Here is a 57,671-nt window from a genome sequence, read left to right on the forward strand (position 1 = left end):
CCTCGTTGCCTCGTTGCCTCGTTGCCTCGTTGCCTCGTTGCCTCGTTGTGTTGGTTAACTCACTCAGGCGGGCTGCGACACCGTGACATCCACCACTGGCGCGCCCTCTGTCAGGCGCGGCAAATCCCGCGGCTGCAATCTGAACACAGCGTGCGGATGCCCGGCCGCGGCCCAGATGTCCTCGAAGCGGAACAGCTCGCGGTCGATCAGCACCAGCGGAGGCTCGCGATGGCCGATGGGCGACACACCGCCGATCGCGAAACCCGTGCGGGACTTGACGAAATCCGCATCGGCGCGGCCCAGCCGGCCCACCAGCGCTTCCACCTTCTTTTCGTCGACGCGCAGATCGCCCGAGGTGATGACCAGCACGGCCCGCTCGTCCGCCGGTTCGCCCGGGGCCGTCGCGCCCTTGTGGCGAAACACGATGCTCTTGGCAATCTGGCCGAGCGCGACGCCCAGCGCGTCCGCCGCCTGCTGGGCCGTGCGCGCGGCGTCATCCAACATCAGCGGCGCGTGCGGGTGGCCCTTGGCCTGGAGCAGCGCGGCCACGCGTTGCACGCCTTCGGGCAAGGGTTTGACTTCGGCGCCACACATTCCAGCATGCTCCCTTTGAGTTTCAGTTGCTTTAGTTTTATTTTCAGTTTCGGTTTCAGTTTCAGCCCAAGTCTTGCCGCCCCCACCTCGGACCCGTGCCGCGTCACCCCGGGCGGGCGTCACGGCAGGGGCGCACCGGTTTCAGATCAGCGGCTTGAGCGTGATTTCTTCCGGCCCCGTGGCAGGCTGCGCCTGCTCCCGGCGCGCACTCTCCAGAGAGGCTTGCACGACTTGGGCCATCGCCAGGCGCACCTGGCGCGCACGGGCTGCCGCGACGTCCACCGGCACGCCGGCATGCGTGGCCAAGACCTCGGACTGCAGGCGTGACGGCTCGGGCAGCGCAGCCACCCGGGTCGGCCTCGGTGGCGGTGCCGCAGGCGGGGCAGCTGGGACCGGAGGGGAGGAAATTTCGGTCGACGTATCCGGCGGCGTGTCGGTCAGGGAAGGTGCTGCCAACACGTCAGACGCGGGCGGCAACGGACCGATGGCCGGGGCCACCTCTTCGGCGGGAGGCTGTGCAAAGGCCCCCTCGGCATGCTCGGCCTCCAGCCCGTGCGGGTCTGGCCCGGGGGTGTCGGATGTCGCGCCCGCCATCGCATCGGTGGCGCGAGGCGGCATCGTCGCATCCCCAGCAAGAGGCTGCGCGCCCGAGTCGGCAACGAGCAGCACATCGTCGGCCACCACCGGCTCGGGCGGAAGCTCCCCGCGCGCGGATCGGCGCATGCTGACTCGACGGCGCACGGCCTGTTCGTACTGGCGCGCGTCGTTCAGCCGCATCAGCACACGACCCCAGACCGTGCGGCGATGCTCGTCGTCCAGACGCGGCCAGCTCGTGATTTCCTCGAGGCTGCGCAGGCAGACCGGGCACAGGCCCGTGCTGGTGCTGACCTTGCAGAGGGCGCAGAACACGGGCAAGTCGCTGGGCGGCAGGTAAAGCCGCCGCACGCGCTCGGCCCAGCGTGCCTGTGCTTGCTTGTACGTCATGTCACGGTCCCTCGTCTTCGATGGTGTGGCCCGTGGGGCCGGATCTGTTCAATAGCCCTTCACCGGATCGACCAGCCCCGCGATGGGCTCGCCCCGCTCCAGCCGCGCGATCTTGCCGACGATCTGCGCCACGCTTTCGTCACGCAAGGTGCGTGCCGCGGTGTGCGGCGTCACGGTGATCTTCGGATGGGTCCAGAACGGATGCCCCGCAGGCAGCGGTTCCTGGCGAAAGACATCGAGGGTGGCGCCCGCCAGATGGCCGCTGTCGATCAAGGGTATCAAATCTTCCTCGACCAAATGTCCGCCGCGCGCCACGTTGATGAGGTAGCCACCGGGCATGAGCTGGCCCAAGGTCTCGCGGTTCAATATGCCCTGCGTTTCGGAGGTCAGCGGCAAGAGGCAGACCAGCACCTTGCTCGCGGCGAGAAAAGCGGGCAAGCCATCGCGTCCCGCGTGGCACTGCACGCCGGGCAGGCCCAGATCCTCCGCGCGCCGCAGTGAGCGGCTCCAGCCTCGGACCGGAAAGTCCAGGCCCTGCACCGCGCGCGCCACACGCTGACCCAACACGCCCAGGCCCAGGATGCCCACCGGCCAATCCTGACGCGCGCGCGGCCTGCGAAAACCCCAGTGGCCCTGCGTCGCCTCGGCCTCGTAGGCATCGAACTCACGGAAATGCCGGACCAGCGCATGGAGCACGTACTCGGCCATCTGCGCGGACATGCCCGCGTCGTCCAGGCGCACCAGCCGCAGTCCTGGCCGAAAGCGCAGCTGCGTGATGGCATCCACACCCGCGCCTAGGTTGAACAAGGCCTTCAAGCGGGTTTGCTCGTCCAGCAGCCGCTGCGGCGGCGCCCACACCAGGGCGTAGTCGCCTGGAGGCGCGCCGGGCTCCCACACCGCCACCTCGGCCTGAATGCCGGCCCCGCTCAGTGCGTGTCTCAGGGCGGACAACCAAGGTTCGGGACGAAAGTCTTCGCCGTGGAAATAGATGTTCATGAAGTCCTGATTGGATAGGCCCTCTGCGCAGAATTCAACACAGTCGGGGCTGCAGGTGTAACAGACCGGCACGTCCACCAGGGGCCCGATGGGACAATGCGCGATTCGCCTCTTTCAAAAAATCGTAACAAAAACCGGAGACACGCCAGGCACGCCGCATGCGGCGGCGAGCAGCGCCACGCGCCCGCATGCCTTGCACACCCAGGGCTTGCATTGGGGGTTCGCCCCCAACGGTCAAGGCCCCGCACTTTCCGGCACGGGATTTGCTGCTCATGCGCTCTCGCCTTTCCAAAAACATGCCCGTCGCTCTGCCTATTCCGCCCGACCCTGCCGTTCCTCTGACGGCGCCGTCCTCGGTCCCGGCCGGTTCTCCGGCAGGCTCACCCTCCAGCCGGTCCCGGCGCACCACCCTGCTGAGCGTGCGTGAGCTGGACCGTGCGCGGGTGCTCGACACCCTGATCAACAACCTGGACGGCATGGCCTACCGCTGTCTGAACGACGCGCACTGGACCATGGTCTTCGTCAGCCAGGGCTGCTTGGCCCTGACCGGCTACACACCGCAGGAGCTGGTGCACAACGCGGTGGTGAGCTGGGAACAGATCACCCATCCGCTGGACCGCGAGCGCGTGCGCACCTCGGTCGCCACCACCTCGTCGACCAATCTGCGTTTCGCCGTGGACTACCGCATCGTCAGCAAGGACGGCACCGTGAAATGGGTGCACGAACGCGGCGTGGCCGTGGCCGATGAGCAAGGCACGCTGGTGATCGAGGGCTTCATCGAGGACGTCACCTCGCAGCGCGCGCTCGCCGAGGCCCAGCAAGCCGCCGAGCAGCGTTACCGCCACATCTTCGAACATGCCTCGGAAGGCATCTTCCAATCCACACCGGAAGGCCATTATCTGGAGGTCAACCCGGCGCTGGCGCGCCTGTACGGCTATGAAAACGCGCAGGCGCTGATCACGGGGCTGCAAAACATCAGCCGACAGCTCTACGTGAAGGAAGGGCAACGCGAGCTGTTCCGCCAGATCATGGCCGAGCAAGGCGAGATACTGAATTTCGAATCCGAGATTTACCGCGCCGACGGTTCGCGCATCTGGATTTCCGAGAACGCGCACACCGTCTGCGATGCCGAGGGCAACTTGCTCTACTACGAAGGCACGGTGCAGGACATCTCCGAGCGCCGCCGCTACCAGCAAGAGCTGGAGCACCAAGCCAACCACGACACCCTGACCGGCCTGCCCAACCGCATGCTGCTGAGCGACCGCGTGGAGCAAGGCATCGCCCGCGCGGAACGCCTGGGCTATCACCTGGTGGTGGTCTTCATCGACCTCGACCATTTCAAGTTCATCAACGACAGCCTGGGCCACGACGCGGGTGACGAACTGCTCAAGGAAGTGGCGCTGCGGCTGCGCCGCTGCGTGCGCGCCTCGGACACGGTGGCGCGCCTGGGCGGGGACGAATTCGTGCTGCTGCTGGCGGACCACTTCCGCAGCAGCACCGTGATCGACCAACTGCAGCGCGTGCTCAGCGAGATTTCACAACCGGTGCAACTGTCGGGCCGTGAGTTCCAGGTTGGCGCCAGCCTGGGCGTGGCCATGTACCCGGGTGATGGCGAGGACGCCCTCAGCCTCTTCAAGCACGCGGACGCGGCCATGTACGCCGCCAAGGGCAACGGGCGCAACAACTTCCAGTTCTTCACGCGCGAACTGAACCACGTGGCCACCGAGCGGCTGCATCTGGAAGCGGCGCTGCGCCACGCCATCGACCACGACGGCTTCGAGGTGCACTACCAGCCCAAGACCGACGCCAACCGGCGCATCATCGGCATGGAAGCGCTCGCGCGTTGGCGGCCGCCGGAATATGGCCCCATCAGTCCGGACCGTTTCATCCCGATCGCGGAAGACAGCGGCCTGATCCTGCCGCTGACCATGACCATCCTGCAACGCGCGTTCGTGGCCACGCGGCGCTGGAACGAAGGGCGGGACCTGAAGCGCAACCCGCTGCGCATCGCGGTCAATCTCTCGCCGCGCCTGTTCCTGAGCGACGACATCGTCAGCCACGTGCACCGCCTGCTGCGCGACGCGGACCTGTCACCCGAGCTGGTGGAACTGGAGATCACCGAAACGGTCTTCATGAGCCGCAGCGAGCGGGTTCTCGAAACGCTGATCCAGTTCAAGCAATTGGGCTTGCAGCTGGCCATGGATGATTTCGGCACGGGCTACTCGGCGCTGAGCTATCTGCGGCGCTTTCCGCTGGACATCATCAAGATCGACCGGTCCTTGGTGACGGGCATCGAGCGCGAGGAAGAGGTCGCCATGATCGCGCGCGCGGTGCTGTCGCTGGGCCAGAGCCTGCACAAGACCGTGGTGGCCGAAGGCGTGGAGAACCAGGCGCAGTTCGACTTCTTGCGCAGCCAGGGCTGCGATGAATTCCAGGGTTACTTGCTGTCGCGCCCCTTGAGCGAGGCAGGCATGTCCGAGTTGTTGCAGTCGCACGGCGGCTTCATCCCCGCGCCCCAGAGCGTTGACAGCACGCCCGCCACGTCAGGCTGAGACAAGGGACGAACGACCGCGGCTCAGGGCGGTCACCGCAGCGGCGATTCAACGGGCCAGCAACGCGGGCAGTTCGCGCATGTCCCCGAACAACTGGGCCGCGCCCGCGCGCAGCAAGGCGTCTCGCTGCGCGTCATGGCGCGCCGGGTCCGCCTGCGGCGGCAAGTAAGCGAACACCCGGGCGCCCGCGGCAACGCCCGCCTGCACGCCAGCTTGGGTGTCTTCCACCACCGCGCAGGCCTGGGCCGCCACGCCCAGTGCCGCGGCGGCGGCCAGGTAGACATCCGGGTGCGGTTTGGAACGTGGCGTTTCATGGCCGCTGAAGATGCGCCCCTCGAAATAGTCGTACAGACCCACCTTGCGCAATTGAAGCTCCACCTTGCCTCGGTCCGCGCCCGAGGCGCAGGCCATGCGCCCGCCGCAGGCACGGTGCACCCGCGCCACGGTGTCATGGATGTGGGCGATGGCGGTCAGGCGCGCCTCCAAGGCGGCATTGCGTCGCAGATAGAAGGATTGCAGCCATTCCTCGGTGAAGGGCTGACCAGTGCGTGCCTCGATCTCGGCGCGCTGCTCGCGCACCGCGCGGCCGATGAAGCGGGCCTCGCATTCCTCCTGGGTCATGGACCAGCCCCGCTCTTCCAGCATGTCGCGCAACACGCCGTTGGTGATGGGCTCGCTGTCCACCAGCACGCCATCACAATCGAAAAGCACAGCCTCGTAATTCAGGGTCTCGATGTCCATGCGCCCGATCATAGCCAGCGCAGTTGCGCGATGGCGAGGCACGGCGACGTAGGTCGAAGCTCGGCGGAGCGCGGATCTGGCCAGCACGGCGCGCGCAACTGGCTCTAAGACAGGGGCAGCGCTCGGGCCATAGTCGGCCCATCCCTGACCTACCCGGTCATGGCCTGGACCATCACCCATCGGAGCCCCACCCCATGAACGCAGCCGCCCCCTTCAGCAACGCCGCCGTCCGCCAGCTCGAGACCGAGCTAGTGCTGTCGTCCTGGTCGGTGCAAAGCCAGCTGAATCCTTTGGTCATCGCCGGCGGCGCGGGCTGCATGCTCTGGGATTACGAAGGCAACCAGTACCTGGATTTCAGCTCGCAACTCATCAACACCAACATCGGCCACCAGCATCCCAAGGTGGTCAAGGCGATACAGGATCAGGCCGCCCAGCTCTGCACGCTCGCACCTTCCAACGCGACCGCCGTGCGCGGCGAAGCGGCCAAGCGCATCCTGGCGCGCGCGCCCCAGTCCGGCCCCCGCAGCTTCAAGAAGATTTTCTTCACCAACGCCGGTGCCGACGCGAACGAAAACGCCATGCGCATGGCGCGCCTGTACACGGGCCGCGACAAAATCCTCTCGGCCTACCGCTCCTACCACGGCAACACGGGCTCGGCCATCGTCGCCACCGGCGAGGCACGGCGCGTGCCCAACGAGTACGCACGCGGCCACGTGCACTTCTTCAACCCTTACCTCTATCGCAGCGAGTTCAACGCGACGAGCGAAGCCGAGGAGTGCGAGCGCGCCCTGCGCCACCTGCGCCGCGTGATCGAGGCCGAAGGCCCGACCAGCATCGCCGCCATCCTGCTGGAATCGATCCCCGGCACGGCGGGCGTGCTGGTGCCGCCGCAGGGTTATCTGAAAGGCGTGCGCGCCCTGGCGGACGAATTCGGCATCCAGCTCATCCTCGACGAAGTGATGGTGGGCTTTGGCCGCACCGGCGCCTGGCTCGCGCTGGATCACTTCGACGTGCAACCCGACCTGGTCGTCTTCGCCAAGGGCGTGAACTCAGGCTACGTGCCCGTGGGCGGCGTGATGATCTCGGACCAGATCAGCGAGTTCTTCCAGAACCGCTACTTCCCCGGTGGCCTCACCTACTCCGGCCACCCGCTGGCCATGGCCTCCATCATCGCCACGCTGGACGCCATGGCCGAGGAAGGCATGGTCGATAACGCGCGGCGCATCGGTGAAGAGCACCTGGGCCCGGGCGTGAAAGCACTGGCCGCACGCCACCCCATCATCGGCGAGACGCGCGGCAAGGGCGTGTTCTGGGCGCTGGAGTTCGTGAGCGACCCGGTCAAACGCACGCCGCTGCCACCCGCGCGGCTGGCCGAACTTAAAGCCGCCGCGCTGCGACGCGGCCTGCTCGTCTTCGCGGTCGAAAACCGCTTCCACCTCGCGCCGCCCTGCATCGTGAACGCGGATCAGGTGAAGCAGGCGCTGGCGGTGCTGGACGAGGTGCTGGCCGAACACGGCAAGCTCTAAAGGCGCATCGGCATCGGCAGGCCGATACGGCCGGTTGCCAAGATTATTCTTCGCTGGCCTTGTCTTGTTGACCCGCGCCTGACCCGGCATGGACACGGTAGCGGCCGCGCGCTTCCTCCACCAAGAAGTGTGGCGAGCGCGGCGGCAAGATGCTCTCCAAATGGTCCTTGGCCTCGCGCGCGATTTGCTCGGCGGATTCAGGGCGAGGTTGACATTTCAAGGCCCAGGCCCGCCCAGGATGCAACACATCCCACTTGGGCTGCATGCCGTTGTACCGGCCCTTGCCCGGGTCATGGTTGCCAAAGCCGTCGATGAGCGCGTTCCAGATGGGCGTGAACTTGGCGATGAGCAGGGATTCACCGAGCGGAATCCAAATGTCGTCCACGACGAGAAAGCGGCATTGGAAATCCTCGATCCGCAAATTGCTCGCGGCGGCGATGCTTTCCGCGTGCTCGTTCAAGCGATTCCATAGCGCCTTGGTCTTGCTGGTCTGGTCCAGCGCGCCACCCTTTCGACCTCCAGCGGGCACGGCTTTACCAACGTAAATGGGCGCGATGGGATTGCCGTCGGACTCCCTGTTGCGCAGGCTCAAGGACAGGTAAGGTGCGAAGTCACCACCGTAATAGAGGGCATATATCCCCGCGCCATGGAACATGGGCAAGTTCGCCAAAGGATGAGGCTTGCGCCCCAGCAAGGCCTCGGCGACGCTGGCGCCCAGGTTCTGCTTGTCCAGGGGGTTAAAGGGAACTGGGTCGCTCATGCCGCATGCGCGAATGAGGGCTGAATGGCTCGCTCGCGCGTCTCGCGCAAGTCAGCCTCCAACAAGTGTTGCGCCACGCTGCACGCGACCACCCGGCCCAGGGCGACGGGCACCGCGTTGCCCAATTGCCGCATGGCCTCGGTCCAGGAGCCATGCAGGACATACCCATCGGGAAAGGTTTGCAAGCGCGCGGATTCGCGCACGGTGAAGTACCGAGCCTCGCCCGTGGGTTTGACCATCATGTTCTCCCCCCCCGGGACGCCGTGGTCACCCGCCTTGAGTGTCTTGGCAGGCAAGTCAAGCGGGCTGCCTGTGTGTCCAGGATAGGCGCGCGCGCCAGCCTGGAACTGATGATTCAAGACATCGCCCTCGCTCCTCTGGGGGTCGGGCAAGCCGAGCAAGGCATCACGCACCGTGCGCCATGGCGCGCGCGTTGGCGGCAAGCCCAGTCCCTTCAAGCGTTCGATCAAGCCTGCATGCGACTTGTGGGGCTGGGGACGCGCACGCTTGGCAACCCCATGCCGCTCCCAATACTCGCCCGTGACCCATTGATCGTGTAACAACGCGTCAAGTGAGTGGGTTTCTCGAGGAAAAGACCATTGAATTGGAAGGTCGCGACGAAAGCCAACGATGAAGACGCGCTCTCGCCGTTGGGGCACGCCGTAATTCGCCGCGTTGACAAGGGTCGGCACGACGTTGTACGCCAGCCCGAAGCCGCCTCGGCGCTTGGCGGTCTTGAAACGCTGCAAGCGCTGATGATGGTCCGCCCAACTTTCATCGACCAGGCGAGTCAGCTCGGGAAACTCCAGCTGAAGCAGTATGTATTGGTAATAGTTGTGGAAGGTGGAGCGCGTCAGTCCCTTGACGTTCTCCACGATGAAGGCCCTAGGACGCAGACGCCTGATGACATCCACCGTGGCTGGAAACATGTCTCGCCCGTCTTGATGCGCCTTGTGCTTGCCACCCATGGAGAAAGGCTGGCAGGGAGGCCCTCCCGCGAGAAGGTCCAGCTTGCCCTCCAATCCCGAGGCGTCGAAATCCCGAGCCCAGTTGCGCACATCGCCTTCAACCACGGGCCAGTCGCGGACCAGGGGATGCCCCCTCTCCTGGTTTTGACGCACGGTATCGCACGCCCATTTGTCCCACTCAACCACCGCATGGGAGCGAAATCCAGCCAAGGCGACTCCCATGGCCAAGCCCCCCGCGCCAGCGAAAAGTTCTATCGAAGTCAGGGACATGGCGTCATTTCTCCAAAAACATCAGCATCTTGAGCATGACCTTGACGGGATCGCGCAACTCACACTCCCAAACAACTAGGCTCATCCAACCCAACCTTGTCAGCGCTGCTCGGTTTAAGACATCGCGGCGGCGATTTTGGTCAAACTTGGAGGACCAAAAATCCTGGTTGCTCTTCGGCAACCTCGCCAAGGCGCAGCGATTATGCCGATGCCAAAAACACCCATGCACGAAGATCACCTTTCGTCGCCGCGCGAACACCAAATCGGGACGGCCAGGGAGATTTTGCGAATGAAGTTGGAAGTGGTAACCCAGCTTGCGCGCGAGATGGCGCGTGAGCATTTCAGGCGATGTATCTCGAGACCGCACGCGCGACATGCGCTCGCTACGTTCTTCGGGACTCAATGTATCCATGCGGCAATATAGATTGAAGCATCGGTTCCTCACACCCGCGCCATCACATCCGCCAACAACTCAATCCCCGGCGCGATGCGCTCTGCGGAGATGGCGGAAAAGCCCAGGCGGAAATGCCGGTCCGGCGGGTTTACATCAAAGAAATTCGGCGCGCCCGGCTCGATCAGCACGCTGCGGCGTGAAGCCGCCCAGGCCAGCTTCTGCGCACTGATGGCCTCGGGCGCTTGCAGCCAGAACGCCGAGGCGCCCGAGCCTCCGGCGTAAGCGCAACCATCCAGGTGCTGCTCGATGGCATGACGCAGGGCGTCATGCTTGCGCGCATGCGCCGAGCGGTAACGGCGCAGGTGGGCGTCGTAGTCGCCCTCGGCCAGGAAGCGGGCCAACAGTCGCTGGGCATGCAGGGGTGCGTGGCGCAGCATCAGGCGGCGCAGGGCGCGCAGCTCGCGCACCAGTTCCTCGTCGGCCACCAGGTAACCCAGGCGCAGGCCCGGCCCCAGGCTCTTGGAAAAGCTGCTGAGGTAGATGACCCGGCCATGCCGGTCCGCCGCCTTGAGCGCGGGCGGCGGGTGACTGGAAAGATCAAGGTCAGCGTCGTAGTCGTCCTCGATCAGCACCTGGTCACGCGCGTGCGCCTGCTGCCAGAGCCGCGTGCGCCGCTCCGCGCTGAGCGTGACGCCCGTGGGCACCTGGTGGCTGGGCGTGACGTACACGTAGTCGCACTCTGCCAGGCGATCGTCCAGGCACAGGCCGTGCGCGTCCACGTCGTGCAGGGAAATGTCGGCGTTCTGCATGGCGAAGACGTTCCAGGCATCACGAAAACCCGGGTTCTCCAAACCGACGCGCACACCCGGCCCCGTCAGCAGGCGCGCCAGCAGGTAAAGCGCGTTCTGCGAGCCTTGGGTGACGAGGATTTCGCCGGGCGCGGCCTGGATGCCGCGCTTGGGCAGCACGCGGGTGCGCAGCTGCGTGATGAGTTCGGGATCGTCCTGGTCCACGGCATCGCTGATCCAGAAATCGCGGTGCCGTTTCGATTGCAGCGTCTCGCGCGCCGCGCGGCGCCAAGCCGCAGCGGGGAACAAGGCGGGATCGGCCTGACCATAGGCGAAAGGGTACTGGTACTGACGCCAATTGCTGGGTCGAAGGATGCCTTGGCGCGGGCCGGCGGGCTGGCGGATGCGCTCGCCCCAGCTTGGGGAACGCGCCGTTCCCGCCGCGACATCCGGCGCACCACCCGTGCCCGCGTCCCGGTCAGTGTCCCGCATGAGAAGCGATGGCAGACGGCTGGCCAGTTCGCGGTAGTCGGGATGCAGGTAATAACCGCTGCGCGGGCGGCTTTGCAGGAAACCTTTTTCCAACAAACTCTCGTAAACCAGGGCCACCGTGTTGCGTGCGACCGAAAGCTGACGTGACAGGTCACGGCACGAAGGCAGCGGCTCGTCAGGGGGAAAGGCGCCATGCAAGATGGCATCCACCAGGGCTTCGCGCAGCTGTTCCTGCAAGCCGCGCGTGCGCTCGAACTCCAAATGGAAGTAATGGTCGATCACGGGAGTCGTCAAGCAAGGGACGTACCTGAAAAAACCGAGGTGCATCGCCAAGGCCGCAGCGGTGCGGCCCGCGCGGCAACTGGCCAAGGGCGCCAGCGCAACTGTCACCATCGCCACCCACCTTGTCGTGCGCGCTCCGGACCCCGAGGCCCGAACTTTGCATGAGTCCGTTTGTCCAGCAACAACCGCCCGGAGCAACCATGGCCCCCCTGACTGTTTCTTCCGTCCCCGCTTCCTTCCATGCCGCCGCGCGTTCCGTCGCACGCACGCTGGCGGTGATCCTGGCCCTCTCTGTGACCGCCCTGTCCGCGCACGCCGACCTGGCCGACATCCAGAAGAAGGGCGTGTTCAAGGTCGCCACCGAGGACGACTACCAGCCCTTCAACTTCATCCAGGACGGCAAACCCGTGGGCTTCCACGCCGACATGCTGGCCGACCTGCAGACGTTCATGGCCAAGAAGAGCGTCAAGGTCCAGCAAGAAATCCTGCCCTGGACCGGCCTGCTGGCCTCCGTCGCGGCCGGCCAGTACGACATGGCCTACACCGGCGCGCTGGTGACGGAAGAACGCCTCAAGGTCTTCAACTTCGCGCCGCCCTTCGCCTCGGCCCAACACTTCTACATCAAGCGCGCGGGCGACAAGAGCCTGGGCGACATCCCCACGCTGTCGGGCAAGACCGTGGGCGTGCAGGCCGGCAGCGCCCTGCTGGCGCGCCTGCCCGAGCTGGAAGCCATGCTCAAGAAGGTCGGGGGCAAGCTGGGCAAGGTGGTGGAGTACCCCTCCTACCCCGAAGCCATGGCCGACCTGGCCAACGGCCGCCTGGACTACGTGATCGACGCCGTGGTGCCGGCCAACACCATCGTGGCGGCCAAGCCCAAGGTCTTCGCCAAGGGCGTGGCCGTGTCCGGCGGCGGCTTCGCGGCCTGGCCTATCCCGAAGAACAACCCGGAACTGCTCAAGCTGATGACCGAGTTCATGACCGAGTTGCGCAAGAGCGGTCGCCTGGCCGAGTTGCAGAAGAAGTGGTTTGGTGAAGCCTTCCCGGCCCTCCCGACCGAACCCATCACCAACTTCGATCAGTTCAAGAAACTCGCGGGCATGTAAGACCACGCCGCCCGCGCCAAGCCGGTCGAAGCCATTCCTTCGACCGGCGCGGCACGCGCGGCCACCCGGAGCAAGAACATGGACGAGCAAGCCTGGCGCATGCTGTTCGCCGGGGCCTGGGTCACGGCCTGGACCTCGGGCCTGGCCATCGCCATGGGCGTGGTGATCGGCTTGGGCCTGGCGCTGCTGCGCATGGCCCGCATCCCCCTGCTGGACCCGCTGCTGGCAGCCTGGATCAGCTTCGCGCGCGCCACGCCCCTGGTGACGCTGGTGCTCTTCATCTTCCTGGCCTCGCCCAAGCTGGGCTTGTCGCTGAACCGCGAGATAGCCGCCGTGCTGGCGCTGACCATCAACACCTCGGCCTTCAACGCCGAGGTCTGGCGCTCGGCCTTCCGGGGTTTCTCGCGTGAGCAGCTGGAAGCGGCCCTGGCCTGCGGCATGACGCGCCTGCAAGCTTTCCGCCGCATCATGCTGCCGCAGATGGCCGTGACCAGCATGCCCGGTCTGATCAACGAGATGACCTTCCTGGTCAAGGGCAGCCCCGCCATCGCCGTGATTGGCATGGTGGACCTCACGCGCGTGACCAACCGCATCGCCGCCGTCACCTACGAACCCCTGCCGCCCATCCTCGCCGCTGCCGTGCTCTACATGGCGCTGATCGCGTTGATGGTGAAGCTGCAAGGCATGGCGCAGCGCAACGCCCATCGGCTCGCGATGTAAGGAACGCTCGCCCCATGTCCGACACGCCCAACAACTGGACCGCGCTCTGGGAGCACCGCGACCTGCTGCTCAACGGCCTGGGCACGACGGTGCTGCTCTTCGTGCTGGCCGCCATGCTGAGCTTCGTGCTCGGCTGCCTGCTGGCCTGGCTGCTCGAAGGCCGCGACAACGCGCCGCGCCGCACCCTGCGCCTGGGCATCAACGCGCTGCGCATGCTGCCCTTCCTGATCTTCATCTACCTGCTGTACTACGGGCTGCCCAGCCTGGACATTCGACTGGAAGCCTGGGACGCGGGATTGATCGGCCTGTCTTGCTACTACGCCGCCTACTACGCGGAAGTGCTGCGCGGCGCGCGTCTGGTGCTGCCGTCGGGCTCGCTGGACGCGGCTTATGCCCACGGCTACCGGCGCGGCAAAGCTTTCCTGCGCATCGTGCTGCCCCAGCTGGTGATGCGCACGCGCGGCGAGAGCGGCAACCTGCTCATCATGTGCCTGAAGGACACCTCCTTCCTGGGCATCATCACCGTGACCGAGCTGACTGCGGCGGCCAACGCCATGTCCTCGCGCTACTTCATCCCCATGGAGGCCTTCGTGCTGGTGCTCGGGCTGTACTGGGCGCTGGGCATCACGGTGGACGCGCTGATGCGCCGCTTTGGACGCTATGGGCGGCAACGAGGACTTGAATATGAGTGAAAAAACAGTCACCAGCCCTCAGGCCGGTGCACCCGCAGTGGAAATACGCCACCTGTCCAAGAGCTTCAACGGCGTGGAGGTGCTGCGCGACATCGACCTCAGCGTGGCCAAGGGCGAGGTGGTCAGCATCCTGGGCTCCTCGGGTTCGGGCAAGTCCACCCTGCTGCGCTGCGTGAACTGGCTGGAACAGCCCGACCGGGGCGAGATCCGCATCGGCGGCGCGCGCATGGGCGTGGACGACCAGACCGGCAAGCCCCTGCCGGGCCGGGCCCTGGCCGCGATGCGCGCGCGCACGGGCATGGTGTTCCAGAGCTTCAACCTTTGGCCGCATTTCACCGTGCTGCAAAACGTGATGGAAGTGCCCGTGCACGTGCAAGGCAAGCCCAAGGCCCAGGTGCGCGAACAAGCCCTGGCCCTGCTGGCCAAGGTCGGCATGGCGGACAAGGCCGGGCAGTACCCGCACACCCTCTCGGGTGGGCAGAAGCAGCGCGTGGCCATCGCCCGCGTGCTGGCCATCGAGCCCGAGGTGCTGCTGTTCGACGAGCCGACCTCCGCGCTCGACCCTGAGCGCGTGGGCGAGGTGCTGGCCGTGATGCGCGACTTGGCGGGCGGCGGCTACACCATGATGGTCGTCACGCACGAGATGGATTTCGCCCGGGCCGTCTCGGACCAGGTGGTGTTCCTGGAACAAGGCAAAATCATCGAGCGCTGCGCCCCCGAGAAGTTCTTCACGAACCCGGAGACCGACCGGGTGCGCAAGTTTCTCGAACTGGAAATCAAGTAAGCACGTGTTTCGATCCGTCTTGAACGCCGCGGCCCTTGGGGGCCGTGGCTGGGCCTGAGCCATGGAGGGCTCGGTCTGGACTCTGGCCTTCGTGGGCCTGGCCATCTTCGCCGCCGGCGTGATGCGCGGCTTCAGCGGCTTCGGTGCCGCGCTGTTCGCCACGCCCGCCTTGTCCCTGGTGTTCCCGCCGGCGGCCATCGCCCCGGTGATGATGGGCCTGCAAGTCTTCTCGGGCTTGCAAACCCTGCGCACCGATTGGCCGCACATCCTCTGGCGCCGCGTCGGACCGCTGCTGGCCTGCAGCGTGCTGGTCGCGCCCTTCGGCGCTTGGCTGTTGGTGGGGGTGCCGGCGGACGCTGGGCGCCTGGCCATCGGCGTGATCGTGCTGGCCACGGCGCTGCTGCTGCTCTCGGGCTGGCGGGCCGCGCGGGCCCCAGGCCCGGTGGCCACGGCCCTGGCGGGCGGCGGCTCGGGCCTGCTCAACGGCTTCTCGGCCATGGGCGGGCCGCCCCTGGTGGCTTACTTCCTGAGCGGCCACTTCGCGGCCTCGGCGGCACGGGCCAGCATGACCTTCGTCTTTCTGGGCCAGAACATCGTCTCGCTCGCCACCATCTTCGCGCTCGACGGTGTGCCCGCGCGTTTCCTGCCGCACCTGGCACTGGCCTTGCCGGCCCAGGTGGCGGGCATCCTGCTGGGACAGCGCCTGTTTGAACGCTACGGCCAGGCGCATTACCGGCGCGTGTGCATCCTGGTGCTGGGCGCGGTCGCGCTGCTGCTGATCGCGCGCGCGGCCTGGCAACTGCTTTCCTGATCACATCAGGCCACTGGGACTTCCAGCGCCTTCCAGCGCCTTCAACACGGACCGAACAGCCACGCCGCCCCGCGCCTCTCGCAACACCCAACAGGCGACGCACAATCGCCCTCAGTTTCAGCTCTTTCATTCCCTACGCATCCAGGAATCCGCCATGAACAACAAAGTCGTCTTCATCACCGGTGCCACCTCGGGCTTCGGCCGCGCCACGGCACGCCGCTTCGCGCAAGCAGGCTGGTCACTCGTGCTTTCAGGCCGGCGCACCGACCGTCTGGAAGAGTTGAAAAAGGAACTCGCGGGCCAAGCCGCGGTCCACATCGCCACGCTGGACGTGCGCGACGCTGACGCCGTGGCGGCCATGGTGGCCGCTTTGCCCGCGGCCTTCCGCCCGGTGCGCTGCCTGGTCAACAACGCCGGCCTGGCGCTGGCGCCCATCCCCGCGCAGAAGGTTGTGCTCAAGGACTGGCACACCATGATCGACACCAACGTCACCGGTCTGGTGAACGTGACGCACGCCGTGCTGCCCTCGCTGCTCGAAACCGGCGCGGGCGCGAGCATCGTCAACCTGGGCTCGGTGGCGGGCAGCTGGCCCTACCCGGGTGGCCATGTCTACGGCGCGACCAAGGCCTTCGTGCAGCAGTTCAGCTACAACCTGCGCTGCGACCTGCAAGGCACGGGCGTGCGCGTGACCGACATCGCGCCCGGCATGGCCGAGACGGAATTCACCCTGGTGCGCACCGGCGGTGACCAGGCTGCCAGCGACAAGCTCTACCGGGGCACCACGCCGCTGACGGCCGAAGACATCGCCGAGCAGATTTTCTACGTCGCCACCCTGCCCGACCACATCAACATCAACCGCCTGGAAGTGATGCCCACGCGCCAGGCCTGGTCGGCCTTCGCGATCGACCGCGACCCGGCCTGAAGAGGGCCCGAGCGCCGCAGCCAAGGAGCCCTGGGCTCGCGGATGCCGCCGACGCGGCATTCAGCGCATCGAGACGATCGGCCACCTTGTTGGCCTGATGCATGGCGGCGCTCTTGACGGGCTACTCGCTGGCGTTCAAAGGGCTCAGACCCGTTCGATCGCCATCGCCACGCCCTCGCCACCGCCGATGCACAGCGTGGCCAAGCCGCGCTTCTTGCCACGCGCCTGCAAGGCGTGCAGCAGCGTGACCAAGATGCGCGCGCCGCTGGCGCCAATCGGGTGGCCCAGCGCGCAGGCGCCGCCGTTGACGTTGAGGATCTCGTGCGGCACCTTCAGCTCGGCCATCAGCGCCATGGGCACGACGGCGAAGGCTTCGTTGACTTCCCACAGGTCCACGTCCTTCACGCTCCAGCCCGCGCGGGCCAGCGCCTTTTGCGTGGCACCAATCGGCGCGGTGGTGAACCACTCGGGCTCGTGCGAGTTGATGGCGTGGCCCATGACCTTGGCCAGGGGCTTGCAGCCGAGCTTCTTGGCGGTGGACTCGCGCATCATCACCAAGGCGGCCGCGCCATCGTTGATGGAGGAGCTGGACGCGGCGGTGATCGTGCCGTCCTTCTTGAAGGCGGGTTTGAGCGTCGGTATCTTGTCCAGCTTGGCCTTGCCCGGGCCTTCGTCGATCTCGACCACGGTCTCGCCCGCGCGCGTCTTGACGGTCACGGGCGTGATCTCGGCCTTGAAAGCACCGCTGGTCGTGGCGGCTTGCGCGCGCTTGACGCTCTCGATGGCGAAAGCGTCCTGCGCCTCGCGCGTGAACTTGTACTTGGCCGCGCAGTCCTCGCCGAAGGTGCCCATGGCACGCCCCGCTTCGTAGGCATCTTCCAGACCGTCGAGCATCATGTGGTCGTAGACCTTCTCATGCCCCATGCGGTAGCCACCGCGCCCCTTGAGCAGCAGGTAGGGCGCGTTGGTCATGCTCTCCATGCCGCCGGCGACCACCACGTCCGCCGTGCCCGCGACCAGCATGTCGTGCGCGAACATGGCCGCGCGCAGGCCAGATCCGCACATCTTGGACAGGGTGACGGAACCGGTGGTCTTGGGCAGCCCCCCCTTGAAGCCCGCCTGCCGCGCCGGTGCCTGGCCCTGGCCCGCCATCAGGCAGTTGCCGATGATCGCCTCGTTGACCAGCTCGGGCGCGATGCCCGCGCGCGCCACCGCCGCCTTGATGGCCGCGCCCCCGAGATCGTGCGCCGCGAGGGACGCGAAGTCGCCCATGAAGGCGCCCATGGGCGTGCGGGCTGCGCTGACGATGACGATGGGATCAGACATGGTGTGCTCCTTGGGTGGGGGCCGCGTGAATGACAAAGGTGGGCGAGATCGGAAATGCCAGCGGCCGAGTCCGGCGATTGTGCCGCTAAAGAGCCTGGCCGGCACCCTTCGGCACGGGTCCGCAGCACTACGTAGGGGGGATTACCCGGCGTCGTGCCCAGGCCGTTCTTGTTCACCTCGACATGGACAAGGCAGGGCGCGCCGCGTCGCCCACGGACCCGCAGAGACCGGCCCATGCCTGCGGGACGTGCAACACCCCTCACGTCACAAACTGTTGACGCGCCATTTTTCCGCGTTCATAATTTGCGGCACTGACGCGGCCTGGGCCGCGCCAGGACCTCAGCAACATTGCTGACCACATACCGGCTATGAAAGCCCCTGACATGCGCTAGCGCGCGGTCAGGGGCTTTTGCTTTTGGGAGTTTGAATGTCGTCTTCGTCGTCCGCCTTGGGCCACCGCCGTGCACCGGGTTTGTCCGCGCCCCCCCTCACCGTGGCGAGCATCCAGATGGAACCTCGCATCGGCCACAAGGAAGAGAACGTGGCCCACTCGGTGGCCCTGATCGAGCGCGCCGCGGCCGATGGCGCCGCCCTCGTGGTGTTGCCCGAACTCACCAACAGCGGTTACATGTTTGACAGCCGCGAAGAAGCTTACGCGCTGGCGGAGGCGGTTCCGCACGGCCCCACCACCATCGCCTGGGCCGACGCGGCGCGGCGCTGCAACACGTACATCGTGGCCGGCATCGCTGAACGCGATGGTGACCGCCTCTACAACTCGGCCGTGGTCATCGGCCCATCAGGTTGGTTGGGCACCTACCGCAAGCTGCACCTGTGGGGCGACGAGCACCTGTTCTTCGAGTCTGGCGACAAGGGCCTGCCCCTGTTCCATACCCCGTGGGGCCGCCTGGGCGTGGTGATTTGTTATGACGGTTGGTTCCCCGAGGTCTATCGCCTGCTCGCCATGCAGGGCGCCGACGTCGTGGCCATGCCCACCAACTGGGTGCCCATGCCGGGCCAGCCCGCTGGCAGCCCCGCGATGGCCAACACCCTGGCGATGGCCAGTGCCCACAGCAATGCGCTGAACATCGTCTGCGCCAACCGCACGGGCACCGAGCGAGGCCAGTCCTTCATCGGCCAGAGCCTGATCGTCGATGCCCACGGCTGGCCGCTGGCGGGGCCGGCGCCACAAGCCGGCGCCGACACCGTGCTGCTGGCGCAGCTCGACCTTCAGGCCACGCGCCAGGCACGCCAGCTCAACGCCTTCAACCACGTGCTGCGCGACCGCCGCGCCGACCTCTACGACCCCATGCTCGGCACCGGATGGCCACTGTCCCGTCACTGATGCCGTGTTGTCCTTCCCGCTTTCCCTTAGCCTTCACCCACCAAGGAGCCTTCAGATGATCACCCCCTTCCCCTCCCTCCTGCGCCACGGCCTCATCGCCGTGGTCGCCGCGTTCTCGCTGCAGGCGCAAGCCGCAGACCCCATCCGCATCGGCGTGGCCGTGGGCCTGTCGGGCGCGAACAGCGTGGTCGCACCCGCCGTGGTGCAATCCTCGCAACTGGCCGTCGAAGAAATCAACGCCTCGGGCGGCATCCTCGGGCGCAAGGTCGAACTTGAAATCGTCGACGACGCCTCGGGCGCGGTGGGCGCGCAGAAAGCCTTCGACACCCTGGTGTTCCAGAAGAAGGTCGACGCCATCATCGCCATGGAAACCAGCGCCGCGCGCAATGCGGCCCTGCCCATCATCTCGCGCGGCAAGGTGCCTTACATCTACACCTCGTTCTACGAAGGGCGCTCGTGCAACCCCTGGATGTACGTCAACGCCTGGGTGCCCGAGCAGCAGGTGGCGCCGATCGTCAACTACTTCGGCACCACCCTCAAGGCGCGCAATTTCTTCCTGGTGGGCAATGACTACGCGTTCGGGCGCGGCATGCTGGACTTCACCAAGAAATACATCGAGAAAAACGGCGGCAAGGTGGTCGGCGAGGAATACCTGCCCATCGACGGCTCGGACTGGACGCCGGTGCTCAGCAAGATTCGCGCGGCCAAGGCCGATGCACTGATCAGTGCCACCGCGGGCGGCGCGCCCAATGTGTCCCTGGCCAAGCAGCTGCAGGGCTCGGGCCTGAACCTGCCCTATGGCAACCTCGCCATCGACGAAGCCACCGCGAAGAACATGGGCGACGTGGCCACGGGCATGTACATGTCGGCCTCCTACCTGACCACCATCGGCACCCCCGAGAACCAGAAGTTCATCGCGGCGATGAAGAAGAAGTTCGGCGCCGACCTCAAGACACCCAACGAACTCTCCGAGCCTCAGTACGAAGCCTTCTACTTGTACAAGGCGGCGGCCGAGAAGGTCGGCGCGATGGACAAGGAAAAAATCATCAAGGCCCTGGCCGAGGTCTCCTACACCGGACCGCGGGGCGAAGTGCGCATGGACAAGAGCCGCCACGCTCCGCTGTCGATGCGTCTGGCCCAGATCCAGACTGGCGGCACGATCAAGATTCTGCAGACCTTCCAAGGCGTGGACCCGGGCACGCAGTGCCCCGACCTGAAGTAAATGCACTCCGAGTCCGGCGCCGTTGGCGCCGGAGCGAACCTCACGCCTCCACCTTTCCACCCACGCCAAGCAGGACGGTCCGGCCGGGCACGGCCCGTGCTTCGACCCAGGACCCGTGCACCATCAAAAAGAACCGAGGAGCCCTCTGATGACCAGAAAACGCCGTGTTCCCTTCGATCACCCGCTGTCCGACAACTAGGAACGCACCATGGTTCTGCTGCTGGACACACTCACCACCGCCGCGATGTTATTCATCGTCACGGCGGGACTGATGATGATCTTCGGGGTCATGAAGATCGTGAATTTCGCGCATGGCGCGCTGCTGACCCTGGGCGCGTACGCGAGTTACGTGGTCACGCGCCTGCAGCTGGATGCCTGGCTGGCCTGGCCGCTGGCCATCGTGGTTGGCGTGACCGTGGGCATGCTGGTGGAGGCGCTGATCGTGCGCCCGCTCTACAAGCGCCCGCTGGACGCCATCCTGGCGACCTGGGGACTGGGCATCGTGATCGGCCAGTTGATCGTGATGGCCTTCGGTCGCGAGGTGCAGTTCGTGGACGCACCCCTTTCAGGCACTTGGCGGGTGGCTGGACTGGACTATTCCGCCTACCGCCTGATGCTGGTGCCGGTGGCGATCGCCTTGTGCCTGGGACTCACCGGCCTGCTCAGTGGCACGCGCTTCGGCGTGCGCACGCGCGCCGTGATCATGAACGAAGAACTGGCCAGCAGCCTGGGCATCCACTCGGGCCGCGTGCGCTTCATCACCTTCAGTCTGGGGGCCAGCCTGGGCACGCTGGCGGGCGCCATGATCACGCCGTTCTCCAGCGTGGACCCCAACATGGGTCTGCCCTGGCTGGTCAGCGCCTTCATGCTGGTGATGGTCTCGGGCCATTCCATGGTCAGCCTGCTGCTGACCTGCGTCGTCTTCAGCGCTGCCCAGGTGCTGGTCAGCACGTATGCCAGCCCCGTGCTGGGTGGGCTGACCATCGCCGTGCTCGCGGCCATCACGCTGCGCATCCGTCCCAAGGGGTTTGCCCGTGGCTGATACCTCCCTGCATCACAACCAGACATCGCCACAGTCCGCCGCGCCCGTGCGCGCACGGGCCGCGTCCCTCCATCATGTCGTGCTGCTGGCGGCGATGGGCGCGGTGCTGCTGGTCGCGGGCCCCTGGATGTTCGACACCTACCTGCTCAACATCCTGATCAAGGCGTTTTTCTTCGCCATCGCGGCGATCACGGTGGACATCCTTTGGGGCTACACCGGCTACCTGACCTTCGGCCAATCGGCCTTCTTCGGCATCGGGGCCTATGCGGCCGGGCTGACGTTCACGCACGCCGGCTTCAGCGCATCCACGGCGCTGCTGGCGATGGGTACCACGCTGCTGGGCTGCGCCGCCGTGGCCGGCTTGGTGGGATGGCTGTCGTTCTACCGCGGCGCCTCGCCCTTCTTCGCCACGGTGATCTCGCTCGTGCTGCCCATCGTGCTCACCCAGCTGCTGCTCTCGGGTGGCAGCTTCACCGGGTCGAGTTCAGGGCTCACGGGCTACCCGACGTTCGACGGGTCCATCGAGGCCTGGTACTGGGCGGCGGGCAGCCTGCTGACGGTGGCCGGTGTCATCGGCTGGGTGCTGGTGCGCAGCGACGCGGGGCGCATGCTCCTGGCCATCCGCGACAACGAGGCACGCTGCACCTACCTCGGCATCAACACCTCGCGGGTGAAAACCACGCTGCTCATCGCCATGGGCGTCATGGCCGGCATCGCGGGCTTCGGCTACAGCAGCTTCAGCGGCGTGGTCGCACCGGAACTCACCGGCTTCGCGCTGGGCACCGAACTCATCATCTGGGTGGCGCTGGGCGGCCGGGGCACGCTGTGGGGGCCACTGGCGAGCGGGGTGCTGGTCAACGTGGCCACGGCTTACCTGAGCAGCAGCATGCCGTTTGCCTGGCAGCTGATCCTGGGTGCGGCCTTTGTGGTGGTGATCGTGCTGTTCCCGCAAGGGCTCATCCCCCTGCTGCTCCAACCCTTCGGCCTGTCGCGGGACGTGGCGCGCGCGCCGCTGCTGCGGGAGCGGGCCGTCACGCCAGGCGCCCAGGCCTCCGGCACGGCGCTGCGCATGCGGGGCGTGACCAAGAACTTCGGCGCACTCAAGGTGCTGCGGGGCATCGACTTCGAGGCTCAGTCCGGCGAACTGGTGGGTCTGATCGGCCCGAATGGCGCGGGCAAGACCACCTTGATGCGCTGCATGAGCGATGGCATTGAACGCAGCGGCGGCACGGTGGAACTGTGCGGCATCGACATCCGCCAGCTGCCGCCCGAGGTCTGCGTGCACCTGGGTCTGGGCCGCAAGTTCCAGAACGCCAACATCTTCGAGTCACTGACCGTGGCCGAATGCCTGCGCATCGCCGGTACCCGGCTGGAGCGCCCCTCGCTGCTGCGCCAGAACCCGGTACTGCAGCTGCCCGCCTACGCGCTGCACGTGCTGCACACCACGGCGCTGGACCACAAGCTGACCACGGTGGCGCGCGATCTGTCTCACGGCGAGCAGCAGGCGCTGGAACTCGCCATGGTGCTCGCGCTGAAGCCGCGCGTGGTGCTGCTCGACGAGCCCACGGCGGGTCTGACCAAGACAGAGCGCACCCAGATTGGCGAGTTGCTGTCCTCGCTGGCCCATCAGCATGGGTTGTGCTGCCTGCTGGTGGAGCATGACCTCGACCTCGTGGCGCAAATCTCGACCCGCATCGTGGTTCTGCACCAGGGAACGATCGTCATGCAGGGCAGTTTCCAGGAGGTGGTGAATTCGCCCCTGGTCAAGACCATCTACTCCGGCGACGCCCGGCCCCAAGGGGAGCACGCATGAGCGTCACCACGTTTCCACCGGCACTGGCGCTCCACGGCGTCACCAGCGGCTACCGCGGGTCCGTGGTACTGCGCGACCTCACGCTGCGCATCCACCGAGGCGAAGCCGTCGCCCTGCTGGGCAAGAATGGCATGGGCAAGAGCACTCTGCTCAAGACGGTGATGGGCTTTCTGAACAAGCAAGCCGGCACCATCCACCTGAACGGCGAGAACATCACGCGCCAATCAACGCACCACATCGCGCGCCAGGGCGTGGCCTATGCGGCGCAGGAGCAGCCTCTGTTCGCGGACCTGAGCATCCGCGACAACCTGCGCCTGGGCTTGCCGCGAGCGTCACTCTTCGAGGAGCGATTCGCCACGGTGGAGCCCCTGTTCCCGGTGTTTGGCAGTCGACTGGCGCAGCACGCTGGCACGCTGTCGGGCGGTGAGCAAAAGATGCTGCTGCTGGCCCGCGCGCTGATGGCGCGGCCCTCGGTGATCCTGCTGGACGAAATCACCGAGGGTCTGCAGCCTTCGGTGATCGACCGTCTCGCCCAGGCCTTGCTGCGAGAGCGCGATCAGCACGGAACCACCCTGCTGGTGGTGGAGCAGAACGTGCCCTTCGCGCTGCAGCTGACAGACCGCTACCTGATCCTCAAGCAGGGCGAGCTGATCGATGAAGGCGAATCCAGGGTCGATGGCGCCATCGACGCGGTGTACCGTCACCTGCGGGTTTGAGGAGCAAACACCATGGCGCATTCGATGCAGATGCAGACCCAGCCCCCCGTTGCGCTGAACGTACCCTTGTGCCAGCTGATCGCGACAGGTGGCACCATCGCCATGAAGATCGACCCTGTGCGAGGCGGCCCCGTGCCCGCGCTCTCCGGGGCAGACCTGCTGGCCGCCGTGCCGGCCATGGCGCAAGTCGCACGGCTGGAAGTGCGCGAGTTGTTCAACATTCCCTCGGACCACGTGGACGCAACGCACTGGCTGCGCTTGAAGCACGCGGTGGACGAGGCACTGGCACGTCCCGAGGTCACCGGAGTCATCGTCTCGCATGGCACCGACACGATGGAAGAAACCGCCTGGTTCCTCGACCTCGCCATCGACAGCGACAAACCGGTGGTGCTGACGGGCGCCCAGCGCAATGCCTCGGTGCCGGACTTCGACGGGCCGCGCAATCTGCTCAACGCGGCACGCGTGTGCGTCGAGCGGAGCGCGCAAGGCATGGGGGTGATGGTCGCCATGAACAACCAGATCCATGCCGCGCGCGAAGTCAGCAAGACGCACACGTCCGACGTGGAGGCGTTCAAGTCCGGCGATTTCGGCCTGCTGGGCGTGATCGACGAGGACCGGGTGGTCTTCTCGCGTCGGCCCACGCGACGCCTGCATCTGCCGCCGCAATCGGGGGCACTCCCGCGGGTCGAGATCATCCCCATGTTCGCGGGCGCCCGCGGCGATCTGCTGTGCGCCGCGGTCGCTCTGGGTGCGCGGGGCATCGTGGTGCAGGCCCTGGGCCTGGGCAATGTGAACGTTGACCTGCTAGCGGCCGTGAAGGAGGCCATCGCGCAAGGCGTGGTCGTGGCCGTCGCGACGCGCGTGCCCAACGGCCGGGTGCAACCGGTTTACGGCTTCGAGGGTGGCGGTCGCACCCTGCAGGCGGAGGGCGCGGTGTTCACCGACAATCTCAGCCCGCACAAGGCCCGCATCTTGCTCATGCTGGCGCTGCAGAGCGCCACAACCCCCAGTCAGTTGCAAAGCCTGTTTGACCGATGAAGGAACGCCATGCCCGATGACCTGACCCCGCCACGATCAGCCCAGGGAGAAGGCTGGCGCGTTGGCGTGCTGTTTTCGCGCTCGGGGCCCACGGGCGTCACCGAGTCGGAGCACTTCTTCGGCACGGCGCTCGCCATCGAGGAGATCAACCAGCTCGGCGGCGTGCTTGATCGCCCCTTGATTCCCGTGGTCCACGACCCCAAGGGCGATATCGCCGAGTACCGCAAGCTCGCAACGCGCATGCTGCTGGAAGACGAGGTCACCGTGGTGTTCGGCTGCTCGCGATCGTCCAGCCGCAAGGCGGTGTTGCCGGTCATCGAACGCAACAATGCGCTACTCTGGTATTGCTCGTTCTACGAAGGCTTCGAGTACTCGCCCAACGTGATCTACACCGGTGCCGTGCCCAACCAGAACAGCGTGCAGCTGGCGGCCTACCTGATGCAGAACCGCGGCACGCGCTTCTACCTGGTGGGTGCCGACTACATCTACCCGCGAGAGTCCAACCGCGTCATGCGCGACATGGTGGAACAGCATGGCGGCGAGATCCTGGACGAGGTTTACCTGCCCATCGAGGCGAGCGACGTGGAACTCAAGGAGGTGCTCACGGACATCCGCGCGCAACAGCCGGACGTGGTCTTCTCCACGCTGGTGGGCCAGTCAGCGCGGCGGTTCTACCAGCTGTACCCTGAGTTCGGACTGGACCCGAAGAAGATGCCGATTGCCAGCCTGTCCATGGCCGAGGAAGAGATACGCCTGATCGGTCCGGCGCTGTGCGAGGGGCATATCACCTCGGCCACCTATTTCGGCTCGGTGCGCAACGAAAGCAACCAGCGCTTCCAGGCGCTGTGGCGCGAGCGCTTCGGTGATCGGCCCACCAGCACCTGGTCGGAGATGGCCTACACCCAGGTGCACCTGTTCGCGCGTGCCCTGCAACGCGCCGGCGGCATGGACCGGCGCAAGTTGGTGGAAGCGGCGCGCACGGTCTCCTTCGATTCACCGGAAGGCCTCGTGACGGTGGATGCCGAGAACAACCACTGCGCCCTCACGCCGCGCATCGGCATCTGCCGAGCCGACGGGCAGTTCGAGATCGCCTGGGAAGCCTCGGGACCGGTACGCCCCGACCCCTACTTGTCCACCTTCGGCTTCTCCGAGTTCTGGTTGAGGTGAGCGATGAGTTCGAGCCTCCGCCGCCTCTACGAAGATTTGCGCAGCATCAGCGTCACGGTCGTCTACCCACCCGGGGAAGACCGCGACGTGGTGGTGCAACAGCTGCAGCGCATCGGCTGCCGCCTCAAGGTGGTGTGGCCCTTCCCGGCCGAACCCCCCGCGGGCGTGGACGTGATCCTGTTCCAGGTGTCCCAGGACCTGGAGGGCCGCAGCGCCTGGAACGCCAGCGCGGTGGACGCGGCGTTCGTGGCCCTGTCGGACTATGAAAGCCCGACCACGCTCAAGCTGCTGCTGGACACGCGCGCGCACGGTGTCATCACCAAGCCGTTCCGTTCCTCGGGCATCTTGAGCACGTTGGTGCTGGCTCGTGCGTCGCAGGGTTTTCAGCAGCGCCAGCAGGGCAAGATCGAGAAGCTGGAATCCACCATCAAATCGCGACGCCAGATCGAGAAAGCCATCCGCGTGCTGGTGGACTACCAGCGCATGACGGAAACCCAGGCCTACGAGCACATGCGCGAGCGCGCCACCGGCCTGCGCGTGACGGTTGCCGAGGTGGCCGCGATGCTGCTGGAGGCGCACGAGGCCATGGAGAAGTTGGGTTTCGCGACAGCCAAACCCGCGAGCGGGAAATAGAGCGCAGCGCTGACCGCGCGCCGCTCACCCAACGCGCTCACCCCACGCGCTTCGCCCGCACCGCCTTGGACACGCGCGACACCGGCTCGCGCCCCAGCGCGACGCTGATGTAGACGCCTACGTCGATCAGCGCATCCAGGTCGATGCCGGTTTCGATGCCCATGCCGTGCAGCAGGTACACCATGTCCTCGGTCGCCACGTTGCCGGTCGCGCCCTTGGCGTAGGGACAGCCGCCCAGGCCCGCCACGGAGGCATCGAACTGCCAGATGCCCAGTTCCAGGCTGGCCAGCGTGTTGGCCAGGGCCTGTCCGTAGGTGTCGTGGAAGTGGCCGGACACCTGGTCCACGCCATAGTGCCGCAGGGCGGCGTCGAGCGCGCGCTGCACCTTGAGCGGCGTGCCCACGCCGAGGGTGTCGGCCACGCCCACGTGCTGCACGCCGATGTCCTTCATCAACTTGGCCAGCATGCCCACGCGCTCGGGCGCGACCTCGCCTTCATAAGGGCAGCCCACCGTGCACGACATCGCGCCGCGCACCGCGAGGCCGTGCTCCAGCGCCCGCGCGACCACGGGACGGAAGCGCTCGATGCTCTCGGCGATGGAGCAGTTGATGTTCTTCTGGCTGAAGGCCTCGCTGGCCGAAGCGAAGACCACGACATCGTCCGGCCATTCCTCGCGCGGTGCGGCCAGGGCCGCGTCCATGCCCTGCAGGTTCGGCACCAGCACCGCGTAGCGCACATCGCGCGGGTCATCGATGGAGCGACGCAAGCCCCGCATGACCTCGGCGTTGTCGGCCATCTGCGGCACCCACTTGGGGCTGACGAAGCTGGTGACCTCGATATGCTTCAGGCCCGCCGCGCGCAAGCGGCGCACCAGCTCGATCTTGACCCCGGCGGGCACGAACTGTTTTTCGTTCTGCAGACCGTCGCGCGGACCGACATCGACCAGCTGAACATGAGTGGGAAGGTTCATGGCGGTTCTCGAAGGTGTGGGAACGCAGGAGGTGGGCAGGCAAGGGGTGGGAACGCAGCGTCACGACGCTGAGCGCGGCGTGTCAAGCGCGACGGCGGCACCCAGTCTCAGCAGTTCCGCGCCCTCGGCCACTTGATCGCCCTGGGCGTAGAGCAGCGCCTCCACCGTGCCGTCCGCCGGCGCGGTGATGGCGTGTTCCATCTTCATGGCCTCCATCACGGCCAGCACCTGCCCTTGGCGCACGAGGTCCCCCGCGCGGACCGCGAAAGACAGAACCTTGCCCGGCATCGGCGCCACCAGCCGTCCCGCGACCTCATGGGTCGCCGCCGCATCGGTCAGCGCATCGATGTATGTGATGCCGCCCGCGCCTTCGGCGGTGAAGACCTGCCATTGCGCGTGCTGACGGTGAACGGCCACGCTGCGGCGCTCACTCGCCCAGCCCAGGTCCAGCACGCCCTCGGGCAGCGGCTGGAACGAAAGCAAGCCCTCGGCGCTGTCCGCACCCGAGCTGACGGTCAGGTGCCGTTGCTCGGCGGGGCCGTAACGCAAGAGCGCATGCACCTTCTGTTCATGGCACACGAAGTCGAAGCGACGCGTGGCCTGACCCCAGGCCCGCCAGCCGTCGCGTCGCGCGAAAGGTGAGGACGGGGTGACGGGGTGCACGTCCGTGGTCTCGGTGGCCTCGTCCGCCAGCACGCGCGCCACCACGGCCGCGACCCGCAGGGGCAGGCCCAGCGGCTCGCGCCCGAACAGGCGGGCGCTTTCGCGCTCGATCAAGCCCGTGTCCAAGCGCGCGTGCGCGAAGGAAGGCGTCGCCAACACGTGGCGCAGGAACTGCACGTTGTTGGCCACGCCGACGATGCGCACCTGCGCCAGCGCCGCGTCCAGCCGGGCCAGCGCTTCCTCGCGCGTGGCGCCGTGCACGATGAGCTTGGCGATCATGGGGTCGTACCAGGGCGTGATCTCGTCGCCCTCTTCCACGCCGTCGTCCACGCGCACGAACCCCGTGCCCGCGTCGGCCCGCGTGTAGCAGGCGGCGGGCGGCTTGCGGTAGACGGCCAGGCGCCCGGTGGCGGGCAGGAAGCCCGTGTCCGGGTTCTCGGCGCAGAGGCGCGCCTCGATGGCATGGCCGTTGATGTGCAACTGGTCTTGCGTCAGGGGCAGGGACTGGCCCGCCGCCACGCGCAGCTGCCACTCCACCAAGTCCAGGCCGGTGATGGCCTCCGTCACAGGATGCTCGACCTGCAGTCGGGTGTTCATCTCCATGAAGTAAAACTTCATCGGCGTGTGACGCGCACCTGAAGGCACCGCCCCCTGCGCGGACGCATCGTCCTCGGTCGTTTGCTCGACGATGAATTCCACCGTGCCCGCGCCCACGTAGCCGACGGCCTGCGCCGCACTCAACGCCGCGCGGCCCATCTGGCGGCGCAAGGTGTCGGACAGGCCCGGGGCCGGGGCTTCTTCCAGCACTTTCTGGTGCCGGCGCTGCACGGAGCAGTCGCGCTCGAACAGGTAGACCCCTTGACCCTGGGTGTCGGTGAAGACCTGGATCTCGATATGACGCGGGCGCAGCAAGTATTTTTCAATCAACACCGCGTCGTCGCCAAAACTGCGCGCCGCCTCGCGCCGGCAGGCCTCGAGCGCGGCGTCGAAATCCTGCGCGCGCTCGACCACCCGCATGCCCTTGCCGCCGCCACCGGCGCTGGCCTTGATCAGCACGGGGTAACCGATGGCCTCGGCCTCGCGCCGCAGCAGCTCGGGACTCTGGTCCGCGCCGTGGTAACCCGGCACCAGGGGCACGCCCGCCTGTTCCATCAGGCGCTTGGCCTCGGCCTTCAAGCCCATGGCCTGGATGGCCGAGGCCGGTGGGCCGATGAAGACCAGACCCGCGCCCGCGCACGCGCGCGCGAAGTCCTCGTTCTCGGACAAGAAGCCGTAACCCGGATGAACCGCCTCCGCCCCGGTGGCGCGCGCCGCCGCCAGGATGGCCTCGATGCGCAGGTAACTGTCTTGCGGCGCATTGCCGCCCGGCATGACGCTGATGGCCACAGCCTCGTCGCAGGCGCGCACATGCTTGGCATTCGCATCGGCGTCTGAGTACACGGCCACCGTGCGGATGCCCAGGCGCCGCGCGGTCGCGGCGACGCGGCAGGTGATTTCACCGCGGTTGGCGATGAGGATCTTTTTAAACATGCCGTGCCTCCATCACCCCAGCCAAGACGGCTTGCGTTTTTCCAGGAAGGCCAGCACGCCTTCGCGGCCTTCGCTGCTGGCGCGGATGTCGGCGATGCCTTCGACCGTCCAATCGATCAGGGTCTGATCAATGGGGCGACCCGCCACTTCGGCGATCAGCCGCTTGCACGCGCGCACGGCCGCCGGGCCGTTGGCACACAAGGCTTGGGCCAGTTCGTCCACCTTCGCGTCCAGCGCTGTTGCGCTGACCACTTCGTGCACCAGACCGATGCGGTGAGCCTCGGCGGCGTCGAAACGTTCGGCGGTGAGGAAGTAGCGCTGCGCCGCGCGCGCGCCCATGGCACGCAGCACATACGGGCTGATGGTCGCGGGCACCAGGCCGATGCGGGTTTCACTCAGGCAGTAAGCCGCCGTGTCCACGCTGATGGCGATGTCGCAGGCCGCGACCAGGCCCACGCCGCCCGCGTAGGCGTCGCCCTGCACGCGGGCGATGACGGGCTTGGGACATTCGGCGATGGTGCGCAGCATCTCCGCGAGGCGGGCCGCGTCGGCCAGGTTGTCCTCGTGCGTGTAGCCCGCCATGCGTTGCATCCAGCGCAGGTTGGCGCCAGCGCAGAAGGCCGGGCCGTGCGCGCCCAGCACCACGACACGCACCTCGCGCGCTTCGCTGGCGAGGGTGAAGGCGCGCGTGAGTCCGGTGACCAGGGTGTCGTCGAAGGCGTTGCGCGTCTCGGGCTGATTCAGCCAGATCCGCGCGACAGGACCTTGCAGGTCCACGTCGAGCGAGGTGAAGTCTTTCATGCCCTTGGCCTCCTGCATTGCCTTCTGCGTCGGATGTGCCCGCTCACATGCGGAACACGCCGAATTTCGGCTCGGGCACCGGTGCGTGCCGCGCCGCCGCCAGGCCCAGGGCCAGCACGCGCCGCGTGTCGGCCGGGTCGATGACGCCGTCGTCCCAGAGCCGCGCGGTCGCGTAATACGGGTGGACCTGCGCTTCGTACTGCGCCTGGATGGGGGCCTTGAAGGCGGCCTCCTCCTCGGCGCTCCACTGCCCGCCCTTGGCTTCGATGCCGTCGCGCTTGACGGTGGCCAGCACACTCGCGGCCTGTTCACCGCCCATGACGCCGATGCGCGCGTTGGGCCACATCCAGAGGAAGCGCGGCGAGAAGGCGCGCCCGCACATGCCGTAGTTGCCCGCGCCAAAACTGCCGCCGATGATGACCGTGAACTTGGGCACGTTGACGGTGGCCACCGCCGTCACCATCTTGGCGCCGTGGCGGGCGATGCCCTCGTTCTCGACTTTGCGGCCCACCATGAAACCGGTGATGTTTTGCAGGAAGACCAGGGGCACCTTGCGCTGGCCACAGAGTTCGATGAAGTGCGCGCCCTTCTGCGCGCTTTCGCTGAACAGGATGCCGTTGTTCGCCACGATGCCCACCGGCATGCCCTCGATGTGGGCGAAGCCGCAGACCAGGGTGGCGCCGAAGCGGGCCTTGAACTCATGGAACTCAGAACCGTCGACGATGCGGGCGATGACCTCGCGCACGTCGAAGGGCTTGCGGCTTTGCCGGCCTGCTTCGTCCATCGGAATGAGGCCATGCAGTTCCTCGGCGGCATAGGCGGGAGACTGGGGCGGAATGTCGGCATGGGCGATCGGCACCTCGCGCGCGACGTTCAGGTTCGCCACGGCCTGCTGCGCCAGGGCCAGAGCGTGCAGATCGTCACGCGCCAGATGATCCGCCACGCCCGACAGCCGCGTGTGCACGTCGCCACCGCCCAGGTCTTCGGCGCTGACCACCTCGCCGGTGGCCGCCTTCACCAAGGGCGGGCCGCCCAGGAAGATGGTGCCCTGCCCCTGCACGATGATGGACTCGTCACTCATGGCCGGCACGTAGGCGCCGCCCGCCGTGCAACTGCCCATGACCACGGCGATCTGCGCGATGCCTTGCGCGGACATCTGGGCCTGGTTGTAGAAGATGCGCCCGAAATGGTCGCGGTCGGGAAACACCTCGTCCTGGTTGGGCAGGTTGGCCCCGCCCGAATCGACCAGGTAGATGCAGGGCAGGCGGTTGACCTCGGCGATCTCCTGCGCGCGCAGGTGCTTCTTGACCGTCATCGGGTAATAGGTGCCGCCCTTCACCGTGGCGTCGTTGCAGACGACCATGCAGTCCACGCCGCTCACGCGGCCGATGCCCACGATCAGGCCCGCGCCGGGCGCTTCGTCGCCGTACATCGCATGCGCGGCCAGCGGCGCGATTTCCAGAAAGGGCGAGCCCGGATCCAGCAGTTGCAACACGCGCTCGCGCGGCAGCAGCTTGCCGCGCGCGACATGCTTGGCACGAGCGGCTTCACCACCGCCCTGCTCGACGCGGGCGAACTGCGCGCGCAGGTCCTCCACCAGGGCGCGCATGGCGGCGGCGTTGGCTTGAAAGGATTCCGAGCGCGGGTTGAGTTGGGAATGGAGCTTGCTCATGGCGACCGGTGTGTGCAATCGGTGATCCGTGCTGCCCTGGCCCTGCGGGGGTCAGGCGGTTTCGGCGTACAGCTCGCGACCGATCAGCATGCGGCGGATTTCCGACGTGCCCGCGCCGATCTCGTAGAGCTTGGCGTCGCGCCACAGGCGCTCGACCGGGAAGTCGCGGGTGTAGCCCACGCCGCCCAAGGCCTGGATGGCCTCGCCCGCCATCCACGTCGCTTTCTCGGCGGCGTAGAGGATGGCGCCCGCCGCGTCCTTGCGCAAGGTGCGCGCGTGCGCGGCACTGTCGCAGGCGCGGCCCACGGCATAGACGTAGGCGCGGCAGGCTTGCCAGGTGCTGTACATGTCGGCCAGCTTGCCCTGCATGAGCTGGAACTCGCCGATGCTCTGGCCGAACTGCTGGCGCTCGTGCACATAGGGCAGCACCGCGTCCATGCAGGCGGCCATGATGCCCAGCGGCCCGCCGCTGAGCACGGCGCGCTCGTAGTCCAGGCCGCTCATCAGCACCTTGGCGCCATGGCCCACGCCGCCCAGCACATTGGCCTCGGGCACCTCGCAGTGGTCGAAAAAAAGCGGGTAGGTGTTGCTGCCGCGCATGCCCAGCTTGTCCAGCTTGGCGCCGTGCGTGAAGCCGGGCCAGCCCTTTTCCACGATGAAGGCGGTCATGCCGCGGGCGCCCCCGCCTGCCGCCCGGCCGCCCGAAGGCGGGCGAGCCCCCTCGGGGGGCAGCGCAGCGTGGGGGCTTCCATCGTCAGCATCGGTTTTTGCGTAGACCACCAGCACGTCGGCATCCCCGCCATTGGTGATCCACATCTTGCCGCCGCTGAGCAGGTAAAAACCGTTCTTCGGTTCGGCCTTGAGCTTCATGCTGACCACGTCACTGCCCGCGTTGGGTTCGCTCATGGCCAGCGCGCCGACATGCTCGCCGCTGACCAGTTTGGGCAGGTACTTTTTCTTCTGCGCCTCGCTGCCATTGCGGTGGATCTGGTTGACGCAGAGGTTGGAATGCGCGCCGTAGGACAGCCCCACGGAAGCCGAGGCGCGCGAAACTTCCTCCATGGCGATGATGTGGGCGAGGTAGCCGAGGTCGACCCCGCCGTATTCCTCGGCCACCGTCATGCCGTGCAGACCGATGCCGCCGAGCCGCGCCCAAAGCTCGCGCGGGAAGTGGTTGTCGCGGTCGATGGCCGCGGCGCACGGCGCGATCTCCTCGGCGCAGAAGTCGGCCACCGCCTCGCGCAGTTCGTTCAAGGTGTCGCCCAGGCCGAAGTCCAGGCCGGGCAATGGGCGTGCGGGCATGCGCTTGTCTCCTTGGCCCGGGCCCTGCGCGCAGGGCCCGGCGGGTCTTGTGTGTTTTTCTCAGCGTCGGCGAAACGCCTGTTGCTGGCACCGCAGCTTAGGCGCTCAGGCGGCGCATTTGGTGCCAGAATGGTTGCAAATTGCGCCACTGCATTGAATCCAGGGTAAGCCCCAGGGGCGACGCTGGTGCGAGCTCTGGTTCAAGTTCTGGGCGGGTGCGGGAGCTGGATCGGCTCGGTCTTGTCGCCCGAGCAGGTGCCGCCCTTATGCCGCCCCTAAGCAGCCCTTATGCCGCTCTTGTGCTGCCCCCAGCGACCGGTGCACCTTGAGCTTCCACCACGCCTTTTGCTGTGTTCATGTCCAGCCCCGCCGCCCTGCCGACCCCACCCGCCCAGTCGATTCGACGGGCGAGCCCACCCGCACGCGCCACGCGCCCCGCCACGCCCATGGGTTTTGTGCGGGCCATCGTGCAGGCCTACACCGACCGCGACCTGGACCCGTCGGCTGCGCTGCAAACGGCACAAATTACGCCAACAGAACTGGCGCGGGCGGACGCTCGGGTCAGCGCCGCCCAATTCGAAGCCCTGAACGCGCACGCCATGCAGGAGCTGGACGACGAGGCGCTGGGTTGGTTCAGTCGCCCGCTGCCCTGGGGCAGCTACGGAATGCTCTGCCGCGCCTCGATCACCGCGCCCGACCTGGGCGTGGCCCTCAAGCGCTGGTGCCGCCACCACCGCCTGCTGGTGGATGACATCGCCCTGCGGCTGGAAGTGAGCCAGGGCCTGGCCTCGGTCTGGGTCGAGGAGCGGCACCCCGGCGTGTTTCCCGAGCCCGCCCTGCGCGAGTTTTGTCTGGTGTCCACGCTGCGCTTTCTGCACGGTTACGCAAGCTGGGCCATCGACTCACGCCTGGCCCTGCGCGCGGCGCTCTTCCCCTATGCCGCGCCAGCGCATGCCGATGTGTACCCGCTGATGTTTCCCGGACCCGCGCAGTTCGACACGCCCCAGGCGCGGGTGACTCAGGCCGGCTTGTGCTTCGACGCCAGCTACCTGGCCCTGCCCCTGCGGCGCGACGAGAACGCGCTGCGTGCCATGCTGCAGCGCGCCCTGCCGCTGACGGTGCGCCCCTATCGGCGCGACCGCCTGCTGGGCCAACAGGTGCGCGAAGCGCTGCGCGCGCCGCCCGCCAAGCCTCTCGGGGGAGCGAGCGCGGGCATCGACTCCGCGCATACCGCGCACGCGCTGGCGGCGAGGCTGCACATCTCCGCGCGCACCCTGCACCGGCAACTGCAAGCCGAGGGCCTGACGCTGCAAACGCTCAAAGACGAGGCCCGCCGCAGCCAGGCCGAGGACCTGTTGCGGCGCACGCAGCGCGCCATCAAGCAGGTGGCGCTGGCGACGGGCTTTCGCAACGAAAAGAGCTTTGCCCGCGCCTTCCGCGCCTGGACGGGCCAGAGTCCCTCGGAGTTCCGGCGGCAGGCGCAGCCAGATCGATGACGACTTGAGCCTGGGCGTGGACGTATCAGTCCGCGCGCGCCACGGGAATGTAGATCTCCCCGCCCTGGCGACGGAACTCGGCCGATTTCTGGGCCATGCCCGCGCCCAGCGCCTCGCCGTCGCTCACGCCCTGTGTCTTGGCGAACTCACGCACCTCCTGCGTGATCTTCATCGAGCAGAACTTCGGTCCGCACATGGAGCAGAAATGCGCCACCTTGGCCGCGTCCTTGGGGAGCGTTTCGTCGTGGAATTTCTGCGCGGTGTCCGGGTCCAGCGAGAGGTTGAACTGGTCCATCCAGCGGAACTCGAAGCGCGCCTTGGACAGCGCGTCATCGCGCGCCCGCGCACCGGGATGGCCCTTGGCCACGTCGGCCGCGTGGGCGGCGATTTTGTAAGTGATGAGGCCGGTCTTCACGTCCTCGCGGTCGGGCAGGCCCAGGTGTTCCTTGGGCGTGACGTAGCACAGCATGGCCGTGCCGAACCAGCCGATCATGGCCGCGCCGATGCCGCTGGTGATGTGGTCGTAGCCCGGCGCGATGTCCGTGGTCAAGGGCCCGAGCGTGTAGAAGGGCGCCTCGCCGCAGTGCTTCAATTGCTCCGTCATGTTGGCTTGCACCAGGTGCATGGGCACGTGGCCGGGGCCTTCAATCATGGTTTGCACGTCGTGCTTCCAGGCGATCTGCGTCAGCTCGCCGAGGGTGCGCAGCTCGGCGAACTGGGCTTCGTCGTTGGCGTCCGCGCCGCTGCCGGGGCGCAGACCGTCGCCGAGCGAGAAGCTCACGTCGTAGGCCTTCATGATGTCGCAGATCTCTTCGAAGCGCGTGTAGAGAAAACTCTCCTGGTGGTGCGCGATGCACCACTTGGCCATGATGGAGCCGCCCCGCGAGACGATGCCCGTGACGCGGTTGGCCGTCAGGTGGATGAAGGGCAGGCGCACGCCCGCGTGGATGGTGAAGTAGTCCACGCCTTGCTCGGCCTGCTCGATCAGCGTGTCGCGGAAGATCTCCCACGTCAGGTCTTCGGCCACGCCGCCCACTTTCTCCAGCGCCTGGTAAATCGGCACGGTGCCGATGGGCACGGGCGAGTTGCGCACGATCCAGTCGCGCGTGGTGTGGATGTACTGGCCGGTGGAGAGGTCCATCACCGTGTCCGCGCCCCAGCGCGTGGCCCAGACCAGCTTTTCCACCTCTTCCTCGATGCTGGAGGTGACGGCCGAGTTGCCGATGTTGGCGTTGACCTTGACCAGGAAATTGCGCCCGATGGCCATGGGCTCCAGCTCGGGGTGGTTGATGTTGGCCGGGATGATGGCGCGCCCGCGCGCCACTTCATCCCGCACGAACTCGGGCGTCACCACCTGCGGAATGCTGGCGCCGAAGCTGTGGCCACCCAGCCGCTGTTCGCGCGCAGCGTCAGCCATGTAGGCGCGTGTCCATTCGAGGCGCTGGTTCTCGCGCAACGCGACGAACTCCATCTCGGGCGTGACGATGCCGCGCCGGGCGTAGTGCATCTGGGTGACGTTGGTGCCCCTCTTCGCCCCGGACAATGACGCCGCGCGAGCGCGTCGGGGCGCACGCTGCAAACCTGCGGCCTCAGCCCGCAGCGCGGCCAGGGCATCGGTCTCGCCGCGCTTGAGGCCATCGTCCAAGGCGTAGGGCACGCGGCCCGTGTAGGCCTCGGTGTCACCGCGCTCGGTGATCCAGCGCTCGCGCAGCGCGGGCAGGCCCTTGCGCACGTCGATGGCGGCTTGCGGGTCCGTGTAGGGCCCCGAGGTGTCGTAGACCGTGACGCGCTCGCCATTGCTCAGCGCGATCTCGCGCAGCGGCACGCGCAGGTCCGGCCGCGAACCGGTGAGCCAGGTCTTGCGCGAGGCCGGCAAGGGCGCGCGCGTGAGGGTGAGGAATTGATCGAGGCGATCCGGTGCGTTCATCAGTCAGTCTCCGTGCAAGTTGAGGAATTGCTCGGAGAAGACGACTTGCAAAGACGGTTCACTGAACGCGAACCATGGACGGCTGGGAAGTTCCCCAGGCCAGCAAGGCGGGACAGACCGGCAGCGGTTGCCACGAGTGCTCGCGGGACGAAAAACACGAGCACGCAGGCTGCTGAGTCAGGCTCTTCTTACGCCGGTACAAACCGGATCAAGTTCGCGGGTTCGGATTACCGTCTCAGCAGGTCAGGCCTGCACCCCGGGCAGCGGCGACTGTACAGGAACTCGGCGCCGATGAGAACCGGCATGCTGAACCCGCCTGCGGGAGCGCCGAGCCTTGACCGCAGGGCGAATGGCGACTCAGCCCCGCGGCATCACCGCCACGGCTGCCAGGGCCTGGCGGTAGGTCTCTTCCAGCGTCTCGGTGCTGTCGACGTTGATCTTCAGGTCTTGCAAGAGGCCGTCGTGCAGGCCGAACACCCAGCCGTGCAGGGTGACCTTCTGCCCGCGCGACCAGGCGTCGAGCATGACGGTGGTCTGGGCCACGTTCACGACCTGCTCGATGGCGTTGAGTTCCACCAAGGCGTCATGGCGGTACTTCTCCGGCAGGCTGTCGAGCAGGGCGCGGTGACGGTCACGCACGTCCATGATGTGGCGCAGCCAGTTGTCGGCCAGGCCGATGCGCGCGCCTTCCAGCGCGGCCTGCACGCCGCTACAGCCGTAGTGGCCCACGACCATGATGTGCTCGACCTTGAGGCGCTCCACCGCGAACTGCACGGTGGACAGCACGTTGAGGTCCGACGGCACGACGATGTTGGCCACGTTGCGGTGCACGAAGACTTCACCCGGGTCCAGGCCGGTGATCTGGTTGGCGGGCACGCGGCTGTCGGAACAGCCGATCCACATGTACTTGGGCTGCTGCTGCGCGCGCAGGGCGCTGAAGAAGCCGGGGCGCTCGCGTTCCATCTGCGCGGCCCAGGCGCGGTTGTGGGCGAAGAGGTCTGCAGGGGTTTTGCTCATCCGCGCATTCTCCCCGATGCGCCTGAGACCGGCTCTTGCGCCCAGACGACACGCCTTGGCGGCACGGCGCGAACGGCACCCGCTGCATACAATGGTCCGATCCCCGACCCCACTGGCTGCGCATGAACGAACTCGAACGCGAATTGCATTACCCACTCGGAGACACCCTGCCCGTGGCGGGCGGCGCGCTGGAGATCGCGCCGGGTGTGCGCTGGATACGCATGGCCCTGCCCTTCGCGCTGGACCACATCAACCTCTGGCTGCTGCGCGACGAGATGGAAGGCCCCAACGGCCCGTTGCAAGGCTGGACGGTGGTGGACTGTTGCGTCAGCCGCGACGAGTCCAAGGCCTTGTGGGAACAAATCTTCGTCGACGCACTCGATGGCCTCCCCATCCTGCGCGTGATCGTCACCCACATGCACCCCGACCACGTGGGGCTGGCGCATTGGCTTTGCGCGCGCTGGAGCACGCCTGATCGTCCTTGCCGCCTGTGGATGAGCGCGACCGACTATTACCTCGCGCGCATCGGTTCGGCCGGCAGCAATGGCTTCGGCGGCGAGGGCGCGGCCCAGTTCTTCGCCGCCCATGGCCTGCGCGACCCGGAGTCCATGGACAAGGTGCGCGAACGTGCCCTGTACTACCCCAGCCTGGTGCCCGCCGTGCCGACGCAATTCGTGCGCCTGATGGACGGCGACCTGGTGCGCATCGGCGCGCAGCAATGGCGCTGCATCAGCGGCCATGGGCACGCGCCCGAACACATCGCGCTCTACAACGAGGCGCAGGGGCTGCTGATCGGCGGGGACATGATGCTGCCGCGCATTTCCAGCAACATCAGCGTGTTCGAGTCCGAGCCGGAATCCAATCCCTTGAAGCAGTTCCTGCAATCCATCGACAAGTTCCAGTGCCTGCCCACGGCCACGCTCACCCTGCCCTCGCACGGCAAGCCCTTCACCGGCCTGCACAAGCGCATCCGCCAGTTGCACGACCACCACCGCGAGCGCTTGGCCGAAGTCATGGCGGCCTGCGCCGAGCGCCCGCAGTGCGCGGCCGACATCCTGCCGGTGATGTTCAAGCGCAAGCTGGACCTGCACCAAACCACCTTCGCCATGGGTGAGGCCATCGCCCACCTGCACGCGCTCTGGTTCGAGGGAAAAGTGCGGCGCACGCGGGACGAGGACGGGGTGTACCGCTTCCGCGGCTGAACGCACTCGGGCGCCATCGCCCGCACGCACTCCCTGTGCCGGAGCGATACAGTCCCGCGGCGGCCGTCTAGAAAACAGTACAAAAGCTGTATTTTAGAAAAACAATCTATTGGCTGTAAATCAAAATAACATGCTATAAAGCGTAAACATAATATACAACCAATAGATTGTATGAATGACTACCCGGTTCGCACCCCCGACCAGCTGCCCACCCTGCTCCAGGCCTTCCGCAAGCAGGCCGGCCTGACACAAAACGAGGCCGCACTGCGCCTGGGCGTGACGCAGCAGACCTACTCGGCGCTGGAACGCAATGCCGAAACAGTCGGCACGGGCCGGCTGCTGAAGCTGCTGAACATCCTGGGTGTGGAACTGGTGCTGCGCCCGATCACGCCACAGCCCCCCGCCGCAGGCGACGACCGCCGCCACCCGGTCTGGTGAGCCATGGGACGGCTCTCCCACACCCGCAAGCTCGGGCTCTGGATGAACGGCGCCTTCGTCGGCAGCTGGAGCCAAGCCCCGAACTCGCCCGACACGCTGCAGTACGACCTGGCCTGGATCCAATCCGAAGCGGGCCGACCTCTGTCGCTCTCCTTGCCCTTCACGCCGGGCAACCGGCCGCATCGCGGCGACGCGGTGCGGGCCTATTTCGAGAACCTGCTGCCCGACAGCAAGACCATCCGCGACCGGATCGCGCGGCGCTACCAGGCCGGCTCCGCCGAAGCCTTTGCCCTGCTGGCGCAGATCGGGCGCGACTGCGTGGGCGCCCTGCAGCTCTATCCCGACGGCATGGCGCCCGCCGGGCCCGACACGGTGCAGGCCAGCCCCTTGAGCGAATCGGACGTGGCCCAGGTGCTGCGCGGCACCGTGGCGCCAACGATCGCCACGGAACTCCCCGACGACGACTTCCGCATCTCCATCGCCGGTGCGCAGGAAAAGACCGCGCTGCTGCGCGTCGACGGCCAGTGGTGCCGCCCCCATGGCAGCACGCCCACCACGCACATCTTCAAGCTGCCCATGGGCCTCGTGGGCAACCAACGCTACGACCTCAGCCATTCCGTGGAGAACGAATGGCTCTGCGCGCTGATCCTGCGGACCTACGGCTTGCCGGTGGCGAACTGCGAGGCGCTGCAGTTCGAGGACATGAAGGCCTTGGTGGTCGAACGCTTCGACCGCCGCTGGTGGGGCGAGGAAGGCCAGCGGCAGTTGATTCGCCTGCCGCAGGAAGACCTGTGCCAGGCCACCGGGACCCCGCCTCACCTCAAATATGAAACCGACGGCGGACCCGGCATCGACACCCTGCTGCGCCTGCTCAACGGCTCGACGCAACGCGAGGTCGACCGGCGCACCTTCTTCCAAGCCCAGGTGCTGTTCTGGATGCTGAGCGCGACCGACGGCCACGCCAAGAACTTCAGCCTCTTCCTGCGCGCGGGCGGACGGTACGAACTCACGCCCTTGTACGACGTGCTCTCGGCCTACCCCTTCCTCGGCGAAGGCCCCGGCAAGCTCTCACCCCACAAGGCCCGGCTGGCCATGGCGGTGCGGACGAAAAACGCGCACTGGAAAATCCGCGAGATCTTGCGCCGGCATTGGGTGGACCTGGGCGAGGCCCAGGGCGTGCTCAGCGCCGACGGCCGCCCGGCGTCGCAGTTGATTGACGACCTCGTGGCACGCACGCCCCAGGTCGTGGCGACCGTGCGCGGTCAACTTCCGCGGGGCTTTCCGCCGCAGGTGGCGGACAGCATTTTGGAGGGCTTGATGGAAGCGGCGCAGAAGCTGGCGGGGTGAGTGCGGGTGAGGGCTCGGACGACGGGGACGCCGAAGAAGACGATCAGTTCAAAACAGTCCGCCCCTGCCCCGGAGACTCACAATGTGCTGGCGGAAGAAGAGTGCGAAGAGGCAGGCACCGCAGCACCGCCCCACGACGCCAGCAGGTAATCGGCCAACTGGTCCGCGACATCGTTGTCAAAGCTCATCAGCAACTCCGGCGCCTGGGCTTCGGCGGCGGATTTCAGAACGCCCGCCAAGCTTTCTCGTTGTGCCTCGGTCACCGCATGGTGGTGCCGCTTGGCCAGGCTGGCCACGGTGGCGTCGCGCAGACGGTCCGAGCCGAGCACGTGCCAGGCATAGTCAATCTCATACCGTTCAAACGCGTCCTTGAGACTTTCACCGTTCTGCTTGGCTTCCTGCGCGAAGTGGTGCAGCGTGCGGGTGCTCAGGGTGCTCATGACATAGGCCATGGACGCGTCATGATCGGTCGCGGATTTATCGAGGTTCATGGAGAACTCCTGGTGAGATGGCGCGTGAGCACCAAACGCATCGGCACTCCACCGCGTGGGCGAGTTGCTGACTGACGCGTGACAGTGATCCAGCCACGAGCGCCACCAAGGTGGCGGCCAGTGCCTGGCACGAAAACGGCGCTGGGCCGAACGGGGAAATCGCCACCGGGGCTGCCTCGGGTGCGGTTCAAGGCGCCGAGCGGGATGGCGTGAAAAACAAAAAGCCATCCCAGAGCAGGGATGGCTTTTTTTGAAGAGATTCTGGTGGCCTGGGGCGGAATCGAACCACCGACACGCGGATTTTCAATCCGCTGCTCTACCAACTGAGCTACCGGGCCGTGAGCCGCAGATTATAGCAGCAAAGTCGGACCGAACTTTCAGAAACCGGAGGGCGGGCCTTGGAGGCTGTCGAGGCCTTCGTCGCGTCCGTCCTCGCCACTCGCTGCCACGGGTGCGGAGCGCTTGCCGCGGCCCAGGTCCACGCCGAGCTGCTTGAGCTTGCGGTAGAGGTGGGTGCGCTCCAGGCCGGTTTTTTCGGCGACGCGGGTCATGGAGCCGTTCTCGTGCGCGAGGTGGTATTCGAAGTAGGCTTTCTCGAAGTCGTCGCGCGCTTCGCGCAAGGGCTTGTCGAGCTGGAAGTGCTGCTTGGCCGGAGGACCGGGATCGACAGGAACCAGCACCGGAGATTCCGCGGGCACGGCGCCTGTGAACGAGACCGGCGCCCCCATCACGGAACGTGGCGCGGGCGCGGCGGAGGCGGGGGACGCGGGCGTGCCACTGTTGCGCGCCAGGCCCTGCTCCACGGCCTTGAGCAGTTTTTGCAGGGTGATGGGTTTTTCGAGGAACGCCTGCGCGCCGATCTTGGTGGCGGCGACCGCCGTCTCGATGGTGGCGTGCCCGCTCATCATGATGACGGGCATGGTCAGCAGGCCGGCGGCGGACCATTCCTTGAGCAGGGTCACGCCATCGGTGTCGGGCATCCAGATGTCGAGCAGCACGAGGTCGGGGCGTTCGCGCTGACGGGCCTCGCGCGCCTGCGCCGCGTTCTCGGCCAACTCAACCGCATGGCCCTCATCGTTGAGGATTTCCGAGAGCAGATCGCGGATGCCGAGTTCATCATCGACGACCAGAATGTTTGCCATGGTGTGAACGCAGTGATCTCGAAACGATGGGTAAGGCGCGGCAGGAGGAGTTGACTTCAGGTCGCCACGGCGGGCGACTCCACGGTGAATGATAACGACACTTGCGCGCCGATCACTTGATCCTCGGCAACACGGTTGGAAAGATCGATGCGCGCGCGGTGATCGTCCATGATCTTCTTGACCACGGCCAGCCCCAAGCCGGTGCCCTTGGCCTTGGTGGTGACGTAGGGCTCGAAGGCACGCTTGAGGATGGCGTCCGGAAAACCCGTGCCCCAGTCCAGCACCGACAGGCGCACCCGGCCGCGCGCGGGGTTCCACTGGGTGCGCACGAGCACGGCGAATTCCGGGCCGCTGCGCCCGGCAGTTTCCGTGGCGTCCTGGGCGTTCTGCAGCAGGTTGTGCAGCACTTGGCGAAGTTGCTGGGCGTCACCCCGGATGAGTGGACAGGCGGGGTCCAGCTCGGTGCGCATCAGCACATGCGGCGACGGCGTCGGACCGGCCAGCAGCGAGAGCTGCGGCGAGGGCTGGGCATCACCGAGGTAGAGCTGCAGCACATCCTGCACCAAGGCATTCAGGTCCAGCGGCTTCAGCTCGGCCGCGGGCAAGCGCGCGTAGTCGCGGAACTCATTCACCAGGCGCTTCATGGCATCCACCTGGTCCACGATGGTCTTGACGGACTTGGTGACCACGGCCTGCTCGGCGGGCTCGACCTTGCCCGTGAGTTTTTTCTCCAGCCGCTCGGCGGAGAGCTGGATGGGCGTCAGCGGGTTCTTGATCTCATGCGCCAGGCGGCGCGCGACCTCGCCCCAAGCCTGGGCACGCTGGGCCGAGACGATGTCGGAGATGTCATCGAACACCAGCAGCCACAGGCTGCGGCCCTGCACGCCGCCGGGCAGTTCAGCACCGCGCACCACGAGGGTGAGCACATCGCGGTCTTTGGTGCCCATCAGGTCAGCGATCTCGGAGGCGCGCTCGTCCGAGCGCAGCAAGCCCAACTCGATGGACTGCTGCCAATGATCGAGTGAGCGCTCGCCCTGCTCCGCGCGCTCGGCGACGAAATGTTCAAACTGCAACCGGACCTGGCGCGCGAAGTCTTCCAGCCCCGCGATCTCCGGCAAGCGGCGGCCCACCCACGGATCCACCGGCGTGCGCAAGGCGCCGCGCAGGATCAGCTCCGCCCCTGGGTTGACGGACTGGATCACGCCCTGCGCGTCCAGCACCATGACGCCAGCCGTCAGGTTGTCCAGGATGGTCTGCAAATTCTCGCGCGCGGCGCTGACTTGGCCCATGCTGGCCTCGACCGCTCGTCGAGCGTCCGCGAGCTGCTGGGTCATGTCGGCGAACGAACGGGTCAATCCGCCCAGCTCGTCGCGGCCTTGCAGCGCCGCTTTGGGGGTGAGGTCACCGGCCGCCACCTGGCGCACGCCCTCGGCCAGCAGCAACAAGGGCTGGGTGATCTGGTTGCCCAGGGCCACGGCCAAGAGCACGGCACCGAAGATGGCGAGGAAGAGGCTGAGCGTCAACGTGCCGATGTACATGCGGCGCAGCCCTTGGCGGGCCAGCGAACGCTCCTGGTATTCATTGCGGGCCGCGGACACCGCCAGGGCGTTGGTCACCAGGCTTTCGGAGAGTGTCTGCGTCAGCTCCAGATAGCGTGGCTCATCCAAGGCGCCCAGGCTCATGCTGCGGCTAGGCACGTTCGGCATGCTCACCAGCGCTTGAATGCGGGCCGGCGCGGGGGCCAAGGCGTTGGCATCCTCGAGGCCCTCAATCCAAGTCACCACCTGCTGGCGGCGCGCACGCTCCAACTGCGTGGTGGCGGGCCGTTCCGTGTGCAAGGCGAAGCGTGAATCCCCGGCGCTGGCCAGCATGCGCAGGGACGCCCCCTGGGCACGCCAGAGCACGGCGTCGTGCACCTCCAGCTGATCGCGCAGACGCTCCAGCATCAGTCCCGCCTCCACGTCGGAGACATCCTGCAACTGGCCCGCCGCCAGCCTGGCCTTGGCGGCCAGATCGTTGGACAGCGAATCCAGCGTCGCGCGGCCCAGGTTCAGGCCGGCCTCCAACGCGCCTTCCACCTGCACGTCGAACCAGCTTTCAATGGAGCGCGCGACGAACTGGTAGGACACCACGTAGATCAGCAAACCAGGCACAAACCCAGCCAGGGCAAATACCAGCGACAGCCGCAGCAGCAGACGGCTGCCGAAGCGACGTTCGCGCAGGTGGCGCAGCAAACGCACCGCCACCCAGCCGATGGCGATGAACAGCGCGACGGCCACCACGACGTTGAGCGCGAACAGGCGACCATAGTGGCGTTCGTACAGTTCGTGCTTGCCGGTGGCCTGGGTCAGCAAGAACAGCAGCACCAGACTGAGTGCCACCACGATGGTGAGCAGTACCAGCAGGACCAGCCGCAGTGAGCCCGGAGAACGGGCCACGGCGGAGAGGCGGGGCAGCAAGGGTTTCACACCGACACCTTGGCGGTCAATCCAGGCGCTCGACGGTGAAAGTACGCTGGCGGTTCAGGTCCAACTCCCAGCCGTCATCGCCCAAGGCGCCGATCTGCAAGGGGCGCGGCAGTTTGTCGGTGTCGAGATGAAAGTGGAACTCGATGCGGTGGTCGTCTTCGGCTTCCAACGCGGACCAATCGGCGACCCGCCATTGCGTGATGTGCTGAATGACGGTCAGGGCCTCGTCCAGGCTGTCAAAGGTTTGGGCCAGTGCGGCGTTGCCGGCCCGCGCTGACGATGCTGCGCCCACGCTGAGGCGCCAGCGCTGCGTGAGCGGCTGGTAGACCAGACGCCATTGCCGCTGCGCGCGGCTGACGCGACTGTCCAGCCACCACCAGCGCTCGCGGTAGATCTCGACCTCGGCCGTGAAGATCACGGACAGTCCTTTGTACAAAGCATCGCGCACCGGCTCAGGCAAATCGAAGCGCAGGCGGACACCCAACTCCAAGGCGTCCCCCTGGCGGCGCAGTTGCAAGGCACTCACCGTGGGCGCCTGGGAGGTACGGGCCACCCCAGGCAATGAGGGCGCAGTGAGCGCGGGCGCAGGAGGCGGGACTGGCGCGGGGACGGAATTGGTCACCGCTTCGACGGCAGCCTGGTCTTCGGCCGTGCCGGGCACGGCCTGCGCTGCCTGGGCAGCCGGGGTTTGCGCCCACCCCAGCACCACGAGCGGGAAGGCAACGCCCCAAATCAGGGCATGCCGCAGCCGAGCCGAGACGTCAGCCCCCCTCTTTTGACAACAGCGCGTAATAAAAGCCATCGTGCCCACGGATGGCATTGTCCGTGAGCGCCTCGGATTGAATCGCTGAATGAGGCCATAAATGCCCCGGAGCGGGTCGCAAGGACGCCTCTTTGTTGTGCGCAAGAAACGCCAGCACCTGTTCTTCCCCCTCCGCTTTGAAAACGGAACAGGTGCAGTAGAGCATCCGACCGCCCGGGAGCAGGCGCGGCCAGAGGGCCGCCAGCAGCCGCGCCTGCTGGCGGGCCAGGTTGGCGATGTCGCTTTCCCGGCGCAACCAGCGCACGTCCGGGTGCCGCCGCACGATGCCCGAGGCGGTGCAAGGCGCGTCGAGCAGGATGGCGTCGAAGCGGAGGTCATCCCCCAACCCCGCCGCGCGCCAAGCGGCGGCTTGGCCCGCGTCGGCCGCGACCACCTGGGCGCGCAAGCCCAGGCGTTGCAGGTTCTCGTCGATGCGCCGGCAGCGTTCGGCGTCCACGTCCAGCGCGATCACCTCCGCGTCCAGGCCGCGCGCGGCGATCAGCTCCAGCAGATGCGCTGTCTTGCCGCCCGGAGCGGCACACGCGTCCAGCACACGGATGGGGCGGCCGGGGGTCCGCGCGGCTGGCAGGTCATCCAGCAACAGGGGGGCCGCCAGTTGGGCTGCTGCGTCTTGCACGGACACGCGACCTTGGGCAAAGCCGGGAATGCGGTGGACCGGCAGGGGCTGCTCCAGCGTCACGCCTTGCGCGCCATTGCGCCAAGCGGCCAGGCCGGCCACCTGCAGGTCGGCGAGGTAGGTCTCCACCGGGCCTTGCGCGAGGTTGACGCGCAGGGTCAGCGGGGGTGGGTTGTTGTTGGCGTCCAGCACGGCCTGCCAATGCGCGGGCGCCTCCTGCCGCAGACGCTCGATCCACCAGCGCGGGTGGTTCCACCGCGCCACGAGGGCGGTGGCCGGGTCTTCGTCGATGTCGGCCAGCAGGTCCACGCGCTCGCGCAGGAAGCGGCGCAGGCAGGCATTGAGGAAGCCCGCGCTGTTGCTGACGGAGCGCGAGCCATGGCGCTTGGCCGCCTCCACCGCCTGGTTGACCAAGGTGTGGGCGTCGTAGTCCTGTGCCTGCGTGCTGGCCAGCGCCAGGGCCAAGCACAGCAAGGCGTCCACCGCGGGCACGGGCTTGCGCGGGGCGAGCAGGGCCCGCAGCGCTTCGGCACGGCCCAGACCGCGCAGCGCGGCGTAAGCCAGGGCCTGCACGCCGGGGCGCAGGCCGGCGGCCACGGCCTCGATCGCGTCACTGGCGGAACGGCCCGCGCGCACGGCGGCCAGCACCTGGGCCGCCGCCTGCAGCTGCTGCCACAGCTCGGGCGCGCGCGCGGAAGCGGAGGGAACGGGAGGGGAAACGTCAGCGGTCATGCGGCACAAAGAAAAACGCCCCAAGGCGCGAGCCTTGGGGCATGGGCAGGGACCACGGCAACGCAGTGGTCACGCAGCGGCGATCACTCGCCTTGCTCGGCGGCCGTGGTCGCGGCGCCTTCGCTGCTGGCCTGAGCGGCTGCCAGCTCGACCGCTTCGGCATCGGCGATGGCGCGGCGCTCGGACTCGTCCATGGCCTCGCGGACCTTGCGGGCCTCGTGGTAGGCCATGCCGGTGCCCGCGGGGATCAGGCGACCGACGATGACGTTTTCCTTGAGACCGCGCAGCTCGTCGCGCTTGCCCATGATGGCGGCTTCGGTCAGCACGCGCGTGGTTTCCTGGAAGGAAGCCGCGGAGATGAACGAATCCGTCGACAGCGAGGCCTTGGTGATGCCCAGCAGCAGGTTGGTGTAGCTCGCGGGGATCTTGCCGTCCTTGCGCAGCGCGTCGTTGGTGTTGAGGATCTCCGAACGCTCGACCTGCTCCCCCTGGATGTAGTTGGAGTCGCCGGAGTTCTCGACCACGACGCGGCGCAGCATCTGGCGCACGATCACTTCGATGTGCTTGTCGTTGATCTTCACGCCCTGCAGACGGTAGACGTCCTGCACTTCGTCAACGATGTAGCGCGACAGCTCCTCGATGCCCAGCAGGCGCAGGATGTCCTGCGGATCGGCCGGACCGTCGACGATGCTTTCGCCCTTGTTGACCACCTGGCCTTCGTGCACCAGGATGTTCTTTTCCTTGGGCACGAGTTCTTCCCAGACCTTGCCTTCGGGATCGGTGATCTGCAGGCGCACCTTGCCCTTGGTTTCCTTGCCGAAGGAGACCGTGCCGGTCTGCTCGGCCAGCACGCCCTTGTCCTTGGGCGAACGGGCTTCGAAGAGCTCGGCCACGCGCGGCAGACCGCCCGTGATGTCGCGGGTCTTCTGGCCTTCAACCGGGATACGGGCCAGCACTTCGCCGGGGCCCACGTCCTGGCCGTCGCGCACCTGGATCAGCGCGCCGATCTGGAAGCCAATGGTCACGGAGTGGTCGGTGCCCGGAATCTTGACTTCCGAGCCCGAGGCGTCGAGCAGCTTGACCTGCGGGCGCACGACCTTGGCGGAACCGCGGCGCTTGGGGTCGATCACGACCAGCGTCGACAGGCCCGTCACCTCGTCCACCTGCTTGGCCACCGTCAGGCCTTCCTCGACGTTCTCGAACCTCACCTGGCCGGCGAATTCCGTGATGATCGGGCGGGTCAGCGGGTCCCAGTTGGCGAGGATGGCGCCAGCCTTCACGGCCTGGTCAGCCTTGACGGTCAGGACGGCGCCGTAAGGCACCTTGTGGCGCTCGCGCTCGCGGCCGTGCTCGTCATGGATGACGATCTCGCCGGAGCGGGCGATCACCACCAGCTCGCCCTTGCTGTTCGTCACGTAGCGCATGGTGGCGTTGAAGCCGATCACGCCGTTGGACTTGGCTTCCACGCTGGAGGCGATGGCCGCGCGAGAAGCCGCGCCGCCGATGTGGAAGGTACGCATGGTCAGCTGCGTGCCGGGTTCACCGATGGACTGGGCGGCGATCACGCCGACGGCTTCACCAACGTTGACCAGGCCGCCGCGACCCAGGTCGCGGCCGTAGCACTTGGCGCAGATGCCGAAGCGGGTCGCGCAGGTCAGCGCGGTGCGAACCTTGACTTCATCGACGCCGAGCAGCTCGATTTCCTCGATGGTGTCCTCGTCCAGCATCTGGCCCGCGGGCACCAGCACGGCACGCGTCTCGGGGTGCAGCACGTCCTCGGCGGCGGTGCGGCCCAGGATACGGTCACGCAGCGACTCGATGACTTCACCACCCTCGACGATGGCGCGCATCAGCGAACCATCGTGCGTGCCGCAGTCTTCCTGCGTCACCACGAGATCCTGCGTCACGTCCACCAGGCGACGGGTCAGGTAGCCGGAGTTGGCCGTCTTCAACGCCGTGTCGGCCAAGCCCTTGCGGGCGCCGTGCGTGGAGATGAAGTACTGCAACACGTTGAGGCCTTCACGGAAGTTGGCCGTGATGGGCGTCTCGATGATGGAGCCGTCCGGCTTGGCCATCAGACCGCGCATGCCGGCCAGCTGACGGATCTGCGCGGCGGAGCCACGCGCGCCCGAGTCGGCCATCATGTAGATGGAGTTGAAGGACTCCTGATCCACCGTCTTGCCGTGGCGGTCGGTGGTCTTCTCGACGCGCAGCTGGTCCATCATGACCTTGGAGACCTTGTCGCCCGCCTTGCCCCAGATGTCCACCACCTTGTTGTAGCGCTCGCCCACGGTGACCAGACCCGAGACGTACTGCTGCTCGATGTCCTTCACTTCCTTCTCGGCGGCCTCGATGATTTCCTGCTTTTCCTTGGGGACCAGCATGTCGTCGACCGAGATCGAGATGCCCGCGCGCGTGGCCAGGCGGAAGCCGTTCTGCAGCAGCTTGTCCGCGAACACCACGGTTTCCTTCAGACCGCACTTGCGGAAGGAGACGTTGATGAGCTTGGAGATTTCCTTCTTCTTGAGCGCCTTGTTGATGTTCTCGAAAGCCAAGCCCTTGGGCAGGATTTCGGACAACAGGGCACGACCCACCGTGGTTTCGACCAGCTTGGTCTCGGGCACGAATTCACCCGTGGCCTTGTCCTTGTTCCACTCGGTCAGGCGCACGCTGATCTTCGCGGTCAGTTCGACCTGGGCCGAATCCAGCGCGCGCTGCACTTCGGCCACGTCGGCGAAGACCATGCCTTCGCCCTTGCCGTTGGTGCGCTCACGGGTCGTGTAGTACAGACCCAGCACCACGTCCTGCGAAGGAACGATGGACGGTTCGCCGTTGGCGGGGAACAGCACGTTGTTGGAGGCCAGCATCAGGGTGCGGGCTTCCATCTGCGCTTCCACCGACAGCGGCACGTGGACGGCCATCTGGTCGCCGTCGAAGTCGGCGTTGAAGGCGGCGCAGACCAGCGGGTGCAGCTGGATGGCCTTGCCTTCGATCAGGATGGGCTCGAAGGCCTGGATGCCGAGGCGGTGCAGCGTGGGCGCGCGGTTCAGCAGCACCGGGTGCTCCTTGATCACCTCTTCCAGGATGTCCCAGACCACCGGCGTGCCGGATTCGACTTCCTTCTTCGCGGCCTTGATGGTCGTGGCGATGCCCATGGCCTCGAGGCGCGAGAAGATGAAGGGCTTGAACAGCTCCAGGGCCATCAGCTTGGGCAGGCCGCACTGGTGCAGCTTGAGGGTCGGGCCCACGGTGATGACGGAACGGCCCGAGTAGTCGACGCGCTTGCCCAGCAAGTTCTGACGGAAACGACCGCTCTTGCCCTTGATCATGTCGGCCAGGGACTTGAGCGCGCGCTTGTTCGCGCCCGTCATGGCCTTGCCACGGCGGCCGTTGTCCAGCAGGCTGTCCACGGCTTCCTGCAGCATGCGCTTCTCGTTGCGCGCGATGATTTCCGGAGCCTTGAGCTCCAGCAGGCGGCGCAGACGCGAGTTGCGGTTGATGACGCGGCGGTACAGGTCGTTCAGGTCGGAGGTCGCGAAGCGGCCGCCGTCCAGCGGCACCAGCGGACGCAGGTCCGGCGGCAGCACGGGCAGCACTTCCAGCACCATCCACTCGGGCTTGATGCCGGACTTCTTGAACGCTTCGAGCACCTTCAGGCGCTTGGCGTTCTTCTTGACCTTCATCTCGGAGCCGGTCAGGTCATTGCGCAGGCGCTCGATCTCGACTTCGATGTCGATGCCTTGCAGCAGTTCCTTGATGCCTTCGGCGCCCATCTTGGCCTGGAATTCGTCGCCGTATTCCTTGACCTTGGCGTCGTAGTCGTCCTCGCTCATGATGCTGAACTTCTTCAGCGGCGTCATGCCGGGGTCGGTCACCACATAGGCTTCGAAGTACAGCACGCGCTCGATGTCGCGCAGCGTCATGTCCAGCACCAGGCCCAGACGCGACGGCAGCGACTTCAGGAACCAGATGTGGGCGCAGGGCGCGGCCAGGTCGATGTGGCCCATGCGCTCGCGACGCACCTTGGTCTGCGTGACTTCAACGCCGCACTTCTCGCAGATCACGCCGCGATGCTTGAGGCGCTTGTACTTGCCGCACAGGCACTCGTAGTCCTTGATCGGGCCAAAGATCTTGGCGCAGAACAGACCGTCGCGCTCGGGCTTGAAGGTGCGGTAGTTGATGGTCTCGGGCTTCTTCACCTCGCCGAAAGACCAGGAACGGATCTTCTCGGGCGAAGCCAGGCCGATCTTGATGGCATCGAAATGCTCATCCGGAGTGAACTGCTTGAACAGGTCTAACAAGGATTTCATGATGAACTTCCTTCAATAATTTTGAGATGACTTAACCGTGGAACACCGTGGGACCGGCTTTGCCGGACCACTGGTGTTGTCCCCCTAGGGGGAAGCCGCGAAGCGGCACAGGGGGGGTCGTCAACTCCTTTCGAGCTCGATGTCCAGGCCCAAGGAACGGATTTCCTTGACCAGCACGTTGAACGATTCCGGCATGCCGGCCTCGATCGCGTGCTCGCCCTTGACGATGTTCTCGTACACCTTGGTGCGGCCCTGCACGTCGTCGGACTTGACGGTGAGCATTTCCTGCAGCACGTAGGACGCGCCGTAGGCTTCCAGCGCCCACACTTCCATTTCGCCGAAACGCTGGCCGCCGAACTGTGCCTTGCCGCCCAGCGGCTGCTGCGTGACCAGCGAGTACGGGCCGGTGGAACGCGCGTGCATCTTGTCGTCGACCAAGTGGTGCAGCTTCAGGTAGTGCATGTAACCCACGGTGGTCGTGCGCTCGAAGGCGTCGCCGGTGCGGCCGTCGTACAACTGAGCCTGGGTGCGGGTCTCGTTCAGGCCCTTGGCCTTGGCCACGTCGTCCGGGTAGGCCAGCTTGAGCATGCCGCGGATTTCTTCCTCGGTCGCGCCGTCGAACACGGGCGAGGCGAAGGGCACGCCGCTGGTGAGTTCCTGGGCCATCAGGCGCAGTTCGTCGTCCTTCAGCTTGGCCAGCTCTTCCTTGCGGCCAGCGCTGTTGTAGACCTGCTCCAGGAAGCCGCGGATCTCGGTCGTGGCGGCCTCGCGCTGCAGCATGTCGCCAATGCGCTGGCCCAGGCCCTTGCCGGCCCAGCCCAGGTGGACCTCGAGCACCTGACCGATGTTCATGCGCGAAGGCACGCCCAGCGGGTTGAGCACGATGTCCACGGGCGTGCCGTCGGCCATGTAAGGCATGTCCTCGACCGGGGTGATCTTGGAGACCACCCCCTTGTTGCCGTGACGGCCGGCCATCTTGTCGCCAGGCTGAAGGCGGCGCTTGACGGCCAGGTAGACCTTGACCATCTTGAGCACGCCCGCGGGCAGCTCATCACCCTGCGTGAGCTTCTTGCGCTTCTCTTCGAAGGCGAGGTCGAAGCTGTGGCGGGTCTGCTCCAGGCTGTTCTTGATCGATTCGAGTTGCGACGCCACTTCGTCGTCCGCCGGGCGGATGTCGAACCAGTGGTGCTTCTCGATGGAGGCCAGATAGGCCTTGTCGATCTTGCTGCCCTTGGCCAGCTTGCTCGGGCCACCGTTGGCGGTCTTGCCGTTGAGCAGCTTCTCGATGCGGTCGAAGGCGTCGGCCTCGACGATGCGCAGCTGGTCGTTCAGGTCCAGGCGGAAGCGCTTGAGTTCATCGTCGATGATCTGCTGAGCGCGCTTGTCACGCTGGATGCCTTCGCGGGTGAAGACCTGCACGTCGATGACGGTGCCTTGCGAGCCCTGGTCCACGCGCAGCGAGGTGTCCTTCACGTCGGAAGCCTTCTCGCCGAAGATGGCGCGCAGCAGCTTCTCTTCCGGGGTCAGCGTGGTCTCGCCCTTGGGCGTGACCTTGCCGACCAGCACATCGCCCGGCACCACTTCGGCACCGACGTAGATGATGCCGGACTCGTCCAGGCGGTTGAGTTGCTGTTCGCTCAGGTTCGGGATGTCACGGGTGATTTCCTCGGCGCCCAGCTTGGTGTCGCGCGCCATGACCACCAGCTCCTCGATGTGGATCGAGGTGTAGCGGTCGTCGGCCACCACGCGCTCCGAGATCAGGATCGAGTCCTCGAAGTTGTAGCCGTTCCAGGGCATGAAGGCGATCAGCATGTTCTGGCCGATGGCGATCTCGCCCAGGTCGGTCGAGGCGCCGTCCGCGATCACGTCACCCTTGGCCAGCTTGTCGCCCTTCTTGACGATGGGACGCTGGTGGATGTTGGTGTTCTGGTTGGAACGCTGGTACTTGATGAGGTTGTAGATGTCCACGCCCACTTCACCGGCCACGGCTTCGTTGTCGTTGACGCGGATCACGATGCGAGTGGCATCGACCGAGTCGACCACGCCGCCGCGCGTCGCCGTCACGACGGTGCCGGAGTCAATGGCGGCCACGCGCTCGATGCCGGTGCCAACCAACGGCTTTTCCGGACGCAGCACGGGCACGGCCTGACGCGACATGTTGGCGCCCATCAGCGCGCGGTTCGCGTCGTCGTGCTCCAGGAAAGGCACCAGCGAAGCGGCCACGGAGACGATCTGCGCGGGCGAGACGTCCATGTACTGGATGCGGTCAGCGCCGCAGAGGATGGATTCACCCTTCTCGCGGGCGGACACCAACTCGTCGGTCAGCTTGCCGTCCTTGTCCAGCGTGGCGTTGGCCTGGGCAATGACGTACTTGCCTTCCTCGATGGCGCTGAGGTAGTCGATCTTGGTCGTGACCTTGCCGTCTTCCACTCGGCGGTACGGCGTCTCGATGAAGCCGTATTCGTTCAGGCGGGCATACAGGGCCAGGGAGTTGATCAGACCGATGTTCGGGCCTTCCGGCGTTTCAATCGGGCAGACGCGACCGTAGTGCGTGACGTGCACGTCGCGCACCTCGAAGCCAGCGCGCTCGCGGGTCAGACCGCCCGGGCCCAGGGCCGAGACGCGACGCTTGTGCGTGATTTCGGCCAGCGGGTTGGTCTGGTCCATGAATTGGGACAGCTGGGACGCGCCGAAGAACTCCTTGAGCGCCGCGGAAATCGGCTTGGAGTTGATCAGGTCGTGCGGCATCAGCGGCTCTTGTTCAGCCTGGCCCAGACGCTCCTTCACGGCCTTCTCGATGCGCGCCAGACCGGTGCGGTACTGGTTCTCGGCCAGTTCACCGACGCAACGCACGCGGCGGTTGCCCAGGTGGTCGATGTCATCGACTTCGCCGCGGCCGTTGCGCAGGTCCACGAGGATCTTGACCACGGCCAAGATGTCCTCGTTGGTCAGCACCATGGGGCCCGCGGGGTCCGAATTGCCCAGCTTGGCATTGAACTTCATGCGGCCCACGCGCGACAGGTCGTAGGTGTCCGGGTTGTAGAACAGGCGCTGGAACAGCGCTTGCACGGCGTCCTCGGTGGGCGGCTCGCCGGGGCGCATCATGCGGTAGATGGCCACGCGGGCGGCGAACTCGTCCGTCGTTTCGTCGATGCGCAGGGTCTGGCTGATGTAGGCGCCTTGGTCCAGCTCGTTCGTGTAGATGCATTGCAGCTCTTGCACGTTGGCGGAACGCAGCTTCTTCAAGAGGGCCTCGGTCAGCTCTTCGTTGGCCTTGGCGATGATTTCACCCGTGTCCGGATCGACGATGTTGCGCGCGACCACGCGACCGATCAGGAAGTCTTCCGGCACGCTGATGTGCGTGGTGCCGGACTGCTCCAGCTCACGCGTGTGGCGCGCGGTGATGCGCTTGTCCTTGGCGACGATCACCTTGCCCGACTTGTCGGTGATGTCGAAACGCGCCACTTCGCCGCGCAGGCGTTCAGACACGAACTCCATCTGCGCGCCACTGTCTTGCAGGCGGAAGTTGTCGTTGACGAAGAAGTTGGCGAGGATGGTTTCCGGATTCAGGCCGATGGCCTTGAGCAGGATCGTGACGGGCATCTTGCGGCGACGGTCCACGCGGAAATAGAGGATGTCCTTGGGATCGAATTCGAAGTCGAGCCAGGAGCCGCGGTAGGGAATGATGCGGGCCGAGAACAGCAGCTTGCCCGAGCTGTGCGTCTTGCCCTTGTCATGCTCGAAGAACACGCCCGGCGAGCGGTGCAGCTGCGAGACGATCACGCGCTCCGTGCCGTTGATGATGAAGGAGCCCTTGTCGGTCATGAGGGGCACTTCGCCCATGTAGACCTCTTGCTCCTTGACTTCCTTGACCACCTTGTTTTGCGGCGTCGAGGACTCGCGGTCATAGATGATGAGCTGCACGCGCGCGCGCACGGCCGAGGCGAACGTCAGGCCACGGGTCTGGCATTCACGCACGTCGAAGGCGGGTTTGGCCAGGTTGTATTCGAGGAACTTCATCTCGACAAACCCGTTGTGCGAGACGATGGGGAACGCCGATTCAAAGGCGGCTTGCAAGCCCTCGGGCCTGCGCTTGGTGGAGGACAAGTCCGCCTGCAGGAAGCTTGTGTAGGCGTCCTTTTGCATCTGCAGGAGGTAAGGAATTTCCAGCACGCTATCGCGGCTGCCGAAGCTCTTGCGGATGCGCTTGCGTTCGGTAAAGGTGTAGGCCATGAGATCTCCGGGCTATGAGGCTCTAGGCGACTGGCGCGTCGGACGCGCGCGCGCGCACGTCAGCAGGCTTGGTGGTTGGCCGCTACCAACCTCTGGCGGACGGCCGCGCATTGCACACGGCCCGAACCAAGGCGTCTTCTGCAGTCGGGGTCAGAAGACACTCGGAAAGAGCGCCATTGTGGCGCTTTTTCCGGGTGTGCTCTGGAGGCTCTCCTCTAAGCACCAAAGGCTGGAGTGCCTTTGCAGGTCACTCCAGCCTTCGAGCAAGGTCGAATTACTTGAGTTCGGCCTTGGCGCCGGCTTCTTCCAGCTTCTTCTTGGCGGCTTCGGCGTCAGCCTTGGGCAGGGCTTCCTTGACGGTCTTGGGAGCGCCGTCCACCAGGTCCTTGGCTTCCTTCAGGCCCAGGCCGGTGATTTCGCGCACGGCCTTGATGACGGAGACCTTGTTGGCGCCAGCGTCGGTCAGCACGACGTTGAAGTCGGTCTTCTCTTCAGCAGCAGCGGCACCACCACCGCCACCACCGGCGGCCGGGGCGGCCATGGCGGCGGCGCTCACGCCAAACTTCTCTTCGATGGCCTTGACCAGGTCATTGAGTTCCATGACCGTCATGCTGTCCAGCGCGGTCAGAAATGCGTCTTTATCGAATGCCATTTTTGATTCCTTCAAATTCCACTAAGTTGGTTGACTGGTCGCGCCCATTCAGGCGGCGGCCGTTTCGCCTTTTTTCGCCGCCAAAGCACCCAGCACCACGGCGGTGCGGGAGATCGGCGACTTGAGCAAGCCGCACAGCTGAGCCAGCAGCACTTCCTTGGAGGGAATGCTTGCGAGCTGCTTCACGCCATTGACGTCCAGGGCCTTGCCACCGTATGCGCCGCCGCGAATCACCAGCTTGTCGTTGGTTTTCGCGAAGTCGGCCACCACGCGGGCAGCGGCCACGGCATCGGCGGAGAAGCCATAGATCAGCGGGCCGGTCATCTGGTCGCTCACGACTTCGAACGCACTGCCAGCCACGGCACGGCGGGCCAGGGTGTTCTTCAGAACACTCAGACTCACACCCTGCTTGCGGGCTTCAGAGCGCAGCTTGGTCATGGCCGCGACCGTGACGCCGCGGTATTCCGCCATCACGAGCGTTTGAGCTTGAGCGGCGAGGCCGGTCACTTCGGAAATGACCGCTTCTTTCTCACTGCGATTCAGACTCAAGGTCTAACTCCTTCAAAATGCATCGGCTTGCATGACGCCCGCCGATGCGCCTCTCTTGCAGCGACCAACTGTTTCGGAACTGGCATCCAATGCCTTATCCATCTGCAGCGGGATCGCCATCTGCGCTGGAAATTAAGCGTTCCCTCCGACGAGGCACCACGCACCAGCGGTCTCGGATGACCCGGAAAACTTCGCAAGCTGAGTTGCGCCGCCTTCCGGCCCACCACATCGAGCCACCCTCGCGGGCGACTCAAATCCTCTTCACTGACGCCGTGGCCTCAGGCCGCGATCGTCTGCGTATCCACGCGCACGCCCACACCCATCGTGGACGACACCGCGACCTTGCGCAGGTAGATGCCCTTGCTGGTGGCCGGCTTGGCCTTGTTCAGGGCGTCGATCAGCGCGGCCAGGTTGCCTTGCAGCTTGGCGGCGTCGAAGGAGCGGCGACCAATGGTGCCGTGCACGATGCCGGCCTTGTCGGCGCGGAACTGCACTTGACCTGCCTTGGCGTTCTTCACGGCCGTGGCCACGTCGGGCGTCACGGTGCCGACCTTGGGGTTGGGCATCAGGCCACGGGGACCGAGCACTTGACCCAGGGTACCGACCACGCGC

46 protein-coding genes and 1 tRNA gene (1 of these 47 running past the window's edge) are annotated in these 57,671 nt (G+C 66.4%); 20 read left to right on the plus strand and 27 right to left on the minus strand.

Going from position 1 to position 57,671, the window contains the following annotated elements; all coding sequences use genetic code 11:
* Positions 1-63: 63 nt before the first annotated feature.
* The 3 genes from HGR_RS10815 to HGR_RS10825 form a co-directional block, all read right to left on the minus strand.
* Positions 64-594, minus strand: a complete 531-nt coding sequence (locus HGR_RS10815; RefSeq protein WP_006298287.1) for a YbaK/EbsC family protein — start codon at positions 592-594, stop codon at positions 64-66.
* Between the two features lie 141 nt (positions 595-735).
* Positions 736-1,578: a DUF1289 domain-containing protein gene (locus tag HGR_RS10820; protein ID WP_006298288.1), complete on the minus strand. Its 843-nt coding sequence runs from the start codon at positions 1,576-1,578 to the stop codon at positions 736-738.
* A gap of 48 nt (positions 1,579-1,626) precedes the next feature.
* Positions 1,627-2,574: a 2-hydroxyacid dehydrogenase gene (locus tag HGR_RS10825; protein WP_006298289.1), complete on the minus strand. Its 948-nt coding sequence runs from the start codon at positions 2,572-2,574 to the stop codon at positions 1,627-1,629.
* A gap of 296 nt (positions 2,575-2,870) precedes the next feature.
* Between HGR_RS10825 and HGR_RS10830 the strand changes: the two genes are divergently transcribed.
* Positions 2,871-5,126, plus strand: a complete 2,256-nt coding sequence (locus tag HGR_RS10830; RefSeq protein WP_081463521.1) for a bifunctional diguanylate cyclase/phosphodiesterase — start codon at positions 2,871-2,873, stop codon at positions 5,124-5,126.
* A gap of 48 nt (positions 5,127-5,174) precedes the next feature.
* Here the strand turns inward: HGR_RS10830 and HGR_RS10835 are convergent, their stop codons facing one another.
* On the minus strand, positions 5,175-5,867 hold the full coding sequence (locus tag HGR_RS10835) for an HAD family hydrolase (RefSeq protein WP_006298291.1): 693 nt from the start codon (positions 5,865-5,867) through the stop codon (positions 5,175-5,177).
* A gap of 194 nt (positions 5,868-6,061) precedes the next feature.
* Between HGR_RS10835 and HGR_RS10840 the strand changes: the two genes are divergently transcribed.
* Entirely contained in the window at positions 6,062-7,393 is a 1,332-nt protein-coding gene (locus HGR_RS10840; RefSeq protein ID WP_006298292.1) for an aspartate aminotransferase family protein, read from the plus strand.
* A 43-nt stretch (positions 7,394-7,436) separates the two neighbouring features.
* Here the strand turns inward: HGR_RS10840 and HGR_RS10845 are convergent, their stop codons facing one another.
* Genes HGR_RS10845 through pdxR form a run of 4 tightly spaced genes read right to left on the minus strand, consistent with a single transcriptional unit; the run spans position 7,437 to position 11,359 of the window.
* Positions 7,437-8,153 carry an Eco29kI family restriction endonuclease gene (locus HGR_RS10845; RefSeq protein ID WP_006298293.1) on the minus strand — a complete coding sequence of 239 codons (717 nt, stop codon included), beginning with the start codon at positions 8,151-8,153 and terminating at the stop codon, positions 7,437-7,439.
* The gene (locus HGR_RS10850) at positions 8,150-9,391 is read right to left on the minus strand and encodes a DNA cytosine methyltransferase (protein ID WP_006298294.1); all 1,242 of its coding nucleotides are present in this window, start codon (positions 9,389-9,391) and stop codon (positions 8,150-8,152) included. The genes HGR_RS10845 and HGR_RS10850 overlap by 4 nt, the downstream gene beginning before the upstream one ends.
* 4 nt (positions 9,392-9,395) lie before the next feature.
* A complete protein-coding gene (locus tag HGR_RS10855) occupies positions 9,396-9,803 on the minus strand; it encodes a very short patch repair endonuclease (RefSeq protein WP_081463518.1) in 408 nt (135 codons plus the stop codon).
* Positions 9,804-9,832: 29 nt separating this feature from the next.
* Positions 9,833-11,359: a MocR-like pyridoxine biosynthesis transcription factor PdxR gene (pdxR, locus tag HGR_RS10860; RefSeq protein WP_202796609.1), complete on the minus strand. Its 1,527-nt coding sequence runs from the start codon at positions 11,357-11,359 to the stop codon at positions 9,833-9,835.
* Between the two features lie 188 nt (positions 11,360-11,547).
* Here pdxR and HGR_RS10865 point away from each other — a divergent pair, with 188 nt between their 5' ends.
* From HGR_RS10865 to HGR_RS10890, 6 genes are all read left to right on the plus strand, one after another.
* A complete protein-coding gene (locus HGR_RS10865) occupies positions 11,548-12,450 on the plus strand; it encodes a transporter substrate-binding domain-containing protein (protein ID WP_006298297.1) in 903 nt (300 codons plus the stop codon).
* 78 nt (positions 12,451-12,528) lie between these two features.
* Positions 12,529-13,170 (plus strand): amino acid ABC transporter permease, encoded by a 642-nt coding sequence (locus HGR_RS10870; protein WP_006298298.1) that lies wholly within the window; start codon positions 12,529-12,531, stop codon positions 13,168-13,170.
* Between the two features lie 14 nt (positions 13,171-13,184).
* Positions 13,185-13,862, plus strand: a complete 678-nt coding sequence (locus HGR_RS10875; protein ID WP_006298299.1) for an amino acid ABC transporter permease — start codon at positions 13,185-13,187, stop codon at positions 13,860-13,862.
* Positions 13,855-14,646 carry an amino acid ABC transporter ATP-binding protein gene (locus tag HGR_RS10880; protein ID WP_006298300.1) on the plus strand — a complete coding sequence of 264 codons (792 nt, stop codon included), beginning with the start codon at positions 13,855-13,857 and terminating at the stop codon, positions 14,644-14,646. The genes HGR_RS10875 and HGR_RS10880 overlap by 8 nt, the downstream gene beginning before the upstream one ends.
* Positions 14,647-14,707: 61 nt before the next feature.
* A complete protein-coding gene (locus HGR_RS10885; protein WP_006298301.1) occupies positions 14,708-15,457 on the plus strand; it encodes a sulfite exporter TauE/SafE family protein in 750 nt (249 codons plus the stop codon).
* A gap of 154 nt (positions 15,458-15,611) precedes the next feature.
* Complete coding sequence (locus HGR_RS10890; protein WP_006298302.1) at positions 15,612-16,379, plus strand: SDR family NAD(P)-dependent oxidoreductase; 768 nt, start codon at positions 15,612-15,614, stop codon at positions 16,377-16,379.
* A gap of 144 nt (positions 16,380-16,523) precedes the next feature.
* Here the strand turns inward: HGR_RS10890 and HGR_RS10895 are convergent, their stop codons facing one another.
* Positions 16,524-17,705: an acetyl-CoA C-acyltransferase gene (locus HGR_RS10895; protein ID WP_006298303.1), complete on the minus strand. Its 1,182-nt coding sequence runs from the start codon at positions 17,703-17,705 to the stop codon at positions 16,524-16,526.
* A gap of 427 nt (positions 17,706-18,132) precedes the next feature.
* Here HGR_RS10895 and HGR_RS10900 point away from each other — a divergent pair, with 427 nt between their 5' ends.
* The 8 genes from HGR_RS10900 to HGR_RS10935 all read left to right on the plus strand — a co-directional run bounded on the left by HGR_RS10900 (position 18,133) and on the right by HGR_RS10935 (position 26,678).
* Positions 18,133-19,047: a nitrilase family protein gene (locus HGR_RS10900; protein ID WP_050797443.1), complete on the plus strand. Its 915-nt coding sequence runs from the start codon at positions 18,133-18,135 to the stop codon at positions 19,045-19,047.
* 55 nt (positions 19,048-19,102) lie between these two features.
* On the plus strand, positions 19,103-20,269 hold the full coding sequence (locus HGR_RS10905) for a substrate-binding protein (RefSeq protein WP_006298305.1): 1,167 nt from the start codon (positions 19,103-19,105) through the stop codon (positions 20,267-20,269).
* Between the two features lie 208 nt (positions 20,270-20,477).
* Positions 20,478-21,311, plus strand: coding sequence for a branched-chain amino acid ABC transporter permease (locus HGR_RS10910; RefSeq protein WP_006298306.1), 834 nt, complete (start codon positions 20,478-20,480; stop codon positions 21,309-21,311).
* Complete coding sequence (locus tag HGR_RS10915) at positions 21,298-23,124, plus strand: ABC transporter permease subunit (RefSeq protein WP_406564777.1); 1,827 nt, start codon at positions 21,298-21,300, stop codon at positions 23,122-23,124. The genes HGR_RS10910 and HGR_RS10915 overlap by 14 nt, the downstream gene beginning before the upstream one ends.
* Positions 23,121-23,840, plus strand: a complete 720-nt coding sequence (locus HGR_RS10920; RefSeq protein ID WP_006298308.1) for an ABC transporter ATP-binding protein — start codon at positions 23,121-23,123, stop codon at positions 23,838-23,840. The genes HGR_RS10915 and HGR_RS10920 overlap by 4 nt, the downstream gene beginning before the upstream one ends.
* Before the next feature lie 12 nt (positions 23,841-23,852).
* Complete coding sequence (locus HGR_RS10925) at positions 23,853-24,878, plus strand: asparaginase (RefSeq protein ID WP_006298309.1); 1,026 nt, start codon at positions 23,853-23,855, stop codon at positions 24,876-24,878.
* Positions 24,879-24,887: 9 nt separating this feature from the next.
* A complete protein-coding gene (locus HGR_RS10930; protein ID WP_006298310.1) occupies positions 24,888-26,045 on the plus strand; it encodes a transporter substrate-binding domain-containing protein in 1,158 nt (385 codons plus the stop codon).
* Between the two features lie 3 nt (positions 26,046-26,048).
* A complete protein-coding gene (locus HGR_RS10935) occupies positions 26,049-26,678 on the plus strand; it encodes an ANTAR domain-containing response regulator (protein ID WP_006298311.1) in 630 nt (209 codons plus the stop codon).
* A gap of 37 nt (positions 26,679-26,715) precedes the next feature.
* Here HGR_RS10935 and HGR_RS10940 read toward each other — a convergent pair whose 3' ends face one another.
* From HGR_RS10940 to HGR_RS10960, 5 genes are read right to left on the minus strand one after another with little or no spacing between them, the layout of a single operon-like run.
* The gene (locus HGR_RS10940) at positions 26,716-27,648 is read right to left on the minus strand and encodes a hydroxymethylglutaryl-CoA lyase (protein WP_006298312.1); all 933 of its coding nucleotides are present in this window, start codon (positions 27,646-27,648) and stop codon (positions 26,716-26,718) included.
* Between the two features lie 60 nt (positions 27,649-27,708).
* Positions 27,709-29,841 (minus strand): acetyl/propionyl/methylcrotonyl-CoA carboxylase subunit alpha, encoded by a 2,133-nt coding sequence (locus HGR_RS10945; protein WP_006298313.1) that lies wholly within the window; start codon positions 29,839-29,841, stop codon positions 27,709-27,711.
* 12 nt (positions 29,842-29,853) lie between these two features.
* Positions 29,854-30,642, minus strand: a complete 789-nt coding sequence (locus HGR_RS10950) for an enoyl-CoA hydratase/isomerase family protein (protein ID WP_006298314.1) — start codon at positions 30,640-30,642, stop codon at positions 29,854-29,856.
* A 43-nt stretch (positions 30,643-30,685) separates the two neighbouring features.
* On the minus strand, positions 30,686-32,314 hold the full coding sequence (locus tag HGR_RS10955; protein WP_006298315.1) for a carboxyl transferase domain-containing protein: 1,629 nt from the start codon (positions 32,312-32,314) through the stop codon (positions 30,686-30,688).
* Between the two features lie 51 nt (positions 32,315-32,365).
* Positions 32,366-33,616, minus strand: coding sequence for an isovaleryl-CoA dehydrogenase (locus HGR_RS10960; protein WP_006298316.1), 1,251 nt, complete (start codon positions 33,614-33,616; stop codon positions 32,366-32,368).
* A 356-nt stretch (positions 33,617-33,972) separates the two neighbouring features.
* Between HGR_RS10960 and HGR_RS10965 the strand changes: the two genes are divergently transcribed.
* The gene (locus HGR_RS10965; protein WP_081463519.1) at positions 33,973-35,112 is read left to right on the plus strand and encodes an AraC family transcriptional regulator; all 1,140 of its coding nucleotides are present in this window, start codon (positions 33,973-33,975) and stop codon (positions 35,110-35,112) included.
* Positions 35,113-35,137: 25 nt separating this feature from the next.
* Here the strand turns inward: HGR_RS10965 and thiC are convergent, their stop codons facing one another.
* Together thiC and can are read right to left on the minus strand one after the other, a co-directional pair.
* Positions 35,138-37,039: a phosphomethylpyrimidine synthase ThiC gene (gene thiC / locus HGR_RS10970; protein WP_006298318.1), complete on the minus strand. Its 1,902-nt coding sequence runs from the start codon at positions 37,037-37,039 to the stop codon at positions 35,138-35,140.
* A 357-nt stretch (positions 37,040-37,396) separates the two neighbouring features.
* A complete protein-coding gene (gene can, locus HGR_RS10975; RefSeq protein ID WP_006298319.1) occupies positions 37,397-38,056 on the minus strand; it encodes a carbonate dehydratase in 660 nt (219 codons plus the stop codon).
* Positions 38,057-38,178: 122 nt separating this feature from the next.
* Here can and HGR_RS10980 point away from each other — a divergent pair, with 122 nt between their 5' ends.
* The 3 genes from HGR_RS10980 to HGR_RS10990 all read left to right on the plus strand — a co-directional run bounded on the left by HGR_RS10980 (position 38,179) and on the right by HGR_RS10990 (position 41,043).
* Positions 38,179-39,258 (plus strand): MBL fold metallo-hydrolase, encoded by a 1,080-nt coding sequence (locus HGR_RS10980; RefSeq protein ID WP_006298320.1) that lies wholly within the window; start codon positions 38,179-38,181, stop codon positions 39,256-39,258.
* Positions 39,259-39,429: 171 nt separating this feature from the next.
* Positions 39,430-39,696 (plus strand): helix-turn-helix transcriptional regulator, encoded by a 267-nt coding sequence (locus tag HGR_RS10985; RefSeq protein WP_006298321.1) that lies wholly within the window; start codon positions 39,430-39,432, stop codon positions 39,694-39,696.
* Between the two features lie 3 nt (positions 39,697-39,699).
* Positions 39,700-41,043: a type II toxin-antitoxin system HipA family toxin gene (locus HGR_RS10990; RefSeq protein WP_039853270.1), complete on the plus strand. Its 1,344-nt coding sequence runs from the start codon at positions 39,700-39,702 to the stop codon at positions 41,041-41,043.
* Positions 41,044-41,120: 77 nt separating this feature from the next.
* On the opposite strand, the gene HGR_RS10995 is transcribed toward HGR_RS10990, so the two are convergent.
* The 11 genes from HGR_RS10995 to rplA all read right to left on the minus strand — a co-directional run.
* Complete coding sequence (locus HGR_RS10995; protein WP_006298323.1) at positions 41,121-41,534, minus strand: hypothetical protein; 414 nt, start codon at positions 41,532-41,534, stop codon at positions 41,121-41,123.
* A gap of 262 nt (positions 41,535-41,796) precedes the next feature.
* Positions 41,797-41,872 (minus strand) — tRNA-Phe (locus HGR_RS11000).
* Positions 41,873-41,911: 39 nt separating this feature from the next.
* The gene (locus HGR_RS11005) at positions 41,912-42,676 is read right to left on the minus strand and encodes a response regulator (protein ID WP_006298324.1); all 765 of its coding nucleotides are present in this window, start codon (positions 42,674-42,676) and stop codon (positions 41,912-41,914) included.
* A 56-nt stretch (positions 42,677-42,732) separates the two neighbouring features.
* Complete coding sequence (locus tag HGR_RS11010; RefSeq protein ID WP_006298325.1) at positions 42,733-45,144, minus strand: sensor histidine kinase; 2,412 nt, start codon at positions 45,142-45,144, stop codon at positions 42,733-42,735.
* A 16-nt stretch (positions 45,145-45,160) separates the two neighbouring features.
* Entirely contained in the window at positions 45,161-45,850 is a 690-nt protein-coding gene (locus HGR_RS11015) for a DUF4390 domain-containing protein (protein ID WP_169312697.1), read from the minus strand.
* Between the two features lie 55 nt (positions 45,851-45,905).
* Positions 45,906-47,315 carry a 16S rRNA (cytosine(967)-C(5))-methyltransferase RsmB gene (gene rsmB / locus HGR_RS11020; protein WP_006298327.1) on the minus strand — a complete coding sequence of 470 codons (1,410 nt, stop codon included), beginning with the start codon at positions 47,313-47,315 and terminating at the stop codon, positions 45,906-45,908.
* Positions 47,316-47,398: 83 nt separating this feature from the next.
* On the minus strand, positions 47,399-51,625 hold the full coding sequence (rpoC, locus tag HGR_RS11025) for a DNA-directed RNA polymerase subunit beta' (RefSeq protein ID WP_006298328.1): 4,227 nt from the start codon (positions 51,623-51,625) through the stop codon (positions 47,399-47,401).
* A 120-nt stretch (positions 51,626-51,745) separates the two neighbouring features.
* Positions 51,746-55,858: a DNA-directed RNA polymerase subunit beta gene (gene rpoB, locus HGR_RS11030; protein ID WP_006298329.1), complete on the minus strand. Its 4,113-nt coding sequence runs from the start codon at positions 55,856-55,858 to the stop codon at positions 51,746-51,748.
* Between the two features lie 274 nt (positions 55,859-56,132).
* Positions 56,133-56,510 (minus strand): 50S ribosomal protein L7/L12, encoded by a 378-nt coding sequence (gene rplL / locus HGR_RS11035; RefSeq protein ID WP_006298330.1) that lies wholly within the window; start codon positions 56,508-56,510, stop codon positions 56,133-56,135.
* Positions 56,511-56,558: 48 nt separating this feature from the next.
* Positions 56,559-57,059 (minus strand): 50S ribosomal protein L10, encoded by a 501-nt coding sequence (rplJ, locus tag HGR_RS11040; RefSeq protein ID WP_006298331.1) that lies wholly within the window; start codon positions 57,057-57,059, stop codon positions 56,559-56,561.
* Positions 57,060-57,337: 278 nt separating this feature from the next.
* On the minus strand, positions 57,338-57,671 hold the 3' portion of the coding sequence (gene rplA / locus HGR_RS11045) for a 50S ribosomal protein L1 (RefSeq protein WP_006298332.1). 362 nt of this gene lie beyond the right edge of the window; 334 of the gene's 696 nt are visible here — the last part of the coding sequence; its start codon lies beyond the right edge, outside the window — the gene reads right to left on this strand; its stop codon occupies positions 57,338-57,340.

This window comes from Hylemonella gracilis ATCC 19624, assembly GCF_000211835.1.
Classification (GTDB): domain Bacteria; phylum Pseudomonadota; class Gammaproteobacteria; order Burkholderiales; family Burkholderiaceae_C; genus Hylemonella; species Hylemonella gracilis.

Excerpts from the sequence above, each read along its gene's own strand:
- HGR_RS10815 (WP_006298287.1), bottom strand. The coding sequence starts at position 594 with ATGTGTGGCGCCGAAGTCAAACCCTTGCCCGAAGGCGTGCAACGCGTG.
- HGR_RS10820 (WP_006298288.1), bottom strand. The coding sequence starts at position 1,578 with ATGACGTACAAGCAAGCACAGGCACGCTGGGCCGAGCGCGTGCGGCGG.
- HGR_RS10825 (WP_006298289.1), bottom strand. The coding sequence starts at position 2,574 with ATGAACATCTATTTCCACGGCGAAGACTTTCGTCCCGAACCTTGGTTG.
- HGR_RS10830 (WP_081463521.1), top strand. The coding sequence starts at position 2,871 with ATGCCCGTCGCTCTGCCTATTCCGCCCGACCCTGCCGTTCCTCTGACG.
- HGR_RS10835 (WP_006298291.1), bottom strand. The coding sequence starts at position 5,867 with ATGGACATCGAGACCCTGAATTACGAGGCTGTGCTTTTCGATTGTGAT.
- HGR_RS10840 (WP_006298292.1), top strand. The coding sequence starts at position 6,062 with ATGAACGCAGCCGCCCCCTTCAGCAACGCCGCCGTCCGCCAGCTCGAG.
- HGR_RS10845 (WP_006298293.1), bottom strand. The coding sequence starts at position 8,153 with ATGAGCGACCCAGTTCCCTTTAACCCCCTGGACAAGCAGAACCTGGGC.
- HGR_RS10850 (WP_006298294.1), bottom strand. The coding sequence starts at position 9,391 with ATGTCCCTGACTTCGATAGAACTTTTCGCTGGCGCGGGGGGCTTGGCC.
- HGR_RS10855 (WP_081463518.1), bottom strand. The coding sequence starts at position 9,803 with ATGGATACATTGAGTCCCGAAGAACGTAGCGAGCGCATGTCGCGCGTG.
- HGR_RS10865 (WP_006298297.1), top strand. The coding sequence starts at position 11,548 with ATGGCCCCCCTGACTGTTTCTTCCGTCCCCGCTTCCTTCCATGCCGCC.
- HGR_RS10870 (WP_006298298.1), top strand. The coding sequence starts at position 12,529 with ATGGACGAGCAAGCCTGGCGCATGCTGTTCGCCGGGGCCTGGGTCACG.
- HGR_RS10875 (WP_006298299.1), top strand. The coding sequence starts at position 13,185 with ATGTCCGACACGCCCAACAACTGGACCGCGCTCTGGGAGCACCGCGAC.
- HGR_RS10880 (WP_006298300.1), top strand. The coding sequence starts at position 13,855 with ATGAGTGAAAAAACAGTCACCAGCCCTCAGGCCGGTGCACCCGCAGTG.
- HGR_RS10885 (WP_006298301.1), top strand. The coding sequence starts at position 14,708 with ATGGAGGGCTCGGTCTGGACTCTGGCCTTCGTGGGCCTGGCCATCTTC.
- HGR_RS10890 (WP_006298302.1), top strand. The coding sequence starts at position 15,612 with ATGAACAACAAAGTCGTCTTCATCACCGGTGCCACCTCGGGCTTCGGC.
- HGR_RS10895 (WP_006298303.1), bottom strand. The coding sequence starts at position 17,705 with ATGTCTGATCCCATCGTCATCGTCAGCGCAGCCCGCACGCCCATGGGC.
- HGR_RS10900 (WP_050797443.1), top strand. The coding sequence starts at position 18,133 with ATGTCGTCTTCGTCGTCCGCCTTGGGCCACCGCCGTGCACCGGGTTTG.
- HGR_RS10905 (WP_006298305.1), top strand. The coding sequence starts at position 19,103 with ATGATCACCCCCTTCCCCTCCCTCCTGCGCCACGGCCTCATCGCCGTG.
- HGR_RS10910 (WP_006298306.1), top strand. The coding sequence starts at position 20,478 with ATGGTTCTGCTGCTGGACACACTCACCACCGCCGCGATGTTATTCATC.
- HGR_RS10920 (WP_006298308.1), top strand. The coding sequence starts at position 23,121 with ATGAGCGTCACCACGTTTCCACCGGCACTGGCGCTCCACGGCGTCACC.
- HGR_RS10925 (WP_006298309.1), top strand. The coding sequence starts at position 23,853 with ATGGCGCATTCGATGCAGATGCAGACCCAGCCCCCCGTTGCGCTGAAC.
- HGR_RS10930 (WP_006298310.1), top strand. The coding sequence starts at position 24,888 with ATGCCCGATGACCTGACCCCGCCACGATCAGCCCAGGGAGAAGGCTGG.
- HGR_RS10935 (WP_006298311.1), top strand. The coding sequence starts at position 26,049 with ATGAGTTCGAGCCTCCGCCGCCTCTACGAAGATTTGCGCAGCATCAGC.
- HGR_RS10940 (WP_006298312.1), bottom strand. The coding sequence starts at position 27,648 with ATGAACCTTCCCACTCATGTTCAGCTGGTCGATGTCGGTCCGCGCGAC.
- HGR_RS10945 (WP_006298313.1), bottom strand. The coding sequence starts at position 29,841 with ATGTTTAAAAAGATCCTCATCGCCAACCGCGGTGAAATCACCTGCCGC.
- HGR_RS10950 (WP_006298314.1), bottom strand. The coding sequence starts at position 30,642 with ATGAAAGACTTCACCTCGCTCGACGTGGACCTGCAAGGTCCTGTCGCG.
- HGR_RS10955 (WP_006298315.1), bottom strand. The coding sequence starts at position 32,314 with ATGAGCAAGCTCCATTCCCAACTCAACCCGCGCTCGGAATCCTTTCAA.
- HGR_RS10960 (WP_006298316.1), bottom strand. The coding sequence starts at position 33,616 with ATGCCCGCACGCCCATTGCCCGGCCTGGACTTCGGCCTGGGCGACACC.
- HGR_RS10965 (WP_081463519.1), top strand. The coding sequence starts at position 33,973 with ATGTCCAGCCCCGCCGCCCTGCCGACCCCACCCGCCCAGTCGATTCGA.
- thiC (WP_006298318.1), bottom strand. The coding sequence starts at position 37,039 with ATGAACGCACCGGATCGCCTCGATCAATTCCTCACCCTCACGCGCGCG.
- can (WP_006298319.1), bottom strand. The coding sequence starts at position 38,056 with ATGAGCAAAACCCCTGCAGACCTCTTCGCCCACAACCGCGCCTGGGCC.
- HGR_RS10980 (WP_006298320.1), top strand. The coding sequence starts at position 38,179 with ATGAACGAACTCGAACGCGAATTGCATTACCCACTCGGAGACACCCTG.
- HGR_RS10985 (WP_006298321.1), top strand. The coding sequence starts at position 39,430 with ATGAATGACTACCCGGTTCGCACCCCCGACCAGCTGCCCACCCTGCTC.
- HGR_RS10990 (WP_039853270.1), top strand. The coding sequence starts at position 39,700 with ATGGGACGGCTCTCCCACACCCGCAAGCTCGGGCTCTGGATGAACGGC.
- HGR_RS10995 (WP_006298323.1), bottom strand. The coding sequence starts at position 41,534 with ATGAACCTCGATAAATCCGCGACCGATCATGACGCGTCCATGGCCTAT.
- HGR_RS11005 (WP_006298324.1), bottom strand. The coding sequence starts at position 42,676 with ATGGCAAACATTCTGGTCGTCGATGATGAACTCGGCATCCGCGATCTG.
- rsmB (WP_006298327.1), bottom strand. The coding sequence starts at position 47,315 with ATGACCGCTGACGTTTCCCCTCCCGTTCCCTCCGCTTCCGCGCGCGCG.
- rpoC (WP_006298328.1), bottom strand. The coding sequence starts at position 51,625 with ATGAAATCCTTGTTAGACCTGTTCAAGCAGTTCACTCCGGATGAGCAT.
- rpoB (WP_006298329.1), bottom strand. The coding sequence starts at position 55,858 with ATGGCCTACACCTTTACCGAACGCAAGCGCATCCGCAAGAGCTTCGGC.
- rplL (WP_006298330.1), bottom strand. The coding sequence starts at position 56,510 with ATGGCATTCGATAAAGACGCATTTCTGACCGCGCTGGACAGCATGACG.